The sequence below is a fragment of the Prevotella sp. KH2C16 genome (genome assembly GCF_900113305.1).
GTDB lineage: Bacteria > Bacteroidota > Bacteroidia > Bacteroidales > Bacteroidaceae > Prevotella.
On record NZ_FOOW01000022.1, the window covers coordinates 1 to 51,837 of the forward strand.

At 52.1% G+C, this 51,837-nt stretch carries 35 protein-coding genes and 2 pseudogenes; 9 read left to right on the plus strand and 28 right to left on the minus strand.

What is annotated here, in order from left to right:
• Positions 1-220, minus strand: a pseudogene (locus tag BM114_RS11600) (DDE transposase); the annotation flags it as partial.
• Between the two features lie 520 nt (positions 221-740).
• Here BM114_RS11600 and BM114_RS11605 point away from each other — a divergent pair.
• Positions 741-1,442 (plus strand): hypothetical protein, encoded by a 702-nt coding sequence (locus tag BM114_RS11605; protein WP_143089327.1) that lies wholly within the window; start codon positions 741-743, stop codon positions 1,440-1,442.
• Positions 1,443-1,562: 120 nt separating this feature from the next.
• Here the strand turns inward: BM114_RS11605 and BM114_RS11610 are convergent, their stop codons facing one another.
• The 11 genes from BM114_RS11610 to BM114_RS11660 form a co-directional block, all read right to left on the minus strand.
• Entirely contained in the window at positions 1,563-1,922 is a 360-nt protein-coding gene (locus BM114_RS11610; protein WP_092113603.1) for a DUF2023 family protein, read from the minus strand.
• Positions 1,923-1,964: 42 nt separating this feature from the next.
• The gene (gene fldA / locus BM114_RS11615; RefSeq protein ID WP_092113605.1) at positions 1,965-2,459 is read right to left on the minus strand and encodes a flavodoxin FldA; all 495 of its coding nucleotides are present in this window, start codon (positions 2,457-2,459) and stop codon (positions 1,965-1,967) included.
• A gap of 114 nt (positions 2,460-2,573) precedes the next feature.
• On the minus strand, positions 2,574-4,754 hold the full coding sequence (locus BM114_RS11620) for a S8 family serine peptidase (RefSeq protein WP_092113607.1): 2,181 nt from the start codon (positions 4,752-4,754) through the stop codon (positions 2,574-2,576).
• A 418-nt stretch (positions 4,755-5,172) separates the two neighbouring features.
• Positions 5,173-8,667 (minus strand): glycosyl hydrolase 2 galactose-binding domain-containing protein, encoded by a 3,495-nt coding sequence (locus BM114_RS11625; RefSeq protein WP_255406501.1) that lies wholly within the window; start codon positions 8,665-8,667, stop codon positions 5,173-5,175.
• Between the two features lie 51 nt (positions 8,668-8,718).
• Positions 8,719-9,870 carry a glycoside hydrolase family 26 protein gene (locus BM114_RS11630; protein WP_177207110.1) on the minus strand — a complete coding sequence of 384 codons (1,152 nt, stop codon included), beginning with the start codon at positions 9,868-9,870 and terminating at the stop codon, positions 8,719-8,721.
• 56 nt (positions 9,871-9,926) lie between these two features.
• Positions 9,927-11,372 (minus strand): hypothetical protein, encoded by a 1,446-nt coding sequence (locus tag BM114_RS11635; RefSeq protein ID WP_092113610.1) that lies wholly within the window; start codon positions 11,370-11,372, stop codon positions 9,927-9,929.
• Between the two features lie 31 nt (positions 11,373-11,403).
• Complete coding sequence (locus tag BM114_RS11640; protein WP_092113612.1) at positions 11,404-12,360, minus strand: hypothetical protein; 957 nt, start codon at positions 12,358-12,360, stop codon at positions 11,404-11,406.
• A 23-nt stretch (positions 12,361-12,383) separates the two neighbouring features.
• Complete coding sequence (locus tag BM114_RS11645; RefSeq protein WP_092113614.1) at positions 12,384-13,886, minus strand: RagB/SusD family nutrient uptake outer membrane protein; 1,503 nt, start codon at positions 13,884-13,886, stop codon at positions 12,384-12,386.
• 12 nt (positions 13,887-13,898) lie between these two features.
• Complete coding sequence (locus BM114_RS11650; protein ID WP_255406504.1) at positions 13,899-16,943, minus strand: SusC/RagA family TonB-linked outer membrane protein; 3,045 nt, start codon at positions 16,941-16,943, stop codon at positions 13,899-13,901.
• Between the two features lie 119 nt (positions 16,944-17,062).
• Complete coding sequence (locus BM114_RS11655; protein WP_092113664.1) at positions 17,063-18,085, minus strand: glycoside hydrolase family 130 protein; 1,023 nt, start codon at positions 18,083-18,085, stop codon at positions 17,063-17,065.
• A gap of 84 nt (positions 18,086-18,169) precedes the next feature.
• Entirely contained in the window at positions 18,170-19,750 is a 1,581-nt protein-coding gene (locus BM114_RS11660) for a sodium:solute symporter (RefSeq protein WP_092113618.1), read from the minus strand.
• Between the two features lie 149 nt (positions 19,751-19,899).
• Between BM114_RS11660 and BM114_RS11665 the strand changes: the two genes are divergently transcribed.
• From BM114_RS11665 to BM114_RS14665, 4 genes are all read left to right on the plus strand, one after another.
• On the plus strand, positions 19,900-20,766 hold the full coding sequence (locus BM114_RS11665) for an AraC family transcriptional regulator (protein ID WP_092113620.1): 867 nt from the start codon (positions 19,900-19,902) through the stop codon (positions 20,764-20,766).
• A 152-nt stretch (positions 20,767-20,918) separates the two neighbouring features.
• On the plus strand, positions 20,919-21,572 hold the full coding sequence (locus BM114_RS11670) for an FKBP-type peptidyl-prolyl cis-trans isomerase (RefSeq protein WP_092113622.1): 654 nt from the start codon (positions 20,919-20,921) through the stop codon (positions 21,570-21,572).
• 5 nt (positions 21,573-21,577) lie between these two features.
• Entirely contained in the window at positions 21,578-22,657 is a 1,080-nt protein-coding gene (gene aroC / locus BM114_RS11675) for a chorismate synthase (RefSeq protein ID WP_092113624.1), read from the plus strand.
• Between the two features lie 457 nt (positions 22,658-23,114).
• Entirely contained in the window at positions 23,115-25,055 is a 1,941-nt protein-coding gene (locus tag BM114_RS14665; protein ID WP_255406505.1) for a GH25 family lysozyme, read from the plus strand.
• Between the two features lie 159 nt (positions 25,056-25,214).
• On the opposite strand, the gene BM114_RS11685 is transcribed toward BM114_RS14665, so the two are convergent.
• The 6 genes from BM114_RS11685 to holA form a co-directional block, all read right to left on the minus strand.
• Positions 25,215-27,050 carry an ABC transporter ATP-binding protein gene (locus tag BM114_RS11685; RefSeq protein ID WP_218151490.1) on the minus strand — a complete coding sequence of 612 codons (1,836 nt, stop codon included), beginning with the start codon at positions 27,048-27,050 and terminating at the stop codon, positions 25,215-25,217.
• Entirely contained in the window at positions 27,047-28,798 is a 1,752-nt protein-coding gene (locus BM114_RS11690) for an ABC transporter ATP-binding protein (protein WP_092113626.1), read from the minus strand. The genes BM114_RS11685 and BM114_RS11690 overlap by 4 nt, the downstream gene beginning before the upstream one ends.
• Positions 28,799-28,856: 58 nt before the next feature.
• Positions 28,857-29,765 (minus strand): dihydroorotate dehydrogenase, encoded by a 909-nt coding sequence (locus BM114_RS11695; RefSeq protein WP_092113628.1) that lies wholly within the window; start codon positions 29,763-29,765, stop codon positions 28,857-28,859.
• Positions 29,759-30,529 (minus strand): dihydroorotate dehydrogenase electron transfer subunit, encoded by a 771-nt coding sequence (locus BM114_RS11700; RefSeq protein ID WP_092113630.1) that lies wholly within the window; start codon positions 30,527-30,529, stop codon positions 29,759-29,761. Before BM114_RS11700 ends, BM114_RS11695 begins: the two co-directional genes overlap by 7 nt.
• A gap of 53 nt (positions 30,530-30,582) precedes the next feature.
• Positions 30,583-31,014 (minus strand): helix-turn-helix domain-containing protein, encoded by a 432-nt coding sequence (locus tag BM114_RS11705; protein ID WP_092113632.1) that lies wholly within the window; start codon positions 31,012-31,014, stop codon positions 30,583-30,585.
• Between the two features lie 779 nt (positions 31,015-31,793).
• Positions 31,794-32,822: a DNA polymerase III subunit delta gene (gene holA, locus BM114_RS11710; RefSeq protein ID WP_092113633.1), complete on the minus strand. Its 1,029-nt coding sequence runs from the start codon at positions 32,820-32,822 to the stop codon at positions 31,794-31,796.
• A 58-nt stretch (positions 32,823-32,880) separates the two neighbouring features.
• On the opposite strand from holA, the gene BM114_RS11715 reads away from it, so the two are divergent.
• From BM114_RS11715 to BM114_RS11730, 4 genes are all read left to right on the plus strand, one after another.
• Entirely contained in the window at positions 32,881-33,342 is a 462-nt protein-coding gene (locus tag BM114_RS11715) for a type I restriction enzyme HsdR N-terminal domain-containing protein (RefSeq protein ID WP_092113635.1), read from the plus strand.
• Complete coding sequence (locus BM114_RS11720) at positions 33,339-33,665, plus strand: nucleoside triphosphate pyrophosphohydrolase family protein (protein ID WP_092113637.1); 327 nt, start codon at positions 33,339-33,341, stop codon at positions 33,663-33,665. Before BM114_RS11715 ends, BM114_RS11720 begins: the two co-directional genes overlap by 4 nt.
• A 115-nt stretch (positions 33,666-33,780) precedes the next feature.
• Positions 33,781-34,599: a TerB family tellurite resistance protein gene (locus BM114_RS11725; RefSeq protein WP_092113640.1), complete on the plus strand. Its 819-nt coding sequence runs from the start codon at positions 33,781-33,783 to the stop codon at positions 34,597-34,599.
• A gap of 15 nt (positions 34,600-34,614) precedes the next feature.
• On the plus strand, positions 34,615-35,211 hold the full coding sequence (locus BM114_RS11730) for a DNA-3-methyladenine glycosylase I (RefSeq protein WP_092113642.1): 597 nt from the start codon (positions 34,615-34,617) through the stop codon (positions 35,209-35,211).
• 505 nt (positions 35,212-35,716) lie between these two features.
• Here BM114_RS11730 and BM114_RS11735 read toward each other — a convergent pair.
• From BM114_RS11735 to BM114_RS14455, 10 genes and pseudogenes are all read right to left on the minus strand, one after another.
• Positions 35,717-36,832: a TlpA disulfide reductase family protein gene (locus BM114_RS11735; RefSeq protein ID WP_177207111.1), complete on the minus strand. Its 1,116-nt coding sequence runs from the start codon at positions 36,830-36,832 to the stop codon at positions 35,717-35,719.
• A 43-nt stretch (positions 36,833-36,875) separates the two neighbouring features.
• Entirely contained in the window at positions 36,876-38,042 is a 1,167-nt protein-coding gene (locus BM114_RS11740; protein WP_177207112.1) for a TlpA disulfide reductase family protein, read from the minus strand.
• A gap of 38 nt (positions 38,043-38,080) precedes the next feature.
• A complete protein-coding gene (locus BM114_RS11745; protein WP_177207113.1) occupies positions 38,081-39,181 on the minus strand; it encodes a TlpA disulfide reductase family protein in 1,101 nt (366 codons plus the stop codon).
• 14 nt (positions 39,182-39,195) lie between these two features.
• Positions 39,196-40,899, minus strand: coding sequence for a PKD-like family lipoprotein (locus tag BM114_RS11750; protein WP_092113649.1), 1,704 nt, complete (start codon positions 40,897-40,899; stop codon positions 39,196-39,198).
• A 21-nt stretch (positions 40,900-40,920) separates the two neighbouring features.
• The gene (locus BM114_RS11755; protein WP_092113651.1) at positions 40,921-42,207 is read right to left on the minus strand and encodes a DUF4843 domain-containing protein; all 1,287 of its coding nucleotides are present in this window, start codon (positions 42,205-42,207) and stop codon (positions 40,921-40,923) included.
• 31 nt (positions 42,208-42,238) lie between these two features.
• Positions 42,239-43,657 (minus strand): RagB/SusD family nutrient uptake outer membrane protein, encoded by a 1,419-nt coding sequence (locus BM114_RS11760; protein ID WP_255406506.1) that lies wholly within the window; start codon positions 43,655-43,657, stop codon positions 42,239-42,241.
• Between the two features lie 16 nt (positions 43,658-43,673).
• Positions 43,674-47,054 (minus strand): SusC/RagA family TonB-linked outer membrane protein, encoded by a 3,381-nt coding sequence (locus BM114_RS11765; protein WP_092113655.1) that lies wholly within the window; start codon positions 47,052-47,054, stop codon positions 43,674-43,676.
• A gap of 80 nt (positions 47,055-47,134) precedes the next feature.
• Complete coding sequence (locus tag BM114_RS11770) at positions 47,135-48,112, minus strand: hypothetical protein (RefSeq protein WP_092113657.1); 978 nt, start codon at positions 48,110-48,112, stop codon at positions 47,135-47,137.
• A 57-nt stretch (positions 48,113-48,169) separates the two neighbouring features.
• Positions 48,170-51,022 (minus strand): M16 family metallopeptidase, encoded by a 2,853-nt coding sequence (locus tag BM114_RS11775; protein WP_177207114.1) that lies wholly within the window; start codon positions 51,020-51,022, stop codon positions 48,170-48,172.
• A 399-nt stretch (positions 51,023-51,421) separates the two neighbouring features.
• A pseudogene (locus BM114_RS14455) lies at positions 51,422-51,837 on the minus strand (hypothetical protein); the annotation flags it as partial.

Genomic DNA, 51,837 nt, shown 5'->3' on the forward strand with positions numbered 1-51,837 from the left:
GGCTTTCTGTGAAACCATTAGGCTTAAGGTCATGCCACTCTTCTTCACGAGCGTCATTCTCGTCAAGATAGATATGGAGAAGGACACGCTCATCACTAGTCTCTTCAATAATGCCTGTGTGGTCTTCACGAACGTCTGTCACGTCAAAGAACTCAAGTATACCTTTGGGAAGAAGGTAACTGGCCAGAATCTTGTAATCAAATGCTGTTTGCTTACTCATGGGTGCAAAGTTAATGCATCTCATGAACTTTTAAGCATCAAACAAGAAAATATCGGCCTATACTACAAAATTATGCCACGGATATTTGCAACTGTGCCTGTTTCCTTGCTCTTTACACCTATCTTTGCGTGACGGAAAAAGCACATCCCGAACTTATTTAACCCTCTATTGTACATATCGTTAGTTGAAACCGTGGCAAAGGTATATAAGCTTCTTAAGATAAACAAGCAAAATGAAAGAAAAATGCATATAAACTACATGCAAACGAATGCGCAAGCTTGCCACAGGGACAAAGGGCGTGCTCCTCCGGACTCCCGAAAAATAAGAATCGGACGAATCGCAAAAATGACATTTTTTCAGCGAAAACCTTTGCCCTCGTCAGATTTTTTCCATATATTTACCGCTGGACTTTAAGTCCGTTTCATACCAGAAAACAAACCACAGAAAACAAAAAAAAGAGTTTACAGACATGCTGGGGGCACAGGACATACCTGCGAAGTCAAACGATAAAACGAAGAACATGAAAAACAGCATCAGACTAATCGCCATTGCCTTTACGATGCTCTGCGGCACAACGGCCATGGCAGACAAGAGAGACGGAATGGCTACCATTATCATGAAAGACGGCAGCAAGTTAGAGAATGTTCAAGTCAAAGTTCCCAAATACTGGAATGACAAGAAGTTTGAGATTAAGGACGGAGCCAAGCGCACCATCAAGTCGGAAGATGTAAAGAGAATGTTTGTATGGAATGCTGCCGATCCAGAACATGTTGTGGAGATGGCATACACCAAGTGCGGCTTCTATACCAAGAAAGGCACAGACTTCATTTCCAGCCAATACTGGATAATCCTGGTTGACAAGGGTCCAAATGTTTCCCATTGGGTGAGCGGAAATATAGAATTTACGAAAAACGGGTGCGACATCGTCTACTCTTCATTGGAGAACAGCAACTATTTCTGGAAGGATACGGACGAGTACCCGATGCTCATCGAGTTCAACGGAAACGGAGGAAAGAAAACGCCTGAGCAGTTGGGGGGGGTGTATCTCTCGGACGACCCGACCTTGACGGAGGCTCTGAAAGTGGACAAGGGCAAGGCCTTTAAGATAGCCTCCAGCAGAAAGTTCTACATAGTCAATCCATTCACGAACAAGGACAAAGTATCAAATACCAATCTTTGGGATTATGACAAAATCGTGGAGGCATATTCCTCAAAGAAATAAATGGGCAACCCTTTAAATAATAAACGAGCCTGTCTCACGACAAGCCCGTTTATTATACAAAAACATTATGAATTTTATTTAGCGAACAAGATTTAAAAGTTTATCTTCAAAGTCTATATTCTATTGCGCCTGCTTACACGACCGGCACTTGCGGTGGCAGTAGCGTTCGCACTGCACGCGGATGTCATATCCCAGCATTGCGCCGAGTATGAAGTCTTCCTCCGGAGTGAGTTGGCTGAGCGGTTTCGTTACTATAAGCCGGATGGCATCCAGGCATTCACGGCTCCCGAAGAAGAGGTTCAGGCAGTCGTTGCCTACCGACTGAACGAGATAGTCGATGCCCTGCCGGTCCAGTCGCCTCAAAGCCCAGTCCTCAAACTTCCTGTTAAAGGTGAAGAGCACCATCTGGCGCACACCTTTCTGATACTCATAGATATGATTCATCAGGACTTTCATGTCGACAGGGACTATCTCGTTCATGAGAAAACTATTCTAACAATTACTAACTAAAAAGCTTCTTCATCAAAGACTTGGCATAATCTGAGCCACCCAGGCGTCGATGCGCTCGGGGGTCTTGTCGTCTTCGTTGGTCTCGTCGAGGGCCAGTCCGAGGAACTTGCCGTCAACCACGGCCTCCGAATCATCGTATGTGTATGCGCTTGCGTCCACTCCCTCGAGCACCGTGGCACCCGCCTCGACGCACGCATCGTAGAGTTCCTTCATGCCTCCGCAGAATGTATCGCTGTACGACTCGGAGTCGCCGACGCCGAAGAGGGCTACCGTCTTACCAGTCAGACCGGCACTCTTGAGCACCTTCACGCCGTCATACCAGTCGTCCTGCATCTCACCGGCACCCCAGGTAGAAGTTCCCAGGATCAGGTTTTCTGCCTCCTGAACCTTTGCCTCGTCCAAGTCGGATACATTAATGACCTCTGCTCCTAATTTCTCACCTATTGTCTGAGCGACTGACTCACACATGCCCGTAGAAGAGCCAAACACTACAACTGTCTTTTTCACTTTGCTTCTATTTTAATATTAATTTCCTGCTGCAAAGATAAAGACATAATTCGAAAGTTGCAATACCGAGAAATGGTGATTTTTGCGAAATACTTAAAAATGAGGAACTGCAACTCACAGCCGCACGAGCGACGAGCCCGTAGTATCCCGGGAGCCGCCGCTCACCTGTACGGCATATACGCCCGCCGGGCAGTCTGACAGGTCGAGCTCATAGGTATGGTTCCCTCCCGCGAGCCGTCGGGTGAGCAGTTTGCGGCCGTCGGCCGAATAGACCGATACCGTGAAGTCGCGGGCGGGAGCGGTATCGAAGGCTATCTGCACCCGTCGTCCCTGCGCCGGTCGAATCGTTACGCCGGCAGGCTGATGGGTGGAGAGGTCCTGTATGCGGGTCAGGTTCAGCACCTCCAGCAGTCCGGCATAGACATCTATCTGCCCGTAGCCGTACTCGTTGTTGGGATAGGTCAACGAGGCGTCGGGGTGGGTGCTGGTCTTGCTGAGCACTTCCATCACCTCCTCAGGCGTCAGGTCGGGCTTCGCCTGCAGCCAGAGGGCGATGGCACCGGCCACGGCGGGCGTTGCCATCGAGGTTCCCGAGTTGTAGTTCCAGGCATAGGTGCGCCCGCGGAAGTCGAAGTGCTTCTTGTCCGAGTTCTCTATATCCCACGCATTCGGGTGGTTTTCAAGGTAATAGCTGCTGTAAGAGGAGACGATGTTCACGCCCGGAGCCACCACATCGGGCTTCACGCGGCCGTCGAAGGTAGGCCCGATTGACGATGCCGAATAGCGCCGCCCGTGCAGTCCGGGCTCATAGGTGCGGTGCGCGCCCAGATAGGTGTAGATGTCCTCACGATAGCCGTTGGCTCCCACGGCGATGACACACGGCGCACTCGACGGCGAATGGATGCTGTGGGTGTTCTCTCCGGCATTGAGCGAGGCGTCAAGGGGGTTCGTCGTGGGGATGCCCACCGACTGATAGTACTCCACATCGGCGTCCGCTCCTGCCACTTTCAGGGAGAAAGGCTGGTCGGGCACCTGCGTCAACAGCACATCATAGCACACCTCCGCCGCACCATAGCACGACCTGTAGGCCGCTATCACCAGCTCGCCGAGGGGCGTGGAGGCACGGAGCGTGGAGTCCGCCTGCGCCAGGATGTCGGCGGTGGAGACCTCCTGCTCTCCCCCCTCGATGTTCCATGCCTTCAGGGTGATGGTGAATGGGGCTGCCGACTTCAGCGTGAAGCCCACCCGCTGCCTGTCGGGCGTGATGAAGCAGCCTGCCTGCCCCACTCCCGCAGGCTTTCGGAAATAGGTCTTGCGGCCGCCGTCGTTGCCCGCCGAGGCCACCAGTATCCTACCTTTGCCCACCAGCGTGGCCAGCATCTCATAGTAGAGCTGGTCGTCGCCGCGGAAGTCCTCGTGGCTGCCCTCGCTGAACGAGGCCACGCAGGGCTGCCCGTGCGCCTCGGCATAGTCGAAGAGATACTTGAATCCCATCACATCCGTGGCATAGGTATACTTGTAGTAGTCGGCCGAGTCGATGAGCGCGGCGTCTTCCGAGGAAGCGTTCGCCACGAGGCAGATGTCGCTCTCATAGGCCATGCCACGGTAGCGACCCGGCTCGTCGGGATCCCATCCGCCCCCCGCGGCTATGCCCAGAGTGTGCGTGCCGTGGGTCTGGTCAAGGCCGTCCCTGGAGTGCGCCAGGGCCAGCAGCGTCTCCTCACCCTCGTAGTCGCGCCCCACATAGCGGTTGCTGTCGGTGGCCAGCTGGTCCCAGAACGCCTTGATGCGATACTCGGTGGCATCGGCATTGTAGAAGTTAGGGTGCGTCAGGTCGAAGCCGATGTCCATCACGCCCACCACGACGCCCTTTCCCGTATAGGCCTGGGGCAGGTTTCCGCCCCCCTCATAAGCCTTCCGGGCATTGAGGATGGTGGCCATCGTGTCGGTCTGGATGCTGTTGGAGCGGCCGGCCTCGATGCGCCTCACGCCCTTGGCATGCGACAGCGGTGCCAACCGTGAGAGCGGGATGCTGGCTATCCAGATGTCGCCCTCGCTCATCAGCGGCTCACATCCCTGCGAGCGAAGCAGCGCGTCGCCGTCGCCGTCAATCCGCACGAAGGCGCAGACAGCCGGCTCCCTGCCGCTCCGGGGCTGGGCCGCACGCGTCTTCCGACCCTCCTGTGCCAGCGAGAGCTGCCTTACCAAGGTCGACATCTTGGCATAGTCAGGACGCTGGGCACCCATGCCCAGCACGCAGAAAACCGTCAGAAGCGTGAAAACCATTCGTTTCATGCCGCAAAGTAAGCAAAAAAATATGACATTTGCAAATTCTGACCGTGAAATCTTGAACGCCGGTCCGTGCCCTCCCCTGCCATTGCACATCCTGCCGCCCGTCGCACCCCGTGCCGCCGCCCGTCGTGCCCCGTGCTCCCCTTGCCGACCGTCCCTGCCCCTTCTGGCGGCTTTCCTACTGCCTACGGGCGGTCGGCAGACTTTATACCCACCGTATGTAATCGATGTTTCAGTCATTGAAACACGGTGTTTCGGCCGCAGAAACTTGATGTTTCGACCGTAGAAACTTGATGTTTCAGCCATAGAAACACAAAACGGCAGCCGCCTCCCGCAATAGGAGAGACGACTGCCGCCGCTGCTTAAGGCATGAAGTCAGGGCTGGCAGGCAGGCTTGCGCCCGCCGCTTCAGCCGCTCCGCCTAATAGTTGTATCCCTCTACCTCGATTTCGGGAGTCGTGCCCCGTCCGTCTTCCTCACGGTAGCTCACACTCACGGTCTTGCTCTCGCCCGGCATGAGATGGAAATAATTGTCGGAATAGACCACGGGCAATATCTGCCGCCCGTCGCTGCCTTTCAGGTTGAGCCTCATCATCAGTGCCGGCGTGGACGATGTATTCTTGAGCACCACCTGGGCCCTGCGCCCGTCGGCAGTAGGGCTGAAGGCGGTCTTCACCTCCACCCGGGCTTTCGGCAGACGCCTGAGAGCCTGCCAGTCGTCAGCCTCCCGGCTGTGGACATAGGTGTTCTCTGACAGCGTGCGGTCTCCCTCCTCGAGCCTGAGGCTTACGAAGCACATCTCGTCGGCCGGCATCTCCAGCATCAGCGGCGCCAAGGTGGTGTCCTCGTCGATGCTCACGGTCGCTGTCCAGCGGCGTATCTCCCTGCCCTCCAGGCTCAATGTGCGGGCGGTGAGCCTGAGACTCTCATGCCGACCCGTGCCGAGGTTGACCACCTGCACGGCCTTGGTTACCGGATTGAACTGCACATGAAGCGGCTCGCAGGCCTTTTTCACGGCGAAATAGGCCGCCGTAGGCTCGAAATAATAATCATAGGTCTGCCACACCATGGACGGCCAGCAGGCGTGGCTCATCCATATGAGCAATCCCATGCGATACTGCTGTGCGCCCTCATACATGGCTCGATAGCCGTCGTAGTTGAGCCATTGCGCCCAGGAAGCGAACTCCCGGGCGTCGGCAGGCTGGCCGAAACGCTTGCGGAGGGTGTCCATAAACGACTGTCCGCCCTGTGCCCCGCCCATAGTGAAGTCGTGCTGCGCCCATGCCAAACCCACCGGCCACAGGCTGTCGGGCTCCAGCATGCGCCGCAGACTCTCGATTGTGGGCACGCAGGGCACGCCGCGTTCGGAGTGAAGCTTATGAGACTGGTTGGTGAAATAATACTCCAGCGGCATCAGCCGATAGGCTCCATGACCGCTCACACCCGCGTCGGCCGAGCTGGGAATGTAGCCCAGCTGCGGGTGCAGGTCCTTGATCTGCCGGCGCAGGGCAGCGTCAAGGCTCGCCGGCGGGAATCCCTCGTTGCGCCCCACATAGATGGCCATGCTGGCATGGCGGCGTAACTTGCGAATCAAATCCTTGCTGTTGCTCAGGAAGAGGGGCTCGTCGTAGGGATCGGAACCGTCCCACGGGTTGGCCAGCCAGAAGTCCTGCCACACCATGATGCCGTGCTTGTCGCAGGCATCATAGAAGGCCTCCTCGCCTATCTGCCCCACCCAGTTGCGTATCATGTTGTAGTTCATCTGCCGGTGATAGCCCACGGCGATGTCATATTCCCTTGCCCGATAGTTAAGGTTTATCTCCGAGAAGCCCCAGTTGCCGCCCAGGGGCGTTATGCGCTTGCCGTTTACATAGATCTTCGTCTCGGTGTCAAGGTCGCGATAGCTCATTTCCCGTATGCCGGCCTTATAGCCGAGCATGGCCGAAGGCTGTCTGCCGGCGGCATCGCGCACCTCGAAGCCCGCCTCATAGAGATAGGGCGTGCCGTAGCCGTTGGGCCACCAGAGCCTCATCGGCTGGTCTTTCAGCTGCGGGAACTCCGCGGGCGTGAAGCTCACCTCCTGCTCTGCGAGAGGCTGGAGGCTGACGGTCTTGGAAAACCTGATGTCGCCTATCCACCCCGTTACGAGTGCCTGGCGGGCGAAATTGTCGGCGTTTCTCACGATAACGGAAGGCGTCATCGTGGCCAGAGTGTCCGGATGGTTGAGCACGGTGGTAACCATTGGATCGCTGACGCCCAACCCGGCGTCGCTGCTCAGGTAGACCCGGTTCCAGATTCCGACCTCCCGCCCGGGAACGCTCGTTATCCAATCCCAGCCGATGGATGCGTGGAAAGTGGGGTTGTCAGCCCCCAGCACGCCCCCATTCAGGTCGGTGCTTTCCCTGTTTTTCTCCTTCACCGCACCGAAATGCGCATTCCGGACGACCTTCACCTCGAGCAGGTTGTCGCCGGGATGCAGCAGTCGGGTTACATCGAAGCGGCCTCGGGTGAACGCTCCGTCGATGCGCCCCACCTGCTGACGGTTCAGATAGACCTCCGCCTTCCAGTTGATGCCGTCGAAGTTCAGGTAAGTATGCTGCCCGGCTTGCGTGGACGGTGCCTGAACATGAGCACGATACCAGAAGTCGGACATGAAGAAGCTTTCCGATATCTGGCGCATGTTGTTGGCATATCGATTGTCGGGCACGGCCCCGATGTTCATGTAACTTGTCAGCACAGTGCCCGGCACCGTGGCTGGAATCCACTGCGAGTCGCCGTCGCGGCGCAATTCCCAGTGGCTGATGTCGCCCGTGTCGGCCTGTCGGGCCACAAGTCCGCCACGCCCCCACACCTCGAGCTCGCTCAAGACGAAGAGTCCGCTCTTGTCGGCCTTGCTCATAAGCAGGCGGACATAGCGTGCGCGACCCGGACATTTCACATCGCCGCCCGACCTGTCGCCGCCTGACAGCGTGGCCACATCACGCCACGCCCGGGCGTCGTCGGAGAACTGGATGCTGCCTGCCTGCGGCTTGTGAATCCAATGCAGGCGCACATGGTCGATTGCCACATCGGTGCCCAGGTCGACATAGAGCCAAGACGGACTGTCCTTCTGTTCACGCACGGCGAAGGCACTCACGAAATGAGCCGAGGGCATCCAGTCCTCGTTCAGCTCGTAGATGCGCCAGTAGGCACAGCCCTTCATCTCGAATTCCAGCCTCACATGCTGATAGCGGCCGGGCTTGTCGAGGGTTATCTCGGTCTGCACGATGCGCAGGGGAAGCCTCACCTTGGCCTCACGCTTGTTGGGGTCGGAGCTCACCATCTGCTTGGTGGCCTTGCCGGGCAGCGCGGTTGCAGCCTGCCGGCCGATGAGCGACCAGCGCCGGCCGTCGGCAGAACCCATCACCCGGATGGCGTAGCCTCCCGTGGCCTTCTCCGGCTCATAGGCTACCTCGGCAAGAAGATTCAACTTGGACAATGCCACCTGCATGCCCTGCCAGTCGAACTGGATGAATGTGTTCTCGCCCAAGACATAGTTGCTCGAGTGCACATTCCCGTCGAAGGTCTTCTCCTTGTCGCGCAGCGAGAGCACGCCCTCTGGTGTCGACACCGTGAGCCGGGGCGGTTCCTCGTGGCTGACGATGCCGTCGGTGGCCAGCTGTGCCGTCAGATTATAGTCTACGGACGACGACGCGTAGGCCATCCTGTTGAGCGCGACATTGCGATAAGCGTCGTCCTTCACCATGTGCGGCCCCTTGAAATCGGCCTTCCTGCCGGGATATTGCCCTATTCCACGCGTATATTCCACCTGTGCCATAACCGTCGTATTCAGCATAACCATGCCTGCCAATACCCAAAATCTACTCCATGCAGATACCCGTCGTGCTGCCGACGGGTATCTTTTGACTAACATCATTATAACTAACAATATAACCTGTAACCGTAAAAAAGCCATAAATATAATATTTCATTCTACTTTCATGTCTGCCGGCAGCTTATACATGTCGGGCAAATCCTGGCTGAACAGAGTCTGTCCGTCATTATAGAAGCGCACGAAATCGGCCTCTGACGGGTGCCCCGGATAGACCGAGAAATAGTGTTTGTCGGTTTCGTCGCCATTGACAAACTTGTTGCGCCAGGTAACAATCATGCTCACCTTGCGCCCTTCGGCCGGAGCGAGCACCTGTTGCGTCCAGTATTTCGCATCGGTAAACGACTCCACGCCCATCTCCGTAACGCCGCAAGGCTTATGCTTCTTGGCTGCCACGCTCTGCATCATGCGCAGGTTGACCGACAGGGTGGCTGCCACACCGCCGTTGTAACAGTCCATCCCGATGAAGTCCACATAGTCGTCGCCCGGCCAGCGATAGAGGAAATCTTCCTCCGCCTTGGGGGAATCCATCTGCGGCGAGATGGCATAGATGAGCTGGTGAACTCCCGCGTTGCGCAGATAGTCGACCGTATAGCGCCAGAGAGCTATGAACTCTTGCTCCGTGGTGCACTGATTGCCCCACCACGCCCAACTCTGCGTGTGCTCGTGGAAGGGTCGGAAGACCATCGGGATGGGTTGACCCTGATCGTCTCTCAAATCCTCCAAGAATGCAGCGAACCGGTCAAGCCAGCCGTTAAACTTCTTCTGGGTGGCACTGCCATCCGTGAGAATTTCCTTTGCCACCTGATTGCTCGTGTTGTCCCAAGCATCGCCCCCAGTAAGGGGATTGTCGAGATGGGCACAAACCAGCACTACCATGCCACGACGGCGGGCGTCGATGATACAACGCCTTCGTATGGCATTCACCTCCTTCTGACTGTCGGAACGATCGTCCATAACCTCTGCCAGGTCGACTCCATAGACGCCGGGATAATCCCCACAGACGGCCTTCGTGTCTGACTGTCCTTCCTCATACTGCCAGTAACGGCCGTAAGTGAGGTCGTCGTGATGGCCGAACATGAACCCAGTCTGCTGGATTTTCCACAGATTGGCATAGAGAGCCTTGGTCTCGGGCGTCGCGCTCTTGTCGACGATGTTCAGGTCTTTCACATCGGCCGAAGGCACTTCTATCGTTGAAGGAGCCGGCTCTATCAGGTCTACATCAGAGCAAGCCGCCATTGTCATCATTAATGTAGCTATAACGCCTAACCGCGTTATTTGGTATTTATGCATACTCATTTTTATCATTCATTAAAATCATTAAATATAATTAAAGACTCTCCGGGCATGTCAATCGTATGTCCTTCACGCAAGTTGAGGGTCAGATGCTCGGCATTGGGCAAGAGAATCCGTGCGTCGGAAAGGCACAGGCGTCCCTCCGCATAGTCAAAGCGCTTGCAGTCGGACAGGACCATCTGTCCCTTCAGGATAACTTGCTGGGGCTTCTTCGACACATTGAGTACGGCCACCATCCGGCGGCCATCCTTCTCTACGGCCAACCCCTTGACCGAGGCACTGCCCCTGACGGTAGTCCGATAGATATCCGAACCCGCCGGCATGTATCTCGTAAGCAGGCTCCAGGCATAGAACCAAGGGCGGATTTTCTCCTGTCCCCCGCCGAAGAACTCCTCTCCGAAGATGTTCCAGAAGCCCCACATCTTGAGTTTGTCGGGGCGTTCGGCACTGTGCATGGCATCGTCGAGCATCCACGCCACACAGCCCGAATAGCCACTGTTGGCCGTCTGCATGAGCACATCGGCCATATCCGTGCCATACATGTAATCGAAGATGAACATCTGACTGTCGTCCATGGAAGCATACGGGAGGGCTGCCGCCCGCCTCAGATTCTCCTGCTGATAGAGCGAGTCGGCCGGTTCCACGAACTTGAGCCCCACCTCGCCCATGACAATCTTATGTCCCTGCGGCACGGCTTCCTTGTAAGCGTGTATGATGCGGGAATACTCCCCGCTGTTCACCGTTGTCTTAGACGGATAGGTATGGATGTCATACAGGCCGAAATCAATTTCCTGCGCTGCCTTTCGCTGCCAGTTAACCTCAGCCGGAGTCCAGATTGCAAGGTCGGCTCCCACGAGCTTTACGCTCTGGAGCATGCGATTGTGCTTCATGCGCTGGTAGAAACAACGAGTGAGATCGCGCCAAAGCTCGTAGTCGCCTTCGGTGGTGGACCAGTATCCGTTGGGCTCGTTTATCATATTATAGTATTTGATACAGGTGTATCCCTTGTCTTTAACGAGCCAAGTAACATAGTCGGCGGCCATCTCCACTTTCCTGCGACTAAAGGTCTTGGTCTTGGCGTCGGCCAATCCCCATCCCCAGTCGCCGAAGATAACGCTCACATTGCGCTTCTGGCAGTAATCGAGGATGTGTCTCACCTGGTCGAAATTGCCCATGGGGTCAAGCCGGCCTCCCTGCATCAGCTCGGCCGTATTGTGAACCACCCGCATAAGCTGTGGCCTCATGAAGTCGAGACGGCGGTAAATCTTCTGCCATTCGGCCTCCGTAAAGGATAGTTTACCGTGGCCATAGTCCAACTGATAGGGGTCCCACTGGGCACCATTGCCGATATAGCCGGCATTGACGCAGGTCGTGAAATCATAGTCGACGATGGTCTGTGAAGTGGCAGTGCCACCCCACAGCATCATCATCGCGAACAGAATTTTTCGTATCATAGCTTAATCGTAAGGGGAATCTTGAGTAATCCTATTCGACCTTCTTCACCGAAATCCAGTAGAGCCGAGGCCTCTTCACGAACTTGTCGTAATCACTATAGATATTGGTCCAGTCGTCGGTGCCGTTGAGCGTAAACTGGAAGGCATTGTCCTGCACGGTGAAAGTCTTGCCGTTGCCACAGCTTACATCACCTGCTCCGATGAAGGAGCCCGTGGTCTGACGGCCGTCTTTGTCCGTGAAGGTGATGGTTCCCTTGCCGTAGTCGCGCTCCCAGGTGCTTTCGCCTTCGGGAATCTGACGATAGAACTTCTTCAAATCTATATCACCGGTGCCTTCCTTGTTCATCGAAGCCAGGAAGATGAAGTCAGCAAAGGTGTTGTCGGAACCGGCGTCGTTGACGCATTTACCCATGGGATTACCTGCGGCAGACACTCCCTCAAGGGTGAAAGTAAGCTTATTGTCGCATTCCTTGTCGGGATCGGTGGCACTGTTCCAGCACCAAGGCTTGTCGGAAAGCTTCATCACAGCACCTCCTCCATATTCCGGACCGGTGCCGCCATAGATGGTCAGAGTCTGAACGGCCCATGTTCCCACAAGCTCCTCGAGGAACGAATTGGCCTTGATTGTATAGGTGCGCGTCTCGCCAAGGGCAGATGTTACTGTGAACGAGGCCTTGCCTGAACTGAAATCCATCTGATCGCCCACCTTGACAGACGACTGCGCCTGATAGGAGAGCTCGAGATTCGTGAGCTTAACGCTCGACATATCGGGCTGTGCGCCTACATTGATAGAAAGCTCTATATTGCCGCTTGTGCCATCCACATTATCAATGGCGGCATTGCCAATCTGGTTTTCAAAGGCTATATTGATGACGGAGCGTTCATGATTCCAGCCCCCGTCGTTGATATCGTCCTGAAAATCTTTCACGCACGACTGCATCAAAATGATGCCAGCCAGCAAAGATGCATATTTGATGATTGTTTTCATAACGCATTGTTTATGTGATGAGTTTATCTCAGGCTTCCATTCAGATTGATTTCAGCCTGCGGAATAGGATAGAAAGTGGTCTGGTCCTCGCCAAGGCTCTGCGCCTCGGGAATAGACTGTATGCGGTTGGTGCGCCGCAAATCATACATGTAATCCCCCTCGAAGGCCATCTCGAACTTGCGTTCATTTATCACGGCCTTGCGGAAATCTGCCTTGCTCAGGTTAGGCGAGAGTGCGCCGAGGCCGGCACGCTGGCGGATGAAATTCACGAGTTCATAGGACCTGGCCGACGGACCGGCAGCCTCGGCATATACCAGGGCGATGTCGGAGAAGCGGATGAGGAATGGACGCGTGCTGGTCTTGTCGCCGTCGAACTTCGGGTCGATGTATTTTCTGCAGAAGGGATATGTGAGCTTGCCGGGATACTGGGCGCTTATGGTTCCATCTGCACGATACACCTTGGTTACAATCAGCTCGGTCTTGCGCTTGTCAGCCGGATCATAGCTGTTGTAGAATACGGGCGTGGTCTGGTATTCACTCCATCCGTCGTGTGAGGGAATGAGCGTATTGCTGCTGCCCTGCATAAGATAGATAGTGGCTCCGTCAACATAGGGGATGAACATCTTGGATATCTTGGAATACTGGCCCTCGCTCACACCGGAGCGATCCATGGACATCAGGAAGATGTGCTCCGGTCCGTTGGACTTCTCCACATCATAGATGTCGAGCAGATTGTCCGAGAATCCATAGGTGGTCTGATGATCAACCACCTCGCCCGCAAAGTAGGCTGCACTATCATACATTTCTTCCGTCTGACGCTTCATCTCGCGATAGAGCTTCACGCCGTTTTCCTTGGCTGATGCCACATAGAGATAGGCCTTGGCTGCCAAAGACTGGGCTGCCACGCAGTCGGTGCGGCCCAAGACGGGCTTGGGGTATACGGGAAGCAGTTCGGCGGCACGGCGGCAGTCGCCCAAGATAAGGTCATAGACCTCGTCTAAATCCTTGGCCAAGGGGGCTGAAGTCTCATCGAGCTGGTCTACCATCGTCGTGTGCATGGGTACAAGTCCGAAATTGCGCACAAGATTGAAGTAGTTCCAGGCTCTCAGGAAATAGGCTTCGCCCAAGAACTGTTTACGCTTAGCCTCGTCAAAAGTGGCATTTTCCACATTCTGAATCACGCCATTAGCTCTATTAATACCAATGAAAGCATACTTGAAGAAATTCTCAAGCGTGATATTAGTTTTGAAATTATCCACTTTCCAAAGGTTCAAATCCTGATTCTCTGCTGATGCGTCACTCTTGGTCGTGAGCTCTTCGCTTGGCATGTCGCCAAGGAAGAAAACGGCGCGGGAATACTCCAGATAAGTGAGATCGCCATAGGCATACATCAACGCTGCTTCTGCGTCAGCAGCGGTCTTATAGAAATTATCCTCTGAATAGAAACCGTAAGGCTCTTCTTTCAGACTACAGGCAGACAGCATTATGAGGGCAGCGACTGCTGATAATATTTTGTTTGTCTTCATCTTTAAGTATATTTAGAAGGTTAAGTCAATGCCGAATGTCCATTTGCGGAGGCGTGGATAGCCACCACTATAGACACCATTCAGACCCACTTCAGGATCATAGCCCTTGAAGCTGGTGAAAGTATAGAGATTAGATATATTCATATAGAGGTGCAGTTTATCGAGGATACTTTTCCCCTTGAAGTCAAAGGTATAACCCAATGTAACATTCTGCACACGGAGGAATGAGCCATCTTCTATCCACCAATCGGATATCATTGTTTGGCGACCGTCTCTCAAGCGGGGATATTCATTGGTCGGGTTATCCGGGGTCCAGCGTAGCGGATTGTTGCTGGACTGTCCGAAGTGGTTCGTATTTAACACATCATTACCGAAAACACCGTTGAGGAACACATTGAAATCCCAGTTTTTCCATGAGAGATTGAGATTCAGACTGGCGGTAAAGTCCGGATTTGGGTCGCCGATAATACATTTGTCCGCCTCGCTGACGCTGCCATCACCATTCAAGTCCATATACTTGAACTCTCCCGGCTGGGCATAGTCACCGGTAAGACCAGCATCGATACCTTCGTTCATGCTTTGAATGATTCCATTCACACGATAGCCATAGAATGCATATACAGGCTGGCCAATGGCTAAGATGTTGGTATAGTCGCGATATTGTTCCAGACTATTGCCGGAATACTCAAAGAGCATACCGGTCATCGGGTCGGATATCAAGCCAGACTCGAGGGTATTCCCCAAATCCTTCACCTTATTACGATTCATAGAGAAAATGAAAGTTGATCCCAGATGCCAGTCATGAGTATTGATAACATCGGCATCTACCGTAACCTCGAAGCCTCGGTTTTGAATCTTTCCGTCGTTCACCCACATCTTGTCATAGCTTGACGAGAGGGCAAGATTACGCTGCCGCAGCAAGTCGTGGGTCTGCTTGTCATAAAAATCGAGCGACAGCCGCAAGCGACGACGGAAGAAAGCCATGTCAATTCCGAAATCGGTCTGCGCGGTAGTCTCCCATTTCAAATCAGGATTGGGAATGCCGCTCCATACACGATAGATCCATCCCGGGCCTGTCCATCCAGACACATAACCCGGTCCGATGGTGGTTACCCACTGGCCATTGTTGTAATACTTGTCGGTGCCATAGCGGCTCAAGGTCTGATAAGGGCTGATGCCCTGATTGCCGCTGATGCCATAGCTGAGTCGGAACTTCAATTCGTCGAAGGCGTGAAGATTCTTTATAAACTCCTCTTCATGAGCTTTCCAGCTGACGGCACCCGACGGGAAGAACGCCCACTTGTTGTTGTCTCCGAACTTGGAGCTGCCGTCAGCACGAGCTGTAAAAGTGAAGAGATAGCGATTGTTGTAAGTATAGTTGGCGCGGAACATCCCGGAAAGCAAAGTGTTGGTTGAGTATCCATTGCTGACAGTATTCTTCTCCGGAGAACCGGCACTCATGTTCTCGTTGAGCAAAGACTCATTCACAAAGTCGCGCGCCACGAGGTCGGAGCTGCGGCTGTTGTAATACTCCCAGGAGAATCCGGCCATGACTCCTACCTCGTGTTTGCCGAATGTCTTGCTGAAATTGGCAAAGGTATCCCACACTAGGTTATGCCCTTCCCAGTTGGAAATCTCGCCCTGACCGTTGTTCATGGTCCCTACCTCTGTATATGTCTTTGGATAATAACGATCGGTGGTAGATTTTCCAAACTTGTAGTTTGCCTGTGAAGTCAAGCGCAATTCTGGAATAATCTGCCATTCCAAGGCAAGAGACGATATTACATCCAGGCTCTTCGACTTGTTGAGTCGGTGATTGGAGATTGCCAGCGGATGATAGTAGTCTTGGGCGTTTACAAGATAATAAGAGCCATCTTCGTTGTAAATCGGGAAGATTGGATTCCTATTATAGCTCAGACCGCCGTTGGCATTCCGCCATCCAGCCGTAAGGATGTTAGAAAAACGCACCTTAAAGTTGTCAAAAACATTGTGATCTACACTCAGGTTGTACCCTCCTTTTTTATAGCTATCCTTGATATACATGCCTTCGTCGGTGTAATAGTTGGCACTCAGATTGAACATTGTGCGGTCGTTGCTGCTCGATATGGTGGCCGTGGTATTGTTCGAAACCGGCATGTCGCGGAATACAAGATCCTCCCAATCGGTTCGGGTTGTCCATGTTGTCATGAGTTCCTCTACGCTTGGATAGTAAACGCCAGAAGAGTTGAAGTTACCAGTATAGAGGGGGACAAGCCCGGCATTGGTCCTGCCTTCGTTGTTGAGCTGGGCCATCAGGACAGGATCGCGCCAGATGTTGAGCTTGCTGGTGAATTGCGACAAGGTGGTTTGATGGTGGATACTGACGGTAGTGGTGCCGGTCTTGGCATGCTTGGTCGTTACCATAATGACACCATTGGCTCCGCGCGAACCATAGATGGCACTGGCTGAAGCGTCTTTCAGCACCTCGAGATTTACGATGTCGGCGGGGTTAATCTGCTTCAAATCACCGGCATCACCCAGTGGGAAACCGTCGACCACGACAAGAGGCGCGTTAGAACCGTTGAGCGAACTGCCTCCTCGGATTCTCACCGTGGAGGCTGCACCGGGATCCTGCGACGAGTTTACAACCTGCAAACCTGCGGCACGCCCTTGCAGCAATCCTTCGACGGAGTTGGAGGGGGTAGCCTTCAGGTCTGTCATCTTAACAGAGGTAACAGACCCTGTCAAGTCACTCTTCTTGACACTACCATAACCGATGACCACAACTTGGTCGAGCGTTTGAGCGTCATCGGCCATTACAACCTCCATTCTGGAGCCCGTTACGGGCACCGTCTTGTCGGCCATTCCCACATAAGAGAACTTCAGTTGGGCATTGCGGCTTACATTCTGAAGCTTGAACAATCCGTCTATATTCGTGACGGTCGTATTCTTGGTTCCTATCTCATTGACAGTAACACCAATCAGAGGCTCGCCGGCATTATCTTTCACATAGCCGGATACATCAATCCTCGAGGATTGCGCATAGATAGAGCCAACATTGAGGAGACATAGCATCATTATCAGCAAAGATAATAATACTTGTCGATTAGAACTTTTTAAATTGCTCATAATTGATTATTTAAGATAGTAGTTGGTTTTCTGATTTTATGGAGTTTGCAGAATGACCTCTCTGAAGGTCATTTCCTTAACTGGAGAAGATATTGGAGGAGCTCATTGACACTACAAGTGGCTGCTCCTACATATTTGTCAGCTGCGCCATAATATACATAGAGTGTATCACCTACGATGACATTACCTGTCGGGAAAACGCATCCGTCATAGAGGCCGTGGAGTTCGTAGTCCTCAGAAGGTTCCAGGATGGGTTCCGGAGTACGGCTTAGAATGTGCTCCGGGTTTTCAGGGTCGAGCAGTACGGCTCCGACACGATAGTGGCCAGAGCCGCCTTTCTCTACTCCGTGATAAAGCATCAGCCAACCTTCAGCGGTCCTCATTGGGGGTGCACTGCCGCCCACCTTCTCTTCCCATGTACCTTCTGTCCCCGTGAGTAAGAGGTGGCTTTCTTTGTCCTCCCAGCTCAGCAAATCATCGGAATACTTCAACCAAATGGATGGATAGTTCACACCAAAAGCCTCACCAACATACTGCTTCGGACGGTGAATCATTACATATCGACCATTGATTTTCTCAGGGAAGAACATCACATCCCTGTCGTCAAGGACAGAGTTGGTAAGCCTACCCAACCGACGGTATTCATGAAAGTCTCGTGTTACGGCAAGTCCCGTATTCCCCATATTATTCCGAAGAGCACTCGGTGCATGGGTACCACATTCTGGAGTAAGCACCACATCGTGGGCAAAGGTCCAGTAACGGCCAGGCGCAAAGGGGCGATAGGCATAAGTAATATAGAAGTCATTATCGAATTTCACGATACGGGGGTCTTCTACGCATCCACTATCAGGCCCGTCTTCACTCGGTCCAAAAGCCGGGTGGTCGCTTTGTCGTTCAAAGTGGAAGCCATCTTGGCTCTCGGCGAGCCCGAAGCGGATGACATGCTTCTCATCTTTTCCTGCACAGCGATACAACATATAAAATGTGCCGTGATCGTAGATGACACCGGGATTACAAGTGATGAGCGATTCCCAGTCATTAGACTCGTTGGGCTGGAGAATTGGGTTCCCTTCAAATTTCTTTAATTTCATGGGCGAATTCAAGTTTCTGTTTGTATTTATTAATTCTATGATGCAAAGGGCATGCAGACTTATGATGAGGAAAGACTTTTCTGATTATCCGAAGATAACATAGATGGCCACACAGCCCAGCACAAGCAAGGCGGCATAGTTAAAGTAGTTTTTATACCACGGCAGGGCGTATGCGCGCTTTGCTTCCTGACGCATCTCCGCCCAACGGAAGGTGGTAGTCAATAGCTTTTCCTCAGCCGGGCGGGCAAAACAGAGGCTGGCCAGACAGGTAACGATGCCGCTACCGATGAAAAGGAACGGAACGATAAGCAAGAAATGCAGATTGCCGAAAATCTCAGCTTTGAACCTGTAGCCTACTATAGCAATGATCAATCCGGCCATCAGTCCGATGAATGCCCCCTGTCCGTTTACCCGCTTGGAGAACACTCCCAGCAGGAATGTGGCCACGATGGGAGGAGCCAGATAGGAAAGCATCTCTTGGTAATACTTCAAAAGTGAACCGAACTTTCCAATTTGGGGAGCCCATAACGCTGCAATAATGATGATGACGCAAGAGGTAAGTTTGCCAATGGTAACAAGCCTCCTTGAACTGGCATACGGGCGGAACTTGGCATAGAAATCCATGGTGAACAAAGTGGATGTTGAATTCAGGATGGCACTCAGTGTGGAGGTAAGTGCCGAAAGGAGGGCAGCCAGCATCACGCCGAGCAGTCCGGTAGGGATAAGCCGCATCACCATATTGGGGTAAACCATATCGGGCTTGGCAAGTCCTGGGAACAAGTCTCGTGCAATGACACCGGGAATAGCGATGATAAACAGAGTGAGCATCGTGAGAAAGCCTGCAAAGAGCACTCCCTTGCGACCTTCATCGATGGTCTTGCTGCTGAGTACGCGCTGGACCAGAGTCTGGTTGTTGGCCCAGAAGTACATACCCGTAATCGGCATGCCTACGATGAGGCCGAGCCATGGAGTGGCTTTGTCGTCTATGGGGCGTATAAGGCTTACCAGCAGGTCATGGCGATTCCATAGATCTGCAAAATAGGCACCACCCTTCTGAAAACAGAAATAGCTGAGCATGCAAGACCCGAGTATCAGGATGATGGCCTGTATGAGTTCGGCATTGATGGCAGAAGAGAGTCCTCCGGGAATGGTATATGATGCACATAGCAACGCAAACACGAGGATGATGAGCTGGAGGTCGGCTTCAGGAATTACGAGTTTGATAATCAATGCTGCGGCATAGAGTGCCCCCGCCGCATCGAGAAATACATTGCCGATGATGCAGATGGCAGAGAAATAATAGCGTGATCGCTTGTCAAACCGCTTCTCAAGAAATTCCGGGATGGTGAATATCTTTGACTTAATATAAAGAGGTAAGAGGAATAGAGCAAAAAACACCATGACCAGGATACCGCCCGCAAGATTGTAGTTAAATACTGCCAGGCCGGTATGATAGGCATCACCAGACTGGCCGATAAGGGTCGTACTTGAAATGCTGGCAGCAAAAAGCGAAAGCCCCACAATCCACCAAGGCATGCTTCGCCCTGCAAGGAAATAAGACTGTGAATCGCTGCTTTTCCCTTTGCGTAAGGCCCACCAGATGATGGCAGCCATATAGATGACGACGACCAATATGTCGAAGGTACTGATAGAGAAACTTTCCATTTTAGATTTGTTTGCAGGTGCAAAGTTAAATAAACATGCATAAAATATTATACGATTTTCTGTTGAATGATTGTACTTTTTTGAAAAACCGATTGTACTTCCAATTTTATTTCATAGATTTGCAACAAAAGTTTCAAAATATCAAAATCATGAAAGAGGTTCAAAAAGAAATTGTTCCAATCGTGAACGAAGACTTATTCATCGTGCTGGATCATCCTGATGCTGATTTCGATTATTCGGTACATTATCACCCGGAATATGAAATTACCCTAGTGATGAACACCTACGGCGAGCGAATCGTGGGTGACTCCGTAGAGCCCTTTAAAGACATAGATCTCGTGATGATAGGTCCCAACATAGCTCACAAATGGTGCGGCGAAGTCGTGAAAGGCAATCATGTCATCACAATTCAGTTTTCGGAGCAGTTTTTTGATTTGCCAATCCTCAACAAGCGGCTCTTCGCTCCGATAAAGAAACTATTAGTCGACGCACGATGCGGCGTCTGTTTCCCGCAGGATGTTCTGTTGAAGATGAAAGACAGAATTATTGACCTGACGCATATGCAGGGCTTCCAGACAGTATTAGTATTCTTGTCTTTGTTATACGAACTGGCCATTTCCGACCGTTATACCCTCATCAGCAATCGTTATGACACAAAAGAAACGGTGATGACGACTAAAAGCCGGCGCATTGCCAAAGTGTGTGAGTATATTGAAGAGCACTATTCCGACACCGTCGGGCTGACGGAAGTAGCCGCACTCATCGGCATGTCAGGCTCTGCCTTTAGCCATTTCTTCAAAAGCAAGACCAATTCCACCTTCATTGATTATCTCAACAACCTCCGCATTGCCAAAGCCTGCCAGCTTCTGACGGAGACTAATCAGACCGTGGCCGAGATTTGCTACAACTGCGGGTTCAACAACATGTCGAATTTCATCCGAATGTTTAAGAAAAAGAAACTATATACGCCCAACGAGTACCGCAACTTCATGAGCCAGATTCTGTTGAAGTATTAAATTTAGACAACGGAGAATGCCGACCGGCCATCAAAGCAGGGCGCTACAGACCATACAAACAGCTTCCGGGCGTTAAAACTTCCTGCTTTCCGCAAATATTACGGCATTTTTTAGTATCTTTGCGGCATAATTATAAATAATGTATAAGATACATGGACAAGAAAACCAACAAACTGATCAGCGTAGCCTACAGGCTCTATGATGTAACCGACGGCGGCAGCCACCTCGTGGAAGAGACCTCCGGCGACAAGCCATTCGTATTCCTGACCGGATTCGGAATCACCCTCGAAGATTTCGAGAAAGCCGTGCAGGACCTCGGCGAGGGCGAGGAGTTCGACTTCACCCTCACCCCTTCGCAGGCCTACGGCGAATACATGCAGGAGCATGTGCTCGACCTCGACCGACAGATGTTCGTGGTCGACGACAAGTTTGACGACGAGCACATCTTCGTAGACGCCGTGGTGCCCCTGCAGAACGAGGACGGAAACCGCTTCATGGGGCGTGTGCTGGCCATCGGCGACAGCACCGTGAAGATGGACTTGAACCATCCACTGGCCGGAAAAACGCTCAACTTCAAGGGCCACATCGTCGACAACCGCGAGGCGACGAACCAGGAAATCGAGCAGTTTGCCAAGATGCTGAGCGGCGAAGGAGGCTGTGGCGGCGACTGCGAGGGAGGCTGTGAGGGGCATTGCGACGGCGACCACGACGGCCACGAGCACGGAAAGTGCTGCCATGAAGAAGGCAAAGGCTGCCACGGGGATGGTCATGGCCACGGCGAAGGCTGCCATTGCCACAAGAACTAAGCAATATGAGCAACACGCTGGGTAATATATTCAGACTCACCACCTTCGGAGAGAGCCACGGAGAGGCCATCGGAGGCGTGATAGACGGCTATCCTGCGGGCATCGAGATAGATGAAGCCTTCGTGCAGCAGGAGCTCGACCGGCGGCGCCCCGGCCAGAGCCGCATCACCACCGGCCGGCAGGAAGCTGACCGAGTGAGGTTTCTGAGCGGCATCTTCGAGGGCAGGTCCACGGGCGCGCCGATAGGCTTCGTCGTCCCGAACACCGACCCCCACTCGCAGGACTACGAGGAGATGTACACCGCATTCCGCCCCTCGCACGCCGACTTCACCTACACGGCCAAGTACGGCATCCGCGACCACCGGGGTGGAGGACGCTCCTCGGCGCGCATCACCGTGAGCCGCTGCGTGGCGGGAGCCCTCGCCAAGCTCGCCCTGACACAGCTCGGCATCAGCATAAAGGCCTACACCTCGCAGGTGGGCGACATCGACCTCGACCCTGACTACCGCCGCTACGACCTCACGAAGACCGAGGCGAGCATCACGCGCTGCCCCGACCCCGACAAGGCGCGGCAGATGGAAGCCCTCATCCTGAAGGTGAAAGCCGACGGCGACACCGTAGGCGGCACCGTTACCTGCGTGGTGAAAGGCTGTCCGGCAGGGCTCGGCGAGCCCGAGTTCGACAAGCTCCACGCCCGCCTGGGAGCCGCAATGCTGAGCATCAACGCCGCCAAGGGATTCGAATACGGCGAGGGATTCCGCAGCGCCGCCCTGCGGGGAAGCGAGATGAACGACCCCTTCGTCAGCACCGACGGCCGCATCCACACCGCCACCAACCACTCCGGAGGCATACAGGGAGGCATCAGCAACGGCGAGGACATCTACTTCCGCGTGGCCTTCAAGCCCGTGGCCACCCTGCTCCGGGAGCAGCAAACCGTGGACACAGACGGCAACGCCGTTACGCTGAAGGCGAGGGGAAGGCACGACCCGTGCGTCGTTCCGCGTGCCGTGCCCGTCGTGGAGGCCATGGCGGCAATGGTAATCCTCGACGCCTGCCTGATGAGCCGCACCACGAGACTTGACTGAAGCCGCCCCGCAGAACCGCTTTTCCGGACGGGCGAGACAGCCCTCCGCAAGACCGGCATCCGCTTATCGGAATCCTAAAGGCCACCTTTCGGCTGACAAAATCGGCGATTTTGTGCGACGATTTCGGCGATTTTGTCCAACAATCTCGCCGATTTTGTCAGCCTGAGAGATACCGGCAACTCTGCCTAAGACCTGCCAGGAAGCTCCGGCAGACAAATATACACCCTCACCAATATCATTGAAAGACCGCATCGAAACCAACAACACAGGCCAATTGAGTTGTTTCCCGAAAAGCAAACGGAAGAGATTGTTATTTCCCGAAACCACCATCGCCATCCTGACGGGCTATGCCGTCGGCTATCTGTAACGGGTGGAAAAGATTCTCTGAAAGTCGCGCCGGACGGCCGTTAATTCGGAAATTCTTTATAACTTCGCATCCGGATTCATGAAACCAGATATGAAAACCAACCGAAACACGCGCCGGAAGGTCGGCGGCATAGCGCTCCTCGTCATTGCGGGACTGGTCGTATGGCGGCTCTGGCTGCCCTCCGAGAGCGTCATGAGGCGGAGTACCGCCCTCATCGAGCATGCCACCGCCTATCAACTGGACATCGACGGCGACTCCGCCCTGTCGTTCGCCCCCGACACCACCTATACGCCCGCCGTATGGATAAACCGCCTGTGGCTTCTCCCTTCGTGCCTGGGCCGGCTGGCAAGCACGCCCTACGAGCGCAGGACCAGCATCCCCCAGGACGATTTCTCGCCGCGGCTGAAGGACTGGCTGACCCGCGAACTCGCCGCCAACGACTCCATCCTGCGCGGCCTGAGACGGCAGCGGGGGGAGCTGCGATACTACCTCCGCGTACACGGAGTACAGGACGAGGGCTACGCCGAGATATACCGATACACACAGAGAATAAACGCCGGCATCGACTCCCTGCGCCATGTGGACTCGCTCCTTCAGAAAGCACTCAAGAGGCGCGACGCCGAGGTAAGACTCACAACGCATTACACCGTGGTCTACCGGACAAGGGGAAAACTGCGCCGCGAGGCCGTGGACTGGACCAACCAAGGCGAGAACGACTCCTACATGAGGTTCCGCACCCGCTCGAAGCGTAAGCCCCTCACCGCCGCGGCCGTCAGCCTGTGGCCATGGATGAAGTCGGTCAGGGAGCAATATTTCCTCGAGCGCTATGCCGAAAACGGCTTCAAGGCCTGCCGGAAGCCGCAGATTACAAGCCTCCTGACCGTTAAGAGCGATGCTTCCAACGGCTTCCTGCAGAACTCATATACGGGCTATGGGGTCATCTATGCCAAAGGCGACATCGAATATGCCGGACAGTTCAGGAACGGCAGGCGCAGCGGAGCGGGGCTCCTCATCACCCCACTCGGCAGGAGAATCCACGGGCTCTTTGCCGCCGACACTCTGTATTCCGGTATCTGGACAGACGCAGAGGGCACCTACAACGGCGACATGAACCGCCACGGCATGCCTACGGGGCACGGCACCTTCGTCAGCCCGAGCGGCGTACGCTACGAGGGTAAATGGACGGAAGGGCAGCGCAGCGGATTCGGATTCGCCATCGGCCCGGCCTCCCTGCTGCGCGCGGGAGAATGGGAGCGCGACATTTACCGGGGAGAACGGCTCGTCTACACCTCGGAACGCATCTACGGCATCGACATATCGCGGTTCCAGCACGACATCGGAAAGAAGCACTACCCCATCGAATGGGACAAGCTGCGCATCACCCAGCTGGGAACCCTCAGCCGCAAGCGCGTCAGGGGCAAGGTGGACTATCCCGTCTCGTTCCTCTACATCAAGTCGACCGAAGGCACCACGGTGCTCAACAAATACTATGCCGACGACTACCGGCAGGCGCGCAAGCGGGGCATTCCCGTGGGAACCTATCACTTTTTCTCTACTACCTCGTCCGCCAAGAAGCAGGCCAGCTGGTTCCTGAAGAACTCGAAGGTGCTGAAAGGCGACTTCCCGCCTGTGCTGGACGTGGAGCCCCTGCCCTCGCAGATTCGCAAGATGGGAGGCGAAGAGGCCTTGTGGACCGCCGTCAGAACCTGGCTCAAGGCCGTGGAGGAGGCCACGGGGCGCAAGCCCGTGCTCTACATCAGCCAGATGTTCGTGAACAACTACCTCCCCTACGCTCCCGACATCAAGCGCGACTATCCCGTTTGGATAGCCCGCTACGGCGAATACAAGCCCGATGTGAGGCTCGTCTACTGGCAGCTGAGCCCCGACGGCAGAGTGAACGGCATCCACGGAGATGTGGACATCAATGTCTTCAACGGCTACCGGAAGGAGTTCAACAGCTTCATGAAAAGGAACGAAACCGAGCCAAAATCCCTGAAAAAGAATCCTCAGACTACAGTCCGAGGGGTATAAGGGCGTTATCCTTCATGCTCCTGGCCTTTGTTATGGCCATCCAGAACGGAAAGGAGCGTGATGAATCACGCCCCTGCCGCCGATCCGTAACCGGCAGCATGACTTCTCTCACTTCTGCCGCAGTCCAGTTGCCATACGACCGAGAAAAACCTTCTGCCCTCAACTTGCTATCCCGCTGCCGGTATATAGCTGGTAATACTTGCCCCGCAAGGCAAGAAGTTCGTCATGCGTGCCCTGCTCTATGATGCGCCCCCGTTCAAGAACGATAATGCAGTCGGCATTACGCACGGTGGAGAGCCGATGGGCGATGATGAAAGTGGTGCGGCCTTTCATCAGCTGATCCATGCCCTGCTGGACGAGCCGCTCCGTGCGCGTGTCGATGGAAGAGGTGGCCTCGTCGAGAATCAAAACGGGCGGATCGGCAATGGCCGCGCGCGCAATGGCCAGCAACTGACGCTCCCCTTGGCTGAGATTGCCTCCGTCGCCGCTCAAGACCGTGTGATATCCGTCGCTCAAACGACGGATAAAGGCATCTGCACCGACGAGTTTTGCCGCCCTCACGCAGTCGTGGTCGTTGGCGTCAAGCCTGCCGAAGCGGATGTTGTCAAGCACCGACCCCGTGAAGAGACGAGTCTCCTGCAGCACGATGCCCAGACTCCGGCGGAGGCTCTTCTTGTTGAGTTCATAGATGTTGACACCGTCGTAGAGTATCGTTCCGTCCTGTATGTCATAGAAACGGTTGATGAGATTGGTGAGGGTTGTCTTCCCTGCCCCCGTTCCTCCCACGAAGGCTATCTTCTTGCCGGGCATGGCCTTAATGTTGATATCGAAGAGAACCTGCCTGTCCGGCACATAGGAGAAGTCTACATCGCGGAACTCCACGCCGCCCAGCGGACTGTCCAGCGTCAGCGCCCCGCCCTCGTCCTCGGGCTGCTCGTCGAGCATCTCGAAGATGCGCTCGGCTCCCACGCTGGCGTTGAGTATGCTGTTAATCTCCTGCGAGATGGAGGAGACAGGACGGGAAAAGTTCTTGTTGAGCGTGAGAAACGCAACGAGGGTTCCCAACGACAGCGGAGCCAGCTGCGAGGTGGAAGGCGTGAGTGCCCATGCGGCACCCACGACGGCGATGAGCACATAGCCCAGGTTGCCCAGGTTGCCGTTGACCGGCATCACGATATTGGCAATCTTGTTGGCGTTATAGGCACTGCTACGCAGCTCTTCATTGATTTTCCCGAAGTCGCTGACGGCCTGCGCCTCGTGGTTGAACACCTTGACCACCTTCTGCCCGGTCATCATTTCCTCGATGAAGCCGTTCACCCTGCCGATGTTCACCTGCTGCTCCCTGAAATGACTACGCGAGAGACGGCCCAGCTTCATGGTAGCCAACGCCATGACAACCGACATGATGACGGCCACGATGGTGAGCGGAACGCTCAAGACAACCATGGAGGCAAAGGTGATTGTGAGGGTGATGAGGGAACTGAGGAGGCTCGGCAGGCTCTGGCCAATCAGCTGGCGGAGCGTGTCGACATCATTCGTGAAGTGCGACATGACATCGCCGTGGGCGTGGGTGTCGAAAAAGCCGACCGGCAATGACTGCATGTGGGAAAACAAATCCTTGCGCAGACGCAGCATCGTGCCCTGCGACACATGAATCATCATGCGGTTGTAAGCGTAGGAACAGACGACACCGACAAACAGGACGACAGCCAGCCCGAAGAGCGCCTGCGCCAGCGAACCATACTCAGGGTTGTCCATGCGGGTGAGCGGAACGATATAGTCGTCGAACAGCGTCTTCGTAAACAAGGAGGAAACCAAGGTGGCCGCACTCGAAACGACGATGCAGGCCACGACGACAAGCAGCGAGAAGCGATAGTGGCCAAAGACATACCTGCCGACGCGCCAAAGCGTGGCCTTGCGGCTCGCCGTGCTTTCACGCCGGTCAAACCCATCCACGCGGTGCCTGCCCATTCCCATTCCGTACATGCCCGTCATTTCCAGTCCTCCCAATTATCAAAGTCGCCATCGTCGTCTGTCTGTATATCGAATATCTCGCGATAGAGCTGATTAGTCTCCAAAAGGCGGCGGTGGGTGTCGAAGCCCGTAATCCGACCGTGGTCCATCACCATGATGCGGTCGCACTCCTGCACGCTGGAGACGCGCTGAGCAATGATGAACTTGGTAACCTCGGGCATCTCCTCGCGAAAAGCCTTCTGAATCCTCGCGTCGGTGGCCGTATCGCACGCACTCGTAGAGTCGTCGAGAATCAAGATGCTGGGATTCCGGAGAAGGGCGCGGGCAATGCAAAGACGCTGCCGCTGTCCGCCTGAGACATTCACACCGCCCTGTTCGATACGGGTATCGTAGCCCTCGGGCATCCTCTCGATGAACTCATCGGCACAGGCCAGGCGGCAGGCACGACGGCAGTCCTCAAGCGTCGCGGCGGGATTCCCCCACCTCAGGTTATCGAGAATGGTGCCGGAAAAGAGGACATTTTGCTGCAACACGACAGCCACTGCATCGCGCAGCGTCTTCAAATCATAGGTGCGCACATCGCGTCCACCGACCAGCACGCCGCCCTGTGTAACATCGTAAAGGCGGTCGATGAGGCTGACGAGGGTGGACTTTCCAGATCCCGTCCCGCCGATAATACCGATGGTCTCGCCGGCCCTGACCCTGAAATTGATGTCCTGAAGTACATATTCGCCCGAGCCGTCGTGGTAGGAGAAGTCGACGCGGAAGAACTCCACATCGCCTCCGGGTCTTCTGGCAATGGCAGCAGGAGGGTTGACGATGTCAGGACGCTCGTCGATTACCTCTGCCACACGGCGGCCGCTGGCCTCGCTCATGGTAAGCATCACGAAGATATGGGAGAGCATCATGAGCGACATCAGGATAGACATGACATAGGTGAAAAGGGAGGTCAGCTCGCCCATCGTGAGCGATCCGCCTACGACAAAATGGGCCCCGAACCAGGAAAGGGCGATGATACAGCCATAGACCACCATGTTCATGACAGGACTCATCAACGCCATATTGGCCTCAGCCCTGACAAAGAGCCGATAAAGTCCCTGCGCGGCCTTACTGAACTTGAGAACCTCATAGTCCTCGCGGACGAAGGCCTTGATCAGCCGGATAGCCGAGATATTCTCCTGAACGCTGTTGTTCAGCACATCGTATTGCTGGAACACCTGCCCGAACAGCCTGCCTACACGCGACACGATGCAACCTAACGCCATGGCAAGGACGACAAGTGCCACGAGGAAAATCAGGCTCATGCCAGGATTGATGACCAGACACATGATGACGCTCAACACCAGACGGAAGGGAGCTCGCACCGAAACGCGCAGTATCTGCTGGAAAGCATTCTGCAAATTGCTGACATCGGTGGTCATGCGGGTAACGAGCCCCGAGGTGGAGAACCTGTCAATGTTGGAGAAGGCGAAAGTTTGTATGTTTCGATACATGGCGTCGCGCAGGTTGCAGGCAAAGCCGGAGGAGGCGTAGGCGGCATAGCGGCCGGCCAGGATGCCGAAGAGCAGACTGAGGAAAGCCATCCCGATCATCATGATACCATAAAGATAGACATTCCGCATGTCGCCGGCATTGATTCCGCGGTCGATGAGCCACGCCGTAACATACGGTATCAGGACATCCATCACGACCTCCAGGGCCGTGAAGAGCGGAGTGAGCAACGAGGCCGTCCGGTATTGTCCCACTTGGCGTATTAAGGTTCGCAGCATATTTTATATATAGAAAAGGTGTGGGCTTCAGGCCATCAACGACGGAAGCCACAGTCCGCTAATCCAAACATCCTATGATTTCCCGGACAGAGTGGCAGCCATGCGCCTCAAGCCATGCACCGAGCCCGTCTATAACCTTGATTGTAACGGCAGGATCGAGGAAATTGGCCGTCCCGATCTCGATGGCGGTGGCTCCTGCCATAAGGAACTCGACAGCATCCTCGGCCGTGCAGATGCCCCCGAGACCAATGACAGGAATCTTGACGGCCTGCGCCACCTGATAGACCATGCGGAGAGCCACAGGCTTCACGGCTGGCCCGCTCAGTCCGCCGGTTTTGATGCTCAGCACGGGCTTACGCCTCTCAATGTCTATCGACATGCCCATCAGCGTGTTGATAAGCGACACGCTGTCGGCACCCTCGGCTTCACAGGCCTTAGCAATCTCTGCAATATCCGTAACATTAGGCGAGAGCTTCACGATAAGGGTCTTGCGATAGCGAGTCCTGACAGCCCTGACCACTGACGACGCTCCCTCCGGAGTAACGCCGAAGGCCATACCGCCCTGGCGTACATTCGGGCAGGAAATGTTCAGTTCGATGGCAGGAATCTTGTCAAGCTCCCCAATGCGGGCGGCACACTCGGCATAGTCTTCTGGCGAGTTTCCGCTCACATTCACAATCATGTGCGTGCCGATATTCTTAATCTGGGGATAGATCTGCGTGCAGAAATAGTCCACTCCCCTGTTCTGAAGTCCCACGCAGTTCAGCATTCCCGAGGCGGTTTCTGCCATGCGGGGATAGTCGTTGCCCTCACGCGCATGCAGCGTAGTACCTTTTACGATGATGCCTCCCAACGCGTCCAAAGGCACGAAGTCGGCAAACTCCAGGCCATAGCCAAAAGTACCCGAGGCTGTCAGCACAGGATTCTTCAGCTCCAAATCATTTATCTTTACATGTAAGTCTACCATAGCAACCTCCGAATATTAAACACCGGCCCCTCCTTGCATACGCAGAGATTTCCCTCCGTGGTCTTCTCTACGCAACACAGGCAGGCACCCAGACCGCAAGCCATCATGTTCTCCAGCGAGGCTTCACATTCGATGCCCGACTGCCGGGCATACCCTGCCACGGCAAGCATCATCGGCTTAGGGCCGCAAGTGGCAATCCTGTCGAACCGCCGAGAGTCAAGCACGGAGTGATTGGTTACAAACCCTTTCTCACCCAAAGAACCGTCCTCCGTGGTAACACATACCTCACCATACTTGGCGAAGTAGTCCAACTCCAGTAAATCCCTGGCAGAACGGGCACCCAGAAGAAAGGTGGGACAGGCTCCGAGGTCCCGGATTTTCTTCCCGAAATAGAGCAGAGGGGCTACACCGACCCCTCCGCCGACGAGCAAAAGGCGCTCGCCGGGGGTCGCGGGCATCGTAAATCCGTTGCCTAACGGCAGCACGCAGTTCAGCATGTCGCCGACTTTCAGCCGAGCCATGCGGCGTGTTCCCTCACCAATAGCCGCCACCAAGAGCCACAATTCGTTGCGCGCCTCATCGAAAAAGTTAATGGAAATAGGTCGACGGAGGAAGGTCTGAGGAGAGTCATCAACCCTGACCTCAACAAACTGACCCGGCATCATTGCCGGCAAAGGGGTGCTGTCGGTAAGCTTCAAAAGAACATATTTCTCATTTAAATGCTCAACGCCAACAACCCTCAAGTCAATACACGATTTCTTCATATATTCGTTTTGCAAGGATTTATATTGCAAAGGTAACGAATATTTCGGAGAATCTACTTCTTGGGAACAAAAGATTCCCAAGTCTGGTCGTCAAAGAAAATCCTGATTTCGGTTATCTTTCGCTGTGGTTTGTCAACTATTTTCACTATCTCCTTGGGAATGTTTTTCTGCCCGGAATCCATCGATGGGGTGGCAGAGGACACCCCGAAGTCGAGAACGGGCTCAAGGGGAGAAGCTCCTCCCGCTGGGTTCTCACCTGAGGATGAGTTTTCTTCACCTTGATACATAGAGCCTGCCCCAAACATCAACCAGTCTGTTGACACCCCGGGGAGCTTGCTCTTCACTGCCTCCACAATATTTAATGTCGGCTTCGTCCGACCATTAAAGATGCTGCTCAGTGTTGCCGGGGCAATGCCGAGAAAATTAGCAAAAGTCTGTTGAGTCATGTGCTGACTCTTCATAAGTTCTAAAATTCTATCCTTCATTTTCCTAAACCTGCTATAAAAATAGGCCCAAAAGCCGACTTTTCCTTAACTTTACAAAGATAAACCATTTTTTTGAGACGGACAACAAAATTACAAATTATTTGATATTCTAAATGTTTGATTTATAAATCAACAACTTTGAACTTTTAAATTTCAAACCTGTATGTATCTGGTTTGGATATACAAAGTTGAATTTAAGCAAAGAATCCTTTACAAAGAAGAGGAGGAAAGGATTCAAGTAAGTATATTGGCTATAAATCAATTACTTATAGAAAAGTTACTCATATCTGCTGGGAATATTCATTTTTACCCATTCCGCATTCTCTAATAACTGCATATTTTTGCATGATTTTTCGTTAAACAAGTGGTTATCATTAACTTAATAATTGAATAGAAAAACTGGATATTCTTGTAATTAAACTATTCAAACTGGATATTCGGATTACTAAATACAAATTGAACAACTATAAATTTAGCAACTGACACAAACGATTACTATATTTGTTGTTAATATCGGCACCTAATGTTTTATGTTTACGAACGCAAAATGCACAAAGGGGAATGCCAAAGAATGTTAATTCTAAATTTCCTCCTTGCCAGATAGAAGCTTTCTGGAAATTTTGGCGAGTTTCAGGATCACTCCTCAAGTAGATGGGGAAACGGCCCTAATTTTAAGGGTGAAAACGGCTTAACTCCCTTAAAAACAAAGGGGTTAAGGTTAAAAAAGAGGCTATGGAAAGTTGCAATTCTAGCTCAAAATAGAGTGAAAAACGGCATTTTTAGTGCAAAATGAAGAAAATTAGCTCCTTCATTAGGTCTCCGGGAGGAGTATTTGGGTTATCCAAGCCCTTACTTTTGGCATCAATCTCCCTAAACTTATTAATAATCTGCATGGTCTTCATGCCGGAATAATTTCTCATGCCGGTCATGTAATCAGTGGCCGCCCACCCCGATCGCAAATCCAGAAACTGGGCAACAGAATCCCGGCTGGTTTTCTGTGGGGCATAGTAAGCTATCATCAGGTTTTGGAAATAATTGAAGAGCAGAGGCAGGAATGCATACAGGGATCCTGCTTTTGGATTTTTGTCAAAGTATTTGATTATCTGATTTGCCTTGTAGATATTTCTGTTTACGATGGCGTTTCGCAGTTCAAACGGATTGAATTCCTTGCTTACTCCGATTTGCTTCTCCACGATGTCCGGGGTAACTCGCTTGTCCGCCGGCAGAGAAATCAAGACTTTGTCGAGTTCGGAAATCAACCTGCTTAAATCTGTGCCTATATGATCAGCAACCATGAATGCCGCTTTCTGGTCGATGGAGGCTCCGTGCTGCTTCAGATAGTCTTCCACAAATCGGGGAAGATCGGCCTCGCGCATCTTGTTGCTTTCGAACACCACCCCCACGGAAGCGGCCTTCGGAACCAACTTTTTGCGCTTGTCGATGCTGCCATTCTTATGGCAAAGGACGAGAATTGTCGACGGAACGGGGTTGTCGAGATACTTTTCAAGAGGCTCCGTTGCCTTCAGATTCTGGGATTCCTTCACGATAATCACGCGATATTGAGCCATCATGGGATAGCCCTTGGCAAGGTCTACCAGTTGTGAAGACGACACATCCGCTCCGAAAAGAATGCTCTGGTTGAAGTCGCGCTCTTCCGGCGGGAGTACATGCTCTGCTATATAGTCCGAAATCTTGTCGATATAATACGACTCCTCGCCCATTAATATATAAATAGGAGAGAATTTGCGGGCCTTCAGGTCCCTCATGACGGAGTCATATGTAGCCGCTGTGCTCTTTCTTTCAGCCATTATCGCAGATTATCGATTATTTTTCCTACCTTTGTAAGGTATATGCAAAGATAATAAAATGATTCGATTAAACCTACCTGATTTCCAAATAAAATTATCGGGCACGGCGGAAAAACCCGCCGTCTGGGATATCCTGCGCCGAAGATATGTCGCGCTGACCCCCGAGGAATGGGTAAGGCAGCACTTCGTCCACTACCTCATCGAGCACCGGGGCTACCCTGCTTCCCTACTCGCAAACGAGGTAAATCTACAGGTCGACAACGGCAAGAAGCTCCGCGCCGACACCGTGCTCTATGACACCGGGCTCCACCCCCGCATGATCATAGAATATAAAGCTCCCGACATTCCGCTCACACAGAAGGTGTTCGACCAAGCCAGCATATACAACCTGTTGCTGCATGTAGATTATCTCGTGGTAAGCAACGGCATGCAGAGCTACTGCTGCAAGATGGACTATGACCGTCAAGAATATTTATATTTAGAAGAAATTCCAAACTACCAAAATATACAACAACCATGACATTCAACGAATATCAGGAAGCTGCCGGCAAGACTGCCATCTATCCCCGGAAGCTGAGCATCGTCTATCCGCTCATTGGCCTTGCCGGAGAAACTGGCGAAGTGGCCGAGAAAGTGAAGAAAATCATCCGCGACAACGACGGCATCTTCGACGAGAGCGAGAAACTCGAGATTGCCAAGGAGCTGGGAGATGTGCTGTGGTATCTCTCCGCCATCGCCGCCGACATGGGCTACCGGCTCGACGACATCGCACGACTCAACATCGAAAAAATCCAGTCGCGCCACGAGCGGAGCTTCCTCCACGGCAACGGCGACAATCGTTAATCTTCCTTATCGCCTGTCCGGATTTGCGAAAAAAGCAGTAGCTTTGCAGGCAGTTACATTTTACAGACACAACCAGCGAAGGCTTTCCAGGCCCCTCGCATAAAGACATCAAGACATGGCAGCAGGCAAATGGATCGGCGGCTTCTTGGGATTCATCATGGGCGGAGGTCCGCTCGGCGCGCTGGCGGGCTTCGTGCTCGGCGCACTTTTCGACGCAGGACTCGACTCCGTTAATACCGCCGACAACACCTATTCAACCCATAACGCCCACGACGGATATTCCGGAAACAGGCAAGACACCTACCAGCAGCACAGAGCCTACGAGGGCGAACGCAACAGCTTCCTCTTCTCCTTGCTCGTGCTGGCCTCCTACATTATTCGCGCCGACGGCAGGATCATGCACTCCGAGATGGAGCTTGTGAGACAGTTCCTCCGCCAGAACTTCGGCGAGGCGGCCGTAAGGCAGGGCGAGCAGATACTCCTCCGACTCTTCGAAGAGGCGAAGAGGATGGGATCCTACGAATACGGCGATACCATCCGCAAATGCTGCCAGCAGATCGCAGCCAACATGGCCTACGAACAGCGGCTGCAATTGCTCGACTTCCTGCTCATGATTGCCAAGGCCGACGGCCATGTCGCCGACTCAGAAGTCGACGCACTCAAGGAGGTGGCACAGCAGCTCGGCCTCTCCGCGGCCGACCTCGACTCCATGCTCAATCTCGAAAAGAAAGACCTCGAGTCGGCCTACCGCGTGCTCGGCATCGCCCCCACTGCCACCGACGCCGAGGTGAAGGACGCCTACCGGAAGATGGCCTTGCGCCATCATCCTGACCGCGTGGCCACCCTCGGGGAAGATGTAAAGAAGGCGGCGGAAAGGAAATTCCAGGAAATCAACGACGCCAAAGAGCGCATCTACAAGGCACGGGGTCTCTGAAAAACCTACCAAAATATGGAAAAAGAAAGATGCAACTGGGCGTGGAGCCTCAAACCGGGAATTTATCAGGACTACCACGACCACGCATGGGGCATCCCCGTGCACGACGACTGGCGGCATTATGAGTTTCTCTTGATGGAATGCCTCTCGTGCGGCCTCAGCTTCGAGCTCATGCTCCGAAAGCAGGAGGTGTTCCGCAAGTGCTTCGCCGACTTCGACTTCGAGCAGGTGGCGCACTTCAGCGAGACCGACATCGAGCGCATCCTAAACACCGAAGGCATGATCCGCTCCCGCCGGAAAGTGGAGGCAATGATTTCGAATGCCGCCTGCTTCATCAAGGTCAGGCACGAGTTCGGCAGCTTCGACCGATATATCTGGTCGTTCAGCCAGGGCAAAACGCTGGTCTACAAGTCTCACCAGATCGAGGTTCCCGTGAGGAACGAGCTCTCCGACCGCGTGGCAAAAGACCTCCGGCGGCGAGGGTTCAAGTATGTGGGCACTGTGATAACCTACTCCCACCTGCAGGCCATCGGCATCATCAACGACCACCAACGCTGCTGTTTCCGCTACGAGGAGATAAACCGCATGGCCGACATCGAGTTCCGCCCGTGAGCATGGAGCTTCACCCTGCTTTCCTTTTAGCGGTCTTTTACTCTCCTTTTAGCGGTCTTTTATTCTCCTTTTAGCCGCCTTTTACTCTCCTTTTAGCCGTTAACAGTAAATATATAGCCTGAGTAAAGGGAAAACATAGCGATACAGTTATGGTCCATCAGGGGGCAAATGGAGAGATAAACTCCTGACAATCAACAGCTATCATCACCTCGTGTAGGCATCAGTACTTGCTGAAAAGTTCGGAGATAATCTCATGTCTGTGTGTGTGCTCACGGCGTTGGAGGTCTGTCAGAGACCCTCCGACCCGTTTCCGTCCAGGGTTAAATGCTTCTGACAAAGCTGCCAAAAAAACCCCAATCAATCATTAAGAGTTAGAATTCTTAATGAACGATTGGGGATTAGTCCACACGCTATCAAGGTGCCCCTTGCGCTTTATGTTGCTTATAAAAGCAAGCCCATCCAGCAAATCTTCAGATTTAATCCTATCTGCCCATGGACAATGCCGTTATTGCATCAATTCCTTTACTTTATTCACAAGCTCCTCTCCGCGCAGATTGAGGGCAATGGCCTTGCCGTCCGGATCAACCAATACTATCTTTGGGATGGCCTCTATCCCTAACATCTTGGCTGCCGGGGAACCCCACCCAAACAGGTCGGAAGCATGAATCCAGTGAGGCTGGGCCAGATTATTCTGCGTCATAGCCGCCTTCCAATTGGCCGCCTTGTTGTCGAGTGAGAAACTGATGAGGGCAAACTTGTCGCTCTTGCCCTTGACCAGGTCATAGACCGAGCGTACAAATGGCAGTTCGCGCAGGCAAGGCGCACACCAACTGGCCCAGAAGTCGATGATGACAAACTTGCCTCGGAAATCACTCAGATATCGTGTCGTACCATCGGCAAGCGGCAGTTTAATATCCGGGAGTTCAGATCCGACCTTCAGATTCTGTGATTTAATATAGTTGGAAAAAGACCGGTAGTAAGGATGCTGATGTAATTCTGGCGCCAAGGCCTTCAGCAACTTCTCGGCATAGCTCTGGTCGAAGTTGTAGCTTAGTTCGTGTTCCAACATGAAAGGGGCTAAAGGCGAATCACCATGGTCGAGCAAGAACTGGATGCGGTCGGCGTCGCACAGGAGCAATTCGGCCGCTCCCAAACGCAACACCCTTTCCCATCCGGCGGGTGAGTCTATGTAAGCCTCGCCCCGCTGCTTGATCAACTGCTTGAGAGAGTCTTGCTGCACGGCCACGCATCGCTGCGAAATAGCCTTGTATTCCACATTCAGATTGTTGGTAGGTGTGCCCTCCACTATAGCGCCACTGGCATAGGCCGCCTCCCGGATACTGACTTTCACCGTTCCAGACTCCACCCAAAGCGGTATGTTCCCATTGTCAAAGCCCGTGATGAAATACACCATGACGGGCTCATCCTGCTGCAAATGACGGGTAAACTTGAAATTGCCCTGGCTCACCGCACAGGAATCTATATGCACAAACTGGTCGAACTCGTCCAACCGGCTCAGATATACCTTACGCACCACATCACGGGTGTAGCATAGTGAATCCTTATCCATATGGCCCACGATGCTACATACGCCTTGCGCATCCACATCCAGGACTGACATTAATATTACGCTCATGACACAGCACAAGCGAACAAGCCGTTTCTTATTCATAGGTTTCCACTCCTTCCAAAATGTTTTTGATTTTATTGACCATCTCTTCACCTCGCAAATCGAAAGCTACAATCTGCCCCTTGGGGTTCAACAGCACCGTACGGGGCACGGCTTCAACCTTGTAGAGCTTGGCAGCATCGGATCCCCAGCCCTTCAATGTCGACACATGAAGCCAATGGGGATGCGTGAGCGCATTTGCCCCTATGCAGTTTAGCCAGTCGTTTTTCTTGGTGTCAATCGAATAACTCAGGATGACAAAGTTATCATGACCCTCCGACAGCCTCAAGGCTTCACGCAAGTGGGGGAATTCACGGCGGCACGGGCCGCACCAACTGGCCCAGAAATCAAGCAGGACATACTTGCCTTTCAGCTCGGACAGCGACAGATTCTTGCCTTCCGGCGTCATTGCCGTGAAGTCGGGACCTTCGCTGCCAACCTTCAAGTTGGCTGCTTTCAGCGAATTGACAATTTCCTTATACATCGGATGCGACTTCAGCGATGGATCCAAAGCCCGGAGCAGTTCACGCTCCACGAACTTAGGAACAAACATCGACATGAGATCATAGCGGATAATGTAAAGCGAAACAGGCGATTGATAGTGGCGGGCAACAAACTTCATGGCAGCCGTCTTGAAAGCCAAGGTGTTCCGGTAGAATACTGAGGTCTGATAAGGCAGGAACTTTGCCTCCGAGTCCACGATCTCAGCATGCTCGCGGCGCAGCCTTTCCATCGCCTCACGCGACTTGCCGACCACCTCGGCATACAGCTGCTGATACTCAGAGTTCACATTGTTGGCGGGGGTACCGTGGGCTTTGGCAGCATTGGGATAGCGGCCGTCGAACGGATCGATAATGATATTGCCTGGTTCGAGAAACAGAGTTATGCCGCCATTGTCGAATCCTGTAATGGAATAGGACTCCGGCACGGCCGGCGCCGTGCCACGGAAAGAGAACTGCCTGTTTATGACTTTGGCCGAATCGACAACTACCAACATGCCATCTTCGTCATGACTGAGATATACCTTTTGAATCTTTGCCTTGGTGTTGCGCAGCGAGTCAGTCGTCATCGTTCCATGTATGACAAACTTGCCTCGTGTCTGCGCTAAGCTGTTCATGGCCAGCAGCAATGCCAGCAAGTACAGGAAAAATCTTTTTTGCATTTGAATCATAAAATATTAGAGATTAATTTTTGTCTGAATTACTTAAGATGATTGCCCAGAAAATCCTCAAGAGCATCGCCACGGAGGTCTCTGGCGATGATGTGATTGTCGGCGTCGAGAATGAAGATTGCTGGAATAGCCGTCACATTATAAGTACGGGCAGCCTCGTCGTTCCATCCTTTGAGCGAAGAAACCTGCGCCCAGGGTAGTGCGTCTTTCCTGACGGCGTCTTCCCAAGAGGCCCGTTTGTCATCAAGCGAAACGCTGACTATTTCCAGTCCCTTAGCGTGATAAGCAGCATAAATACGCTTCAGCGAAGGATTATTCAAGCGGCAAGGCCCACACCAGCTGGCCCAGAAGTCAACAATCTTAATCTTTCCAAGCATTTTACTCAAAGTAAAGGGCTTATTATCGATAGTCGGCATGGTAAAATCGGGCGCCAGCCTACCACTAGAGAGTTTGCCCAACCGAACTATACGCTGCTGTAAGATCCGGCCACATATCGAAGACCGGGCACCAGCACCTAACTTATCGAAGAGTTGCATACTCTCGGTTGCGTTCAGATTCTTGCTCTGCGCAGTAGCCAAAGCATCGTAGGCCGACAGCAGGTTGTCGTTATCAGCATGAAAACGGTCAGCAGTCTCCTGCAAGCCGTGCCGATACTGCTCGATGGAATCATTCACCAGACTGGCACTCCGATATTTCATGGCCCGTTTCAGGCTATCGTAAAGTTCCTCCAACTGGTTGATTTTCTTCTTCTGTCGTTGAATGTCCTCACCATAAGACAGATAGGCTGCCTGCATCTTCCCACCTCGGATGTAACTATCGTTGCCGTTAGAAAGCAATGCCTCGTAGCGCGTATTGGGCTCAGCAAAAAGTTGAAAGCCTCCATTATAACCCGCGATAACCAGCATGGCCACGATAGGCTCCTCTAAATGAGCCTTCAATGTGAAGCGGGGCGACTTGAAGTCAGCATATGCCAGTGTATCCTGTCTGGATTCCCCGGTGCGGACGACCATCAACAGACGGCCTTGCTCGATGCCTTCTATCTTACCGGCAATAGTGACATCGCCTTGGTCAGCCCATCCCAGGCATGGGATAAGGGCCAGCAAAAGTGAACACATAAAAGTTTTTTTCATCAGCTCCATCATGTTTATAAGTTAGGGACTTGATAAGAATATTCATGTACGAACTGAATATCAGCAATGTTACCGAATGCCTGTCCGTCTTTATCCTGCGAATAAACCGGCATCTGGTAAGACTCATCAACATCACCTCCGGTCGTCAGTTTGATTTCCGTAACAGCACCCTTGCTGCCCTGGTTCAGGCCGATTGTCAGATAACGGCCGAGATCCGCGCTGTAAAGTAGCGTATTGTTCTCCCGGAACTTCATGCAAGCTACATCATAACCGACAGGCGCAGTGTAGATAATGACTTTATCCCCATTACTTATATTGTAGCGGATGATGTTGGCGCCGTCGATATAGAACACATAATTGGTCGGGAACCATGTGTTGTAACAAATTGAATTGATGTCGCTGGGCGAGAAACCTTCGAGCACCTGGCCCTTGACGGTATAGGCCGGGCCGTCAGAATCATTCGGGCCATCGCCTGAACCACCGTTGTCGTCCTTTCCAGAACGGGTTGGTATGAGTTCGTAAAGGTAGTATTGGTTCTGCGTATCTTTAAAGATGAAGAACGGGTGTTCGTTCGAATAGTTCTCCCGATACTGGATAAAGCCATACAGGCCGGTCTTGCCCACGGGCGATAAGGCCTCGGGCAAGGTGGAGAAGTCTACCTGTGCATCAAGCAGCGGATTGGAGAGCTGGGCGTAATAGGCTTCCTGCTCACCCCAAATGCCATAGCTGTCATCACGGTTGACATGCAGGAAACGATTATTCTTTCCATCCCAGAAGACAAATTCCTCACTGGTAATGGCGCCGGCAGTCACCCGATAGTTGTTCTCACTTCCTTCTTGAGACGGGAATTTGAAAGAGAGCATGGCCCGGGCCGTCACGAAACGACCGTCCTTACCTATAATGTAATAATAATCCGACTGGTTGGAAGGATCGCCCACCATACCGATTTTCTCCACAGGAATAACGCCCTGACTGGAATAAGGCAGCACATAATTCCTGTAATTATCCAGTTTCTGGTCGAGACCAAAAGGTTTGAATACCTTTGCTTCTGCACCATTTTGGAAAGCTATGAGGTTGTCCGACTCTACAAGTTGGGTATAATTGACAAATGTCATGGTGGCCTGATACATCAACTTAGAAGTATTGGCAAAAGGATTTCCCCCGTTCGGATGAACCAAAGCGTAAGCATCGGTATGCACATTGACATTGGTGCCTACTTTTTCTATATTACCCAAGTGCATATTGCCGGACATTCCGTGCAACACAAATATACTGTTCTTGAAGATGGGGCGTGTAGCAACATTGAATTGCGTGTAGTTTGATAAGCCTGTTATCTGATCGTGAATTTCTAACATCACATTATATGCAGTAGCCTTCCCCACTGGAAGCACTACATCCATATAACCTTTGGTCGTCAGCGTATCTTTTACTTTCACGCCATTTTTCGTATAACTGCGTATCCAGGTGAAATCAAGATTCTCCAGACTACTGACCAATGACTGCTTGCAATTGACAAAGACTCGCTGAAGTGTATCGGCAGCCGTCAACGGTTGCGTAAACTCTATGGTCAATCCATTTAATTGCTGTTCGGCTTCAGGTGTAAATTTCACCGAGTCGATGGCATTTACCTTGTCAAAGGTGTAATCGTAGTTTCCCTTATCCTCATAGCATGAAGCCAACAGTAGGACGAGGCCCAATGGAAATAATATCTTTTTCATAAATGTTTTCCTTTCCAGTTCTTATTCTATAACAGGGAATGTAAAATCATAGCTGCCTCCTACCATGGCACTTCTGAAGAGCTCGTTGCAGGCTTTGATAGCGTCTTCACCGCCAATCGACATATCCCACGATACACTTCCCCACTCATTCATGACGGGGAACATCTGGTTGAGCACAAAACTGCTACCCTTTTCCTTCAGCCAAGTCTTGATCATAAACTTATATTTTGCTTCTGAATAAGGGCCATAATACTGCTCTATCATATCAGAACCACCACTCGAGTCAGACCAGGCTGCCGGTTCCACGACATCGTAGTCAACATCAGCAAACATAGGAATATAAAAATAGCCTTTATAGGAATCACCTGGACGCCAGCCATCATAATAGAACATATTGTATTTTTCCATCATTTCACTGACTGCAACACTATTCAATTGCTTCAATCCGGCCACATCTGTATGGAATGTTTCATATTCATTACGAGTGGTTACACCGAGCGCATTACAGATAGCGGCAAAATTAGAGGAGCGATACGCGCCCAGATATTGTTCGATTTGCTGATTCCAATACCATGGTTTGGGGTAATTGAAGCCATCTTCCGTGATAAACGGGATATCGACGGTTACAGGATCATCAAGATGACTCTGCTTCCAAATGCGCAGACTGTCTACGCTTTCCTGGTTCCACTGCACGATTTTGTAGTAATCATTACTTTTGTAGAATGTATTGTTTTGAGTTAAATTGACCAAGAAAATATGTTTGTCAACCGACCAATCACCCAAATACATCTGAATCATGCCCCATGCATCCCACTCCTTAGGCTTCGAGAACGACTCCGTCGCATGGATCACATACTCTTGGAAGCCTTTCACACCGGCACCAATCTGTGACTCAGGATCGTCATTGGCAATGTAAACAACAGCCACATAATCCGTATCACGCACTTCGGGACGCATCACATTGACGGTTACGACTTTCTCCATCGTGTCCGGGGCAAACACCACTACCGGGAACTCTACCTGCAACTGTGGATGATTGCCCAACGCCTTCGACTTCAGCACAACCTTGCGATCGGTCCCGGCCTTCAGCCCCATCACCTTGAGCTTCAAGGTTACGGGCAAGGAGGCAGGATTGCCAAGTACATAGTCGGCAAAGTTGATAGTCTGCTGCAATGCGGAGACATTGTCATAGTTAAAATAGACGCCATCGCCATTTGCGCCATAGACTTCTATTTCCTCATGGCTGCAAGCACATAAGGTCAGTCCCAACCCCATGGTTAATATGATATTTGAAATTAAATATTTCATAAGCTACAATTTAAATTAAGGTGTACTTTAATCAATTACCTACCGTCCACCCATACTGGATTTCCGCATCAGGCAATGGAAATACGAAGTTGTCTTCGGTCAGCTGAACATCCAGGGCATAAGGTATTTCTGTAAGCCCATGGCTCTTCATGAAAAACCAATACTGCCCCTCTGCATAGAACTCCTTACGATATTCCTTATCCAAAGCCTGGATCTTGCCTTCTTCGGTCGTATAGTTCTCATTGAGAGAAGCCGAATATCCTCGGCGATTCCTTACATAATTGATGTAGTTTCTCGACTGAGTATAGTCCTGCGTGTATTCACAAAGGATGTAATACATCTCCGGCAAGCGGATCAACGGTATCAGTTCGTTGGCATTTGTACTATACTTCTTGGATAAATTCAGATTCTGCGTGTCATAAACATAGAAAGCCGAACTCTTGGAACGGAAGTCGTCGCGGCGGCTTCCCGCCACTTCAAACAGTTTATCAAACTTCTGCTGCGAAATGACATACTGGGTAGTAAACTTATCTCCCGCAGCCCAATGGGATGAAAGATTGTCTTCCAGCTCGTACATGTTCAGTCCGCAGACACACTCATCAAACAATGCAGGATCATTCTGGTTGCTGGTCTGGAGTTCCAGACCACACTTCTGAATCACCTCATTGGCGCAAGCTACCGCATTTATGCCATCGCCCATATAAGCATATACACGAGCCAGGAGTGCATTGATGGCATGATAGTTGAACCGGAAGCGGCGTTCATTGTTCTTCAACGATGTGTCCTGTTCAAAGTCCATCAAGGCTTTGGCCTGTGTCAGGTCACCAATCACATGATCCAAGACATCCTTTGCCTTCAGACGGGGCTGCTTGCTGTTATCCGCAACCGTGCGATAAGGAATGGTCTCTATATCGGGAGCTTCCGGATTATGCCGGTAATCGAACGGTCCCCATGCTCTCAGCAGGTCGAAATGACAGAATGCCCGTATGGCCAACGCTTCGCCACGAAGCATCTGCTGCTCCTGACTGTCGCCGATAACGCTCTTTCCTTTCTTGTCCAGCCACTTCACCAGGTTATTGCAGTTGGCTATGATATTATACAAATTCTGCCATGAGGAAGCTATCTTCTGCTTGATCCCGTATCCGTCTGATGTCGTCGTCTCATAATTATAAATGGCAGAAATATCTTGCACGCCACTGGGAATGTAATCGTATTCCTGGGCTAACTGATCCAGAAGACCGAACGACATGTTGCCCGCATAGGCATTCGTTGTTGCCATCGTCAGGTAAATACCCGTCAAAGCACTCTGGAATCCGTTCTCCGTATCAAACAGCTCACCGGCTTCCAAGTCTGTCTTCGGACTGACATCAAACCAGTCCGAACAAGAGGAAAGCATCAGCATACTCAGTACTGCTACGGAGAAACTCATTATCATATAGTTCTTATTCATATTCATTTGATTTAGATTATTTAAAGATTGCAGATACCGTGAAGGTGAACGAGCGTGCAAACGGATAGCTCAAACCTCGTTCCATGCGCACCGTGGAAATCCTAAACAAGTCATTTGTCGTGAAATTCACATTCAATGCCTGCAAGTTGAGTGTCTTCATGAAGCCGTATTTCTCCGCATTAAACCGATAGCCTACATTCAGGCTGGCCAGTCTCACCTCATTGTCATCCATGATGAAGCGTGTAGAAGCCGGTGTTTCTGAACCGTTGAGGTCTACCTTCTTGTATTTCGCTATGTCGCCCGGCTTCTGCCAACGGTCTTCTGCGGCCCGGCGATCCAGATTGTAGGCAATATTGCTGTTCTCTATCTTGTCGACCAGCGTCTGGTTATATACGACCCCTCCCCACTTATAGGTGAACCCCAAAGAAGCGGAGAAGTCTTTCCAGTTCAACGATGTACTGAATGTGCCGCTTGCGTCGGGGCTCGTGTCTCCCACAGGCACCTTGTCAGCTGCATCCCATACGAAAGTCTTCTGATCATCGCGCGTCAGGAAGACTTCCTTCCCTGTCATCGGATCGATTCCCAATGAGCGAACGGCATAGTAGGTAGTCGTCGACTGGCCCTCCTGATAAACGGGCAGAGGCGCACTCGCCGAAGCCAGTTGCTCTTCGTTCATCTTGCGTAGATAGTCGGATATCTTTCTGATCTTATTCCTGTTATGATTGATTCCACCTGCAATGGTCCAGTAAATCTGCTTTCTGATATTCTGCAAGACGATTACATTCAATGTAGCGTCAAAGCCTTTGTTCTGCAATTCACCCGCATTGATAATCTGCGAACTGAAACCCGTTGACGGCGCCAGGTCGTAATTGGTCAACAACTGTCGTGTGATGTTGTCATAGTAATTGAACGACATGTTGGCCCTATTCTTCCAGAAGCCCAAGTCTATACCAAGGCTCAGATTGTAAGTCTTGGCCCATTTCAGGTCTGCGTTGTTGAGACGAGACATCACGGCACCCAGCATGGGGAAAGAGACATAAGGTTTCATCGTGCCTGAGAATGTATAATATTCTATAGCGTCGGCCGGGCTGAAGTTCTGTGAACCCGTAACGCCATATGTAGCTCGCAAGACCAGGTTGGACACCCGCCCTTCCAGGAACTTCTCCCGATAAGCATTCCAGCGCGCGCCGACACTCCAGAAAGGCGTCAGCGTATGGCGGGCATAACTTGAATTTACTTCGCCACTGATGTTGAAGTCGGCCGAATAGCGTGAGTCGTAGCTATAAGAAAGCTGCCCGATCAACGCCATCGAACGGACAATGCTTTCCGTTCCGCTCGGATTTTGCGACATCTTGTTACCGAAGATAAAGTCGTCCATGTGTGGGTCGGGATAACCCGTGGCACTCAGATTCACATAGTTGCTTCGGTCCTCGTGCACATTCCAGTTGGCAAACATGCTCAATAGATGTTTGCCAAGCGACTGGTTATAGTTCAAGCCGAAGTTGCTCGCCCACGAAGTCATTTCTCCTGTATTCTTCGAGTAGCTACCTTTCAGCGTCTTGTCCATCACATTAATGAAACTCGTATGGCTGGCGGGCAGGAACCGTTCAGCCCTGGCAATACCCCGGGTGTAGTTCAGCTGCTCGGTGATGCGCAAGTTTTCCAACAGGCGATACTCCAGGTTGAGGCTTGAAGATATATTCATGTTGTGGGTGGCATCTTTTATTCCAACATTCGCATTGTAAAGCGGATTGGCTATCAAGACACTGCTTGCGCCGACATAGCTGTCAAGATCCTGTAACGGCTTTCCATGGTCGTCATAGGGGCGGTAGTAGGAATTGACGCGTGTGTATTCCGAGAATGAGCCATAAGGCGAATTGTGCCCATCGGTCTCTGCGAGATTGATAGAAGCGCCCACCGTAGCATTCTGTTTGCGGTAAGTCATATTGAAGTTCACGCTCTTTGTATTGTTGGAAGATCCTTTCATCACACCCGGCGAGAAGGTCGCGTTCAAGTCCAGGCTGTATCTGAATACCTCTGTTCCGCCTGCTGCCGACAGCGAGTGGCGCTGCTGCCATGCAGTACGCAAAGGTTGGCTGAGCCAATAGGTATCAACACCAGCCAGCACATTGCGCCGCAACTGGTTGTAGCGGTTCATGGAGGTGGCATTGGCGGAGTTATAGACACCTGCCATATACTCAAAGTTCAACTTCTCTTCAGCATTCATCAGGTTATAGTCTGTCAAATCTGGAGCCATGATTGTCAGCCCGCCATTATAACTAACCGACAACGCGCCGTCTGGCGCCACCTTGGTCTCAATCACAATAACACCATTCGAAGCCCTCGAACCATAGATTGCCGTAGCCGCCGCATCTTTCAGAATGGTTACATTCGCTATTCGCTGCGGGTCCAACTGCAAGATCCTACTCATGGAAACGACAAAGCCGTCCAATACAAACAATGGCGTATTTGGCTTGCTCGACACATTATCCAACATCAGATCCATCGTATTGGCATTTGATGAAGAGCCCAGGCTCTGGTCACCACGCATCCTGAATTCGGGCTGAGCATTCGGATCGGAGCCTAACGAATTGTTTTCCAGCACCTTGAAGCTTGGGTCAAAGAACTGCAAGCCTTTCAGGAAGTTGTTCGGATTGAGTTGCCTCAGCTTCTCGCCCGACACCTCTACATAGTTTCCCGTGAAGCTCGTCTTGCTTCGCTTGCTGATACCTGTCACCACGACTTCATCCATATTGATGGCGCCGTCGGGTTGCAGGTTAATCTTCATATCGTTATTCGAACGCAGCACCTCAATGGACTGCGTCTTGTAGCCCAAATAGGAAATACGGATGGAAGCCTTGCGTGGCACCTTGATTTCAAACTTTCCATTGGCGTCGGTCACACTACCGCGCGCCACTTCTGCCGTCTGGCTTGCACTGGTTATCATAATCGTCGCGCCGACAAGAGGCTCGGCCGTCTTCCCATCCTGCACAATACCCTGCAGGAAGCATTCATCTTCATGCGAGGCCTTGTCCGACTGTGCCGTCTGATAAGCAGATATAATAATGTGACGACCCTCTTCATAAGTCACCAGCACATTCTGGTCGCCGATCAAGTCGTCTACAACCTTGTCCAGAGGGCGGTTGGTTATGTTCAGGGTCGTAGGCTTGTCAATGCCCACCAACGACACATTCCTGAACTCAACTGTAGCTCCCACGGAATGGGCTACAAGCTCCAGCATTTTCCCCAGCGCTACATTACTCTTTCTGAGCGTCACGGGCGTATCCTTCCACACGGTAGTTTTTGTGTCTTGGCCAAAAGCCAGACACGGCATAAGGGTCAGTCCTATCAGCAACCACAGGACATAGCCCTTCTTGAAACCTCTCGTTATTTTCATATTCTAATGATTATATCAGGGTCATTCTTTTACTTAATCCTATCGGCCGCCCCGGCATGACAGTCGGAGCTACCTTCCTGCTATTGCAGCAGGCTGTCCAACACCTCTACATATGCCTTGTTTTGATTATATTGATCCTTGTATTCCTTCATCAGTGGCAACACACGGTCAATCTGCTTGCCGTTGCGGATAAAATTACAAAGCAATGTATAAAGCACGGCGTCACGCTGATGGCCTTGGTAATACTGCTTCAAGGTCTCAAACATCGTTTCCAGCGTGCCCGGCATGGTATAGGCTCCGCCGACAGCCACCGCCTTTTTCTCCTGATCATAGAAGCAATAGCGCATCAGGAAACTGACATAATCGGGACACATCAGCGACGCTGCGTCGTCACGAAGTTTCACGCCGTCCATCAATTTCCAGTAGTCTCCAATTTCTTGTTCCTCGATAGTCTGGTGGCGAACCTCGGCATACATCTTCGGATATTCCACGAAAGAGAGGTACGACATGGCCTCCTGCTCCGCTTCTATGTAGGCAACCAGCTGCGGATTGGCTATATCTTTATATTTCGCCGCCAGTTCCTTCACCTTGCCCAAGAGCGTCCGGGCATCGTTGATTCGCTTTTGGGGCTTGATGTCGAGGGCCGCGCACGAAAGCAGCTGAGACTTGAAATTCAACTGCCGGTGCATCTGGCGGAGCTCCTGGCGCAGGCGATTGGCAGCTACGGCGCTCTCTGAGCCCGAGAAGACAAGCTGTATCTGCTTGCCCTCCTTACGCACGACCACATGTACGCTGTCGCCTTCGCTCATCAGCACTTCGGTCCGCCCATTGACCAATATTACAAGCGGCGAGAACCTGGGCTTAAACGAATAGGTGAACTCTTCACCGGGATTGTTATGGAATTCTGCCGTAATGGCCGGCGATTGCAAGCAATCATAATACACCATGTCCTGTTGGTAGCCATAGACTTCCGTACTCAAGGTAGTCTTCTTCTGCGCGTAAACACTACCAGCGCCACACAGCAAGGCAATGCCTACGAATATTTTTAGCTTATTCATATAGTCTCTTTTTAGCTATTTAAATGTTTTAGTATTGCATATTAAATTCTCTGTTTTCTAGTTGGCCATGCGTTTCATCGGCGTCTTTATGTTCTTTCTTACAAAGGCAAGATCCTTCATGCGATGAAACAAATCTTTGCCCAAATCTTCCGGCAACATCACCACAGTGACCTTGCCCACATGCTTCATGAATTCTTTCATAAACTGTTGCATATATTTTGGTGTTAGGGCTGATATGATTAAAGAGTAGTCGGCGCGACTATCCACGCCATAATGAACATATTTATACACCACATCGTCCCAATAGCCATTACCTTGGGTGCCTGCGGCGAATCTTTTCTGCATCTGTGCTTTCACTTTATTTAATATAGACTCATCAATCTGCCGTGTCATATCATCGACCGTCTCATTGATGGCTTTCATCACTTCTGTCTCCCTTCCAGGCGTCATCGGGCACATCACCGTCAGTGTAAATATCGGTTCATCCATGCCGAGCGACGCCTCACCCTTTGCATTACAGGTATAAGCTGCCTGCATTTTCAGCCTGACCTTGCCCAGCAAGGCTTCTGACAGCAACTGTCCGGCCATGTCCATCTTGATGACATTTTCGGGCGAATAGACTATGCGCTCATTGTGCCACATGACATAAGCCCTCGAATTTGGAACCTTCATCGGCCGGATGAAAATATTCTTCACCTTGCCTTGAGCCAATACGGCGGATCTGCCTGTCCGTCTCCCGACCTTCTCCGTTGGGACGGAAGCCAGATAACGGCATACTAACTGGTACACGACATCTTCATCCAAATTACCTGTCAGATAAAAAGTCCAGTCGCGCATATCAGCCGTACAAAAATGGGCCATCTGCAAGATGCGATTATAGTCGGCCTTGTCAATATCCGTTTCGCTAATAGCTTCCATCCAAGGATGGTGCCCATAGAGCGTAGCATTAATGCTATCGGCCATTACGGCTTCCACATTGTTGTGGTTCGACTCCACCATTGCCTTTAGCTGCTGCTTCAGCATATTGAACGACGGCAGATCGGGCTTGATGGCTGTCAAGTAAAGATGCGTCAACTGTAGCAACGGCTCCAGCTGCAGGATGGGTGCCTTGCCACTGATGCCCGTATAGCGGTTGTCCATGCCCATGCTTATCTGCAGTTGGCGGTCGGCCAGATACTGTGCCAACTGCACAGCCGAGAGATTGCCAAGACCGCTGATGCCGATGGCATTGTTGAAGAGTTTCACCTGTGGAAGGTCATCCCTGCCAAAGCGGGCACTGCCACCCTTGCCTTCTGCCCGCAGGATGACGGGCTGGTTAAGCATATCTGTCTTCTTCAAAATGACGCGGGCCCCATTGGAGAGTTGCCATTCGGTATAACCCAAAGTCTCATTTCGGCTTTCTTTGATAATATTTCCCGCGGCGGGAAGATTTATCAACAGTTGTCCGTCATGGGTTGCCGGCTTGTAAGATCCAAGCCTTAATTCCTCCGCCGAGGCCACGGCAGCCAGCAACTCCTGCGCCGTTGCCTCTTGTTGGCCAGCTTCCTCACGGTTAAAGTTCACGATAACCATATTCTTGCCCGAGCATGAGAACAGCTGCCGCAGCCGTTCTTGAGCCATGGCTTGTAATTGGGTAGATGAAAAACGACGCAGCGTCTGGCCCACAAACACAGAGGATGGTAGTGCGCCACCATGTAGGAAATGATCCTTGCAGGCTTCGAAAACTTCTACCGCAGTAACACTCTGCCCCAGCGCCTCATCGGCCGAATGCTTGAACATTGCAGCTTCTTCCAAACTAAAGCCATCCTTGGAAGCCCGCAACACTTCGGCCACCGCTCTGCGCAAGGCTTCGGCCGTAGACCGGATGTCTTTGGGCACAACTGAAAGTTCCAATGCTTTCCGCACAGAGGCATACACATAGTTGCCTTCTTTCATCGTTGCCTTCACAAAAGGGCAATCGCCCTGCCGGGCACACTGCGCCAACCTGTCATTGAGCATGGCACAAAAGGCCTGCGTGGCATAGTCGTCGACCAGCCCCGACACACTATAGCGGACAGAATCCGCAACAGCGCCGCGCTTGATGAAGAGTTTCACATAGCCTAACTTCAGCTCCTTATCGTGGTCAATGATAATGATAGGCTGGTCATTGTCGGGCACTGGTTCTGCCACAACGGGACGAACGCCGACGGGATTGCGCAAAGCGCCAAACTGCTGACGAATGGCCGCCACCATCTCGTCGGGATCTATGTCGCCTACGATAATGACCGCCTGATTCGACGGGTGATACCATGTATGGTAATAATCCATCAAAGCCTTAGGAGAAAACGAACGGACAATATCCATCGAACCAAGCGTGGTTCGACGACCATACTTGCTATTGGGAAAGAGTGAAGAAAGATTGCGCTCAATAAGGAGGTTGGACGCTCGGGTACGCAACTTCCATTCTTCCTGAATGACGCTGCGTTCCTCGTCAATGGCCTGTGGTTGCAACAAAAGGGCGTTGCCCCAATCACGGAGAATCAACAGACAGGAGTCTATCGTTGACTGCCGTCTTACGGGAACATTACAAAGTTGATAGAAAGTCTCATCCACCCGGGTCGTGGCATTAAGGTCGGTTCCAAACTGCATGCCGAGGGATTCGCAATAAGAAATCAAGCTGTTACCCCTGAAATGTTCAGTACCTTTAAAGCACATGTGCTCCAGAAAATGAGCCAGCCCCTGCTGGTTGTCATTCTCCTGAATGGCACCTACTTTCTGAACGATATAAAAGTTGGCATGTTGCTTCATCCCACCATGATGCTTAACATAATAGGTAAGTCCATTCTCCAAACATCCTGTTCTGATAGTGGAATCTTGTGGGATGACATCCTTAGGGATCTGCGCTGATGCCGTTATTTCACAGATTCCCATATAGATAATAGTTAAAATTCTCGCATGCCACATAAGATTTAAACTTAAAATCTTTTATCTTTACAAAGATAAAAGATTTTTTTTAAAAACAATCAAATAACAATTAAATTTTATTACTGCTTTCCCACTATGGATGAAAATGACGGCAAAAGCCTATCTACAGTAGGACGAGGCCTAAGGAACAGGGCCAAAAGTCTGGCATATCGGACTTGACCATATACTGGTTTCTGGGTTTACCCATAAAAGAAAAGAGAGCTTGCCAAGTTAGAGAACATTCGTGTTGTCCTTATCTTGAAAGGGCTGTTTTTCTGAAAGCACGGCTTTTGCCTTCATTTTCCCAAGGAAAATATACCAAGAAACTGTACAGCCGTTTACATGCTAAAAATATCCGTGCCCGGACTACTTATATTCTATCACGCCCTTGTCGTTCACTCTGAGCTTCGGCCGCGGCTGAGGCGTGGTCTTCTGCCTTGTCTGGGCAGCTTTACGACCTGCCTTATTTGTCTTTGCCACCGGCTTTCTCGACTCTGACCGGACAGTCTTCGGCTTGGGGGGATAGGGCCGGAAGTCGACGACCTCCTTATAGCGATAGCCACCGAATGCGGGGTCTGGGATGCGCTGAAGCGACTTATAGTAGATGCCCTCGGCCTCCATCGCAGTATCGGTCATCAGGATTCCGTTTTCAAACCGGCGGCGGTTGGTGATGTGCCCAGCAGAGTCATAAACATATTCGGAGCCGTGCGTCTGGCCGTTCTTATAGGTTCCGCGGACATAAATGACGGATTTTCCCCCCGGTGTGTCGGGCAGATGGTATT

What these genes read in the sequence shown, in the direction of transcription:
- BM114_RS11670 (WP_092113622.1), top strand. Translation starts at nt 20,919, where the DNA reads ATGGACAAGAAAACCAACAAACTGATCAGCGTAGCCTACAGGCTCTAT.
- BM114_RS11650 (WP_255406504.1), bottom strand. Translation starts at nt 16,943, where the DNA reads ATGATGCTATGTCTCCTCAATGTTGGCTCTATCTATGCGCAATCCTCG.
- BM114_RS11770 (WP_092113657.1), bottom strand. Translation starts at nt 48,112, where the DNA reads ATGAATAAGCTAAAAATATTCGTAGGCATTGCCTTGCTGTGTGGCGCT.
- BM114_RS11635 (WP_092113610.1), bottom strand. Translation starts at nt 11,372, where the DNA reads ATGATACGAAAAATTCTGTTCGCGATGATGATGCTGTGGGGTGGCACT.
- BM114_RS11695 (WP_092113628.1), bottom strand. Translation starts at nt 29,765, where the DNA reads ATGGTAGACTTACATGTAAAGATAAATGATTTGGAGCTGAAGAATCCT.
- BM114_RS11690 (WP_092113626.1), bottom strand. Translation starts at nt 28,798, where the DNA reads ATGCTGCGAACCTTAATACGCCAAGTGGGACAATACCGGACGGCCTCG.
- BM114_RS11730 (WP_092113642.1), top strand. Translation starts at nt 34,615, where the DNA reads ATGGAAAAAGAAAGATGCAACTGGGCGTGGAGCCTCAAACCGGGAATT.
- BM114_RS11775 (WP_177207114.1), bottom strand. Translation starts at nt 51,022, where the DNA reads ATGGGAATCTGTGAAATAACGGCATCAGCGCAGATCCCTAAGGATGTC.
- BM114_RS11705 (WP_092113632.1), bottom strand. Translation starts at nt 31,014, where the DNA reads ATGAAGGATAGAATTTTAGAACTTATGAAGAGTCAGCACATGACTCAA.
- BM114_RS11660 (WP_092113618.1), bottom strand. Translation starts at nt 19,750, where the DNA reads ATGGAAAGTTTCTCTATCAGTACCTTCGACATATTGGTCGTCGTCATC.
- BM114_RS11750 (WP_092113649.1), bottom strand. Translation starts at nt 40,899, where the DNA reads ATGAAAAAGATATTATTTCCATTGGGCCTCGTCCTACTGTTGGCTTCA.
- BM114_RS11715 (WP_092113635.1), top strand. Translation starts at nt 32,881, where the DNA reads ATGATTCGATTAAACCTACCTGATTTCCAAATAAAATTATCGGGCACG.
- BM114_RS11760 (WP_255406506.1), bottom strand. Translation starts at nt 43,657, where the DNA reads ATGAATAAGAACTATATGATAATGAGTTTCTCCGTAGCAGTACTGAGT.
- BM114_RS11610 (WP_092113603.1), bottom strand. Translation starts at nt 1,922, where the DNA reads ATGAACGAGATAGTCCCTGTCGACATGAAAGTCCTGATGAATCATATC.
- aroC (WP_092113624.1), top strand. Translation starts at nt 21,578, where the DNA reads ATGAGCAACACGCTGGGTAATATATTCAGACTCACCACCTTCGGAGAG.
- BM114_RS11720 (WP_092113637.1), top strand. Translation starts at nt 33,339, where the DNA reads ATGACATTCAACGAATATCAGGAAGCTGCCGGCAAGACTGCCATCTAT.
- BM114_RS11725 (WP_092113640.1), top strand. Translation starts at nt 33,781, where the DNA reads ATGGCAGCAGGCAAATGGATCGGCGGCTTCTTGGGATTCATCATGGGC.
- BM114_RS11685 (WP_218151490.1), bottom strand. Translation starts at nt 27,050, where the DNA reads ATGACGGGCATGTACGGAATGGGAATGGGCAGGCACCGCGTGGATGGG.
- BM114_RS11745 (WP_177207113.1), bottom strand. Translation starts at nt 39,181, where the DNA reads ATGAAAAAAACTTTTATGTGTTCACTTTTGCTGGCCCTTATCCCATGC.
- BM114_RS11655 (WP_092113664.1), bottom strand. Translation starts at nt 18,085, where the DNA reads ATGAAATTAAAGAAATTTGAAGGGAACCCAATTCTCCAGCCCAACGAG.
- BM114_RS11665 (WP_092113620.1), top strand. Translation starts at nt 19,900, where the DNA reads ATGAAAGAGGTTCAAAAAGAAATTGTTCCAATCGTGAACGAAGACTTA.
- BM114_RS14665 (WP_255406505.1), top strand. Translation starts at nt 23,115, where the DNA reads ATGAAAACCAACCGAAACACGCGCCGGAAGGTCGGCGGCATAGCGCTC.
- BM114_RS11620 (WP_092113607.1), bottom strand. Translation starts at nt 4,754, where the DNA reads ATGAAACGAATGGTTTTCACGCTTCTGACGGTTTTCTGCGTGCTGGGC.
- BM114_RS11645 (WP_092113614.1), bottom strand. Translation starts at nt 13,886, where the DNA reads ATGAAGACAAACAAAATATTATCAGCAGTCGCTGCCCTCATAATGCTG.
- BM114_RS11735 (WP_177207111.1), bottom strand. Translation starts at nt 36,832, where the DNA reads ATGTCAGTCCTGGATGTGGATGCGCAAGGCGTATGTAGCATCGTGGGC.
- holA (WP_092113633.1), bottom strand. Translation starts at nt 32,822, where the DNA reads ATGGCTGAAAGAAAGAGCACAGCGGCTACATATGACTCCGTCATGAGG.
- BM114_RS11755 (WP_092113651.1), bottom strand. Translation starts at nt 42,207, where the DNA reads ATGAAATATTTAATTTCAAATATCATATTAACCATGGGGTTGGGACTG.
- BM114_RS11625 (WP_255406501.1), bottom strand. Translation starts at nt 8,667, where the DNA reads ATGATGTTAGTCAAAAGATACCCGTCGGCAGCACGACGGGTATCTGCA.
- BM114_RS11700 (WP_092113630.1), bottom strand. Translation starts at nt 30,529, where the DNA reads ATGAAGAAATCGTGTATTGACTTGAGGGTTGTTGGCGTTGAGCATTTA.
- BM114_RS11765 (WP_092113655.1), bottom strand. Translation starts at nt 47,054, where the DNA reads ATGAAAATAACGAGAGGTTTCAAGAAGGGCTATGTCCTGTGGTTGCTG.
- BM114_RS11605 (WP_143089327.1), top strand. Translation starts at nt 741, where the DNA reads ATGAAAAACAGCATCAGACTAATCGCCATTGCCTTTACGATGCTCTGC.
- BM114_RS11630 (WP_177207110.1), bottom strand. Translation starts at nt 9,870, where the DNA reads ATGATGACAATGGCGGCTTGCTCTGATGTAGACCTGATAGAGCCGGCT.
- BM114_RS11740 (WP_177207112.1), bottom strand. Translation starts at nt 38,042, where the DNA reads ATGCAAAAAAGATTTTTCCTGTACTTGCTGGCATTGCTGCTGGCCATG.
- BM114_RS11640 (WP_092113612.1), bottom strand. Translation starts at nt 12,360, where the DNA reads ATGAAAACAATCATCAAATATGCATCTTTGCTGGCTGGCATCATTTTG.